The organism is Paenibacillus sp. J31P316 (genome assembly GCF_056269105.1).
The window spans coordinates 1-57,671 of the sequence record NZ_JBWDNI010000008.1 but is presented as its reverse complement, the minus strand read 5'-3'; the positions used below and the strand labels follow the sequence as shown (position 1 = coordinate 57,671).

The following is a 57,671-nucleotide window of genomic DNA, read 5'->3' as shown; positions in this document are numbered from 1 at the left end:
CATTTCCGGCTGCAAAGCCATTTTATCGCGTGCCTGAACGGCGGCGAGCCGTTCCAGACGAGCGGCGAAGACAATCTCGTCACGCTGCGGCTGGCGTTTGCCGTGTATGACAGTGCGGCTGAACATAAGACGATTTCGATATCATAGTCGTCATCAAGGAGTTGGAACCGGTTTGACTATCATTGACGTTCATGCGCACTATGGCTGGGATTATGTGTTCGATGAGGACTTCACGCTTGAGGAGCAGCAGGCTAAGCATGCCGACTTCGGCATCGGCGCGACGATTCTTCAGCCGGCTTCCTGTCATGACTTGGAGCGCGTATCCGCGCAGCATGATGCGATCGCGGCAGCGACCCGGATATTTCCGGGGAAATTTTATGGCATGGCGAACCCGAATCCGCATCTGAGAGACGATATTTATGAAGCCGAGCTGCGCCGCTGCGTCGAGGAACTTGGCTTTATCGGCGTGAAGGTGCACACGTTCGCCCATGCCGTTCATCCCGGCGGCCGCGACGGCACGAAGGTGTTCGAGCTTGCGCGTCAGCTGGGCATTCCGGTGATGGTCCATACGGGAGCGGGTATCCCGTTTGCCAATCCGAGCAATTTGATCGAAGTAGCGGAGCGTTTCCCGGAGGTGCCGATCGTGATGGCTCACTGCGGCATGATGATTATGGCCGGGGAAACGATAGTGGCGCTTAGAAAATGTAAAAATTTGTATGCTGATATTACGTGGACGGCCGGCTTCCAAATCAAGCACTGGGCCGATGAGGTCGGCGCGGACCGGTTCATGTTCGGTACGGACCATGCGGACAATTGCGGCACCGAGCTTGCCAAGATTCGCACCTGCGGACTGAACGAGGAACAGCAGGCTCAGATCCTGCACGGGACCGCCGAGCGGATTTATGGCATTCGCGTTTAGCCGGTGGGCTTGCGAAGCGAGCACGAGACGAGTAGGGAAAGGCCGCCTGGGGCGGTCTTTTTTCTATTGGAATTTGCTGGCGGGAAAGCGGCGCGTTGAAAGAGGAAGTTACAATTGCCTTGAAGAATAGTAAAGGGGCAGAGAGCGCCGAATAGTCTGCGCTTCCTATGCAATCGACAATTTTCAAACATGGGGGAAAACAACGTGACAACGAATCGGATCAACACGGAAACGACGTATGCGCCGCTTCAGCCGGTGCGCATTATTTTGGATACGGATATCGGACCGGATTGCGACGACGCAGGCGCGGTCGCGGTTCTGCACGAGCTTGCCTCGCTCGGAGAAGCGGAAATCGCGGGCATGATGCACTGCACGTCCAGCCGCTGGGGAGCGGGATGCCTGGATGCGCTGAATGTCTATTACGGCAGGCCGGAGATTCCGGTCGGTACGTTGAAGGAAACCGGCTTCCTGGATGATGACGCCCCGTATGCCAAGTACAACAAGGGCGTGACGCTCGGCTATCCGAACCGTTACCGGGAGAAAGCCGCACCGGACGCAGTCGGGGAGTACCGCAGGCTGCTCGCGGCTGCCGGCGACGGGGAGACGGTCATCGTCGCGATCGGGCCATTGATCAACCTGATGCTCCTGCTTCGGTCGGCTGCCGACGAGGTGTCGCCGCTTAACGGAACGGAGCTCGTCGCGCGCAAGGCGAAGCATCTTGTCGTCATGGGCGGTCGATTCCCGGAAGGCCGCGAATGGAATTTCGAGATGCATCCTGAAGCGGCAGCCTACGCGATTGCCAATTGGCCGACTCCGATTACCTTTACCGGCTTTGAAATCGGGGAAGTGATTATGACCGGTGCGCGGCTCTACACCGACCTGTCGGCGGAGCATCCCGTGCGCAAGAGCTATGAGTGGTACGTCGGAGACGGGAAGACGCGCAACAGCTGGGATCTGACGGCGGTGCTGTTCGCTGTGCGCGGCCATGCGCCTTTCTGGGAGCTCGTGCAGGGGACGATCGAGGTTGACGGGGAGAGCGGATCCAATACGTGGCGGGACGAGGCCGGTGGCCGGCATGCGTATCTGAAAGCCAAGGCGGACGTGAGCGAAGTGGCGGCGCAATTGGATGAACTCATGAGCAGAAAGTAAGTCTGGAGCGCTCCGGGAGGGGCGCTTTTTTTATTTTCTGCCGCTCCTCTAGGGGCCAACCCACAAAGGGACGGGATTTGTGCTTCTCGCAACCTGTAAGGTCGTTCCGCCAACGAGAGCTCCCAATTTATGTCTTACGTGCAACTTTGGGAGAAAATCCGGCATTCGATAGTTTTACAAGCACCAGAACAAACCTTTGATACGTGACAAGCGTCTGACAAATGATCTAGCAAATCAATCTGAAATGTTAAAAAGTGGTTGACGAGCGTCATATCGTTCATTACTATAATGTTGTATACAACATCCAACATGCAACGCAGCTTAGCGGCTTACCCGTACAGCGGCAAGAGAGGAGGCCAAGCCTTGGAATCGAACGACAATGGACAGAAGATGCTGGATAAGCTGGTCGTCAGCAATATGTGGGATCAAACCTATCACATTTTGAAAGAAAACATTTTGTCCCGGCAATTCCGCGCCAACGAGAAGCTGCTCATTCCGCAGCTGGCGGAGCAGCTCGGCGTGAGCCGCACGCCGATTCGCGATGCGCTTAACCGGCTGGAGATGGAGGGGCTCGTACGTACGGTATCGAAGGTCGGCACCTTCGTCAGTCCCGTGCAGGAGAGCCATGTGAACGACATCATGGACAGCAGGCTCATGATTGATCTATGGACGCTGGAAGTCATCTCCAAGACGGATGCGGATGTGCTGACCGAACAGATGGCAACGCTCGATACGCTCATGGCGCAAGCCGCTGCGGCGGCTGCCGAGATGGAGCACTTCGATCCGCTGCAGTCTCGCTACGACCTCGAGTTCCATCTGGCATTCGTCCGTCTCGGCGGCAATCTTAAGAATGTCGAGCTCTACAAGTCGCTCATGAATGTCCGGTATTTGAATTTGGGCGAGCGGCACGTCACGCCGGCGATGGTCAGGCTGGCTTTCGAGCAGCATCTTGCCGTATATTGGGCAATCGGCGCTAGGGATTTCGCGGCGGCCAAGCAGGCGATCGAGGCGCATATCTCCTATTCGCGCCATAATATCCTGGCCGTTATCCAGGAGAACGGCGGAACTCTCTGAAGAATGAAGTAACTAGGCGAGGAGTAGATGCAATGAATGGAAAAACAGCAATCGTGACGGGCTCGACGAGCGGGATCGGCGAAGCGATAGCCATCAAGCTGGCTTCGCAAGGCGTAAGCGTGCTTGTCACGGGGCGCGATGCGGAGCGCGGCGCCAGGGTCGTCTCGGACATCATAGGAAGCGGCGGGAAAGCGCGCTTCCTTCAGGCCGATCTCGCCGATCCGGTTACCCCGGAGAAGCTTGTGGCGGATGCGTTGGACGCTTGGGGCCGCATCGACATCGTCATAAACAACGCCGCGATGGTGTGCAACAAGTCGTTGACGGAAGTCACGCACCGGGATTGGGACCGGTTATTCGCAGTGAACGTGAAATCCGGCTTCTTCCTTATTCAAGCAGCGCTGCCGCACTTGAAGGCTGCCGCTGGAAACGTCGTCAACATCAGTTCTATCAATGGAGTTGCAAACGATTACAATAACCTCGTCTACGATACGATGAAGGCTGCCTTGAACCATATGACCCGCGGACTTGCCCTGGATCTGCTCAAGGAAGGCATCCGCTTCAACGCGCTTATGCCGGCGGGCGTGGCGACGCCGCTTCTAACCGCCTGGTTCCAAGAGAAGCTGGGCGACGAGCATGCGGCCAAGCAGGCAGCCGAAGAAATCTTCCATGCGCCGGACGTCGGCAGGCCCGAGCAAATCGCCGATGCGGCCGCATTCCTCGTCAGCCCCGCAGCCTCATGGATCAACGGGGCGGTCATCCCGATCGACGGCGGCTTCCACATCCATTCGTAACACCGCAATCATTTCGATCCGAAAGGTCGTGTCCATTCGAATGAGTTCCCCATCCGTTAACCTTACAACGAGCATCACGGCATCTCGCCGCGGTCCCGCGCCGTCCTGGGCGGCCAAGCAACGGCAATTATTCGATCTGTTGAACGAGTCCGCAAAGAAGTTTATCGACCGCTACACGCGTCCGGACGGCACGCTGATATGGCGTGGAGACTGGCCGGGCATGGACGGCTCCGACGATCCGTACGAAGGCTTCATGAACCTGGCGCTGCTTCACGCGCTGGGCGGAGACGACTGGCTGCATGAAGCTTCCCGGCGCGTCTGGGAAGGCATTACGTGGCAGTGGACGGAATACGGCCAAATCCACCGGGAATTCGACGCTTATTACGATTGGATGCATCACGGCGAGGGCTACCTGTATTTCTACTTCCTCGGGCTGGCAGGCCCGGCGACGCTGAAGGACCGTCAACGCGCCGTCCGTTTCGCGAATATGTATACGGGCGACGACGAGGAAGCGCAGAACTTCGACAAGGAGAAGCAACTGATCCGATCCCCGCTGAACGGCAGCAAAGGCCCGCGTTTCGAGACAAGCCGCGAGGATTGGTCGACGCATCGCGGTATTTTGGATAACTATTTGGCTCCCTATGAAGATATTCCCGGCGTGGATTTCGCTTCCCGCTTGTGCAAATGGAGCGACGATACGATCTACGACCACCTCATCGCGAGGATGAATGAACGGATGAACCGCGGCGACGTGCCGCTGAACCTGAACGCGACCGGACTCGTGACGAACGCCTTCATGCATACGGCGGACGAGCGCTACGGCCAGTGGGTGCTGGATTACCTTGCTGCTTGGTGCGAGCGGGCGGAGCGCAACGGCGGGATTATTCCGGACAACGTCGGACTGAGCGGCGAAATCGGCGAATACAATGATGGCAAATGGTGGGGCGGCTATTATGGCTATCGCTGGCCCCACGGCTTCATGACGATCATTGAGCCGATTACGAACGCGACGATGAACGCGGTTCTCCTTACCGGCGATATGGCGCATCTCGGACTGGCCCGCCGCCAGCTTGATCTGAACTGGTCGCTGCGCAAGGAAGAGAACGGTGCCATCACCGTGCCGCATAAGCATTTCGACGCGGGCTGGACGGATTATCGCGGAGCAACGGTGAAATATCCGGTCTATCTGTGGACGGTGTCGATGGCGGACGAAGACCTCGAGCGCATTCATCGCATTCCGAAGCTGTACGATTGGAACGAGATTATCGTACCGAACGTTTCGGGCAAAGACGGCAAGCTCGGCCGCGAGACGAAGCATTACATCGTGAACACGGAGCCTTGGTTCCAGTATATCCGCGGAGAGCTGCCGGATTATCCGGACCGCGTGCTGGACGCGAATTTCCAATTGATCGTTCGCCAGCTGGAGCGGATGGATTCCCCGATCGGCGATCCGTCGGCGTGGCCCGTCGACTACAACGATGACGATTTCTCCAGCATCCACATCTGGCAGGAGCTCTGTCCCGTCTATATGGAAAGTCTCGTGCAGCTGACCATGGGCGGACCGATGCATATCTCGCACGGCGGCCTTCAGCACGGAAGATTCCGGTATTATGACGCGGACCGCAAGCGCGTCGGTCTTCCGCTGGATACGGCGGCGCTGGTCGAGAAGCTTGGCGACAAGTCGGCGACGCTGCAGCTCGTCAACACGTCCCAATTCGAGACGCGTACCGTCGTCGTGCAGGGCGGAACGTTCGGCGAGCATCGCATCGAATCGGCAACGGTGCTTGACGAAGCCGACGATGCGGGGGGCGGAGCAGAGGGAAGCGCGAACGCTGTTGAAGTCGGCAGCAAATGGCTGCAGGTGGAGCTTCCGCCGGGAACGTCGATCCGCCTCGAGCTTGCCATGACCCGCTATGCGAACAAACCGACCTATGACGGTCCGTGGTCGCCGCAGTCGAACGAGCTGCTGCTCCAAGGACGGACGCAGTACTAAACGTCAAGCAGCCTGACGTAAGCGAACGAAGCGCCACGCCCACTTCATTGCCAATGGAGGAGAGAATCATGGCCAAAATCAAAGAAATCCGGATTATCCGAACCCGTCACGACACCAGCTGGACGATCGTGAAGGTCGTCACGGACCAGCCGGGCCTGTACGGCATCGGCTCGGCAAGCGATATCTTCAACCCGAAGGCGGTCATCGCGGTCATCGAAGAGCTGCTCGCGCCGATGCTGGTCGGACAAGAGGCAGGACATATCGAGGACATTTGGCAGCAGATGCATCAAAGCGGTTACTGGCGCAGCGGCTCCGCGCTTAGCACGGCGATGGGCGGCATCGACATGGCGCTGTGGGACATTAAGGGCAAGGAAGCGAATATGCCCGTCTACAAGCTGCTCGGCGGACCGTGCCGCGCAGCGGTGCCGTGTTATGCGCATGCAGGCGGCAATACGTACGAGGAGCTTGAAGCGGATGTGCAGCGCTATCTGGACGAAGGCTATCGCGTCATCCGCTGCCAGCTCGGCGCTTACGGAGGCGGCGGATTCATCAGCGCCGCGGAAGCCGGGCTCCCCGAGGAGGCTTGGCATGGCGCTTCTTCGCAGGCATTCGACGAAGCCGCGTATTTGGATACGATCCCGGAGATGTTCCGCAAGCTGCGCGACAAATTCGGTTATGGTATCAAGCTGACGCATGACGTGCATGAGCATTTGAGTCCGACGGCTGCAATCACGTTGTCGAAGCTGCTTGAGCCCTATCGGTTGTTCTTCCTGGAGGACGTGCTGCCGCCCGATCAGATCGGCTGGTTTCCCCATATTCGCAAGCAGGGCACGACGCCGCAGGCGATCGGGGAGCTGTTTACGAATCCGCATGAGTGGGTGCCCTTGATCACGGATCGTCTGATCGATTTTATCCGGGTACGGGTGTCCAAGGCGGGAGGCATCACGCAGTGCCGCAAGATCGCCGCGCTTGGCGAAGCCTTCGGCGTTCGAACGGCTTGGCAGGAAGGCGGCGACAATGATCCCGTCAACCAGGCAGCGGCGATGCATCTGGATCTGGCCATTTGGAATTTCGGCATTCAGGAAGAGAACCATTTCCGGCCGGAAGAATTGGATGTCTTCCCGGGCCATGCCGTGCTGAAGGGCGGCTATCTATATGCCAATGACAAGCCGGGCCTCGGCATCGATATTGATGAAGAGAAGGCTGAGGCGCTGATCGGGGAGAAATGGCGAGGGGGAAGCTACCACAATCCTTATCCCATCGACCGTCAGGCGGACGGCACGATCGTTAGACCGTAAGCAGGGCATGCGTATCGTTCTAGCGGCGTCGCGGCATGCAGGTAATAGTAGGTGAAATTCAACCGGCCGGTACACGCCTCAAGCGTGTGCGGGCCGGTTTTTTGTACGGTTACGAAATAGTAGTCGAACGATGAATATATTTATTGTATACATATTGTGTACTTATTTCGAATGTGATAGTCTGAAACTGCGGCTGCTTACGGTCGTCCTTCATCTTGAACTACCGCGAGCAGATTCGATCAGTCATTCATTCCATCATCCATCTAATTACGGGAGCGTGAACGTAAAACCATGACGAAGCCATTGCAGCGTCTGAAGGTGAGCGATAACAAACGATTTTTGATCCAGGAGGACGGAACGCCTTTCTTCTGGCTGGCCGATACGGCCTGGGAGCTGTTCCACAAATTAAACCGCGAGGAAGCGGATGTCTACTTAGAGAATCGTTTCCGCTTGAAATTCAACGTCGTGCAGGCGGTCGCCTTGGCGGAATTCGACGGCGTCAAGACGGCCAACCCTTACGGCCGCGAACCGCTGAAGAGGGACGCCGAGGGGCAATATGATCCGTCGCAGCCCGATGTCGAAGGGGAAGAGAATTACTGGACGCATGTCGATTATATCGTCGATCAAGCGGCCGCGCACGGCTTGTACGTTGCGTTTCTTCCGACATGGGGGGACAAGTATCACATGGCCGGCTTCGGCAAAGGACCGGAGATTTTCAATGGCGAAAATGCGCAGACGTACGGACGCTGGCTCGGCGAACGGTACGGCAACCGCTCCAATATTATATGGGTGCTCGGCGGCGACCGCTCGCTGATTATCCGCAACCACTTCGAGGTCAACAACGGACTGGCCGCGGGCATCAGGGAAGCCGTAGGCGATTCCCAGCTTATTACGTTCCATCCGTGCGGGAACGCATCGTCCTCCCATCATATGCATCATGAACAGTGGCTCGACTTCAACATGATTCAATCCGGCCACCATGAGCAGATTCGCGAGAATTACAAGCACGTGAAGGCGGATTACGACAAGCTGCCGATCAAGCCGACGGTGGATGCGGAGCCGGCTTATGAGGACCATCCCGTCAATTTCAACGCCTCGCGCGGTTATTTCGACCAAGCCGACGTTCGGATCGGCGCTTATTACGGCGTATTCGCCGGCGGATTCGGCACGACGTACGGGCATCACAGCATCTGGTCGATGACGACCGAACCGGGGGCTTATTTCATCATGACCTGGCAGGATGCGCTGAACCGTCCGGGAGCGACGCAAATGCAGCATTTGCGAGACTTGCTCGAATCCCGTTCTTACTTGGACCGGGCGCCGGACCAAAGCCTGATCGCGGGCAACCTCGAAGGCGCGAACTACATGGTCGCGACCCGCGGCGAGAAATACGGCTTGATCTACAGCCCGAACGGCATTCCGTTCCGCGCTTCGCTGGGCAAGCTGCCCGGCAGCAGCATCGAAGCCTCCTGGTTCGATCCGCGCACCGGCGAATATACCGCCATCGGCAGCTTCGAGAACACCGGCGAAGCAGCGTTCACGCCGCCGACGAGCGGCAGGGGCGCCGACTGGGTGCTTGTGCTGACGGCCGTGTAATAACCGGCTGCGGCAGCCGTATCCGTCTTTCGCGCTGCTCGCGCATACATCGACAAACAAACGCCCGCCATGATGCAAATCGCATTTGGCGGGCGTTTTTGGCATTGGGGGCTTGGCGGCTCGGCGTAGTCCGGTCGGCGGCATGAAGCGGGTGCGCACGAAATCTGGTCAGCGGCAGCCCTGCCAAGCAAAACCGCGCCACGCCAATGTCAGTCGGCTTGCCCCCGTGTTAGTGCGCCGCGCGCCTGACGACGATCGCCGGCAGCGTGATGCGTACCGTCGTGCCGCGGCCGGGCTCGCTCTCGTAAGAGAGCCCGTAGGCGGCGCCGTATTGGAGCTGGATGCGCTCCTGGATGTTCTTGATGCCGTAGCCGTGGAACTCGTCCTTCGTTTCCCGGTCGAGAATCCGCGCGACGATGTCCGGCGGCATGCCGGCGCCGTCGTCCGCGACCGTGAAGACGACGATGTCTCCCTTGCGCGCGCCGGAGATCCGGATCGCCCCCGACTTGGTCGGGCTGCGGAGTATGCCGTGCAGAATCGCGTTCTCCACGATCGGCTGCAGCGTGATTTTCAGCATCTCCATCGATAGGATGCCTTCGTCCACGTCGAGCTCGAGGCGGATCTTATCCTCGTAGCGGAGATTTTGCAGCGTGACGTAAGCCTTCACATGCTCGATCTCATTGCGAACCGTGATGATGTCGTCGCCCTTGCTTAATCCGATCTTATAGAACGTCGACAGCGACTGGATCATCGTCTCGATCTCGGCGTTGCCGCTCATGACGGCCGACCAGTTGATCATGTCGAGCGAGTTGTACAGGAAGTGCGGATTGATTTGGGATTGAAGCGAACGGAGCTCCAGCGACTTGATCTTCTTGCCGGTCTCGAACCGCTCCTCGATCATGGCGGCCATCTCGGCGACCATGTAATTGAAGTCCTGCGAGATTTGGCCGATCTCGTCCTTCGACGACACCCGGATGCGGGTATTGAAGTCGCCGCCGGTGACCTTGCGAATGTTCTTGGCCAGATGCTTCAGCCGAAGCGCGCTGGAATTGAACCATAGATACGCGAGCATGAAAGAGATGACGCCCGTGACGAGCAGCATCAGAATCATGTAGAACCGGATATCGTTGCCCGTCGACTTGATCTCGCTGTACGGAATGATGGAGACGAACGTCCAGTCCGAATTGGCGATCGGCTTGGATAAGGTCAGGAACTCCTCCTTGCCGGCCCGGATATCGTTGTTGCTCTGGCCGCCCTGCGCAGCGGCTCCGGCTGCGTCCAACAATTCGCGATTCGCCAGCAGCGCCTCGTTCCCGGAGGCGGAGATGAGATCCCCGCTGCCATTGACGATATAAGAGAGCCCGGTGGAAGTGACATTCGCCTGCTTGACGATATCGTTCACGACGGGCTTGCGCATATCGATGCGGATCACGCCGTCGGTCACGTTGTACATCTTGATCGTAATCCGCCTGGCGAGCGAAATAATGCCCGCGCCGTTGTTAGGCTCCGTCGCGAACCGCTCCGGGGCGATCCAGGTCACGACCGACTTCGATGCTTTTAGCTCCTCGTACCAGGGCAGGCCATCCAAGCCGCGGAACACGAAGAAATGGTCGTTATCGTACGAATAGCCCGGAATATCGCGGATATACAGCCGGACGCGCAGCACGTCGGTATTGCGCTCGATTTGGTTGAAGAGCGTGGTCAGGTTGTTCTGGTCGATGTTCTGCTGGATGAAATCCTCGTCGTAGATCGCCGGGTTCGCCGTATGGATGTCCTGAAGCGTTTTATCGAAATAGATGATGTCGGTCGCGTTCACCAGATTGCCGAGCTTTGTCTCGAGGTACGTCTCCGACTGGGCTAGCGCGTTCCGCGAGGTACGCAGCATGTTCGCTTCCATCTGGGTGGAGACCCGCCAGTACGTAAGCCCGGTCAAAATGACGAGCGGAACGAAGATAAGGACCAAGTAAGAGAACAGCAGCTTCGTCTTGATGCTGACCGTCATTTCAACGCGTTCTCCCGATAGTCCGACGGGGTGATGCCGGTTATTCGCTTGAACGTCTTGGTAAAATATTTCACGTCGTTATACCCGGTCCGCGAAGCGACCTCGAGCAGCTTGACGCCCCGGTCGGCCAGCAGCTCCTTCGCCTTGTCGATCTTGTACGCATTGAGGTAATCGTTGATCGTCTGGCCGGTATCCTTCTTGAAAATCTGGCTGAGATACGTCGGCGTCAGATGCAGATGGCCCGCGATATCGCTGATCGTGAAGCCGCCGTTCCGATAGTTGCGCTGAATGTAGCGGATCGTCTCATGCACGACGCGGCTCTTCGAGCCGACCGAAGCGACCGCTGCGAAATATTCCCGCACCTCCGATTCCAGGAAAGCGAGCAGCTCGTTCAAGGTCAGGGCATCCGTCACCCGATGCCATAGGTATTCTTCCTTCCGTTCCTCCATGTATCGGCCGAGAAATTTGTTCTGCGCTTCGCCGTAGAGCGCCAGGAGCAGCTTGTAGAACAGCATTTTCACGTCGTCGACCAGCAGGTCGTCCTGTCTGCGGATCGCGGCTGAGATCGTCTGAATGAACGGGAAGACGGCTTCGTCGCATGTCACGAGATGCTGCGCGAACTTCGGATCCAGGTCTTCATCGAGACGCGCAGGCGCATGCTGCCGATCCTCGAACGCGGCGACGCGGCCGTTGCCCAGGAAGAATACTTTCTGCACGGCCGTTAACGCGGATTGATACGAGAGATGGACCAGCGCCATGCCTTGGACCGGACGTCCGATGCCGGCGAACAGCGGATGGCCGCTGCCCGTGCCGCAGCGATGCGCGAAATCCGAGCTGATCCGCTCGGCCGCGGCGCGGAGATCATCCACGCGGAGCCTATTCGCGAGCAGGATATGCAGCACGAGATGCGTGCCGTCGATCGTGCCGGCCAGCGCGGTGATGCGCAGCCCGTTCATCGTTTGCGAGATGGCCTCATAGAGACTGCCGCGCAGCTCCGTCGTGCGCTCGACCGGGACGTCGGGCGCGAAATTAATACGGAATAAAACGCTTACATAATTGCCGTTCGCAGGCAGCTCGTAGCCGGATGCGGCAAGCAGGCGGCTGATGTCCTCCGCGTCCGGACTGCCCTGCGCGAGATGGACGGCGAAGTCCCTTTGCAGCAGCCCGATGCTCGTCTCGAGCTTTGCGGCGGCCTCGGCGAGCTGCCTGTTCTGCTCCGCTTCCATGCGGCACGCTTCGGTGACCGTCCGGATGCAGGCTTCCAGCTCCTTGACGTTGATGGGCTTCTCGATATAACTGACCGCCTTCAGTTGGATGGCGGCCTTCAAGTATTCTTTGTCCGAGTAGCCGCTGATGAAGATGAATTTGCAATGCGGCAGCTCCGCCTGCACCCGCTGCGCCAGCTCGATGCCGGTGACGGTCGGCATCCGAATATCGGACAGCACGATGTCCGGCTTGAAGGCAAGCACGGTTTCGAAGGCCGTATGGCCGTCGTCCGCCTCGCGGATCTCGCCGATCCCGTAGCCGGCCCAGGGCAGGCACATTTTCAGTCCGTCGCGGGTTCGTTTCTCGTCGTCCACGATCAACAGTTTAAGCATGTTCGCATCTCCTTATGGCATGGAATTCCGTATCTCCAACATAGCAGATTCCGCTTGAGGCCTACAAGGCGAACATTCGACAGTCAATAGAATAGTGCACCAAATCATACATCCGTGACCTGTTGGAAGTGCTTTCATGTCCCTATAATCAAGGTATGCAGTCCCAAACGACGACGGAAAACGAAAGCGAGCTGCCTATGGTCCGAAAACGAAATCTCTTCTTCTATCTGGCGCAAAACCGAGCCTTCCTGCTGATGATCCTCCCGGCGGTCCTGTTCTTCATCCTGTTCTCTTACCTGCCCATGGCGGGAATCATCGTGGCGTTCAAGAACTTCCGGTTCGACCGCGGCATCTTCGGAAGCGAGTGGAACGGCATCAACAATTTCCGCTTCCTCTTCCTGTCGGGTCAAATCTGGAACATTTTCAAAAACACGTTCTTCTACAATACGGCCTTCATCGTAACGGCCACGGCATTCCAGGTCGGGGTCGCGGTCCTGCTGTCCGAGATTACATCGAAGTTTTACAGCCGGTTCTCGCAGAGCCTGATGTTCCTGCCGTACTTCATCTCCTGGGTTATCGTGGGCGCGTTCTTCTACAACATCTTCAACTTCGACTTCGGCCTGCTGAACGTGGCGCTGAAGGCGGTCGGCCTCGACCCCGTGGACGTGTACAGCTCGCCGGGGATGTGGAAGTACATCCTGGTCTTCTTCCACAACTGGAAGTGGATCGGCTACGGCTCGGTGCTCTACCTCGGCGCGATCCTGAGCATCGACGACGAGATGTTCGAAGCGGCGGATATCGACGGCGCGAACGTCTTCCAGAAGATCTTCCGCATTACGCTGCCGAACATCGTGCCGACGGTCATCATCATGGTGCTGCTGCAGGTGGGCAACGTATTCCGGGGCGACTTCGGCATGTTCTACCAGCTGGTCGGCAACAACGGCAACCTGTATGACGCGACGGATATCATCGATACGTTCGTGTTCCGCTCGCTCTCCCAGATGGGCGACATTCCGATGTCCTCGGCGGCGGCGTGCGTGCAGTCCGTCATGTGCTTCGCGACGATCAGCGTCGTGAACGGCATCGTCCGGAAGTTCAGCAAAGACAACGCCCTTTACTAAAGGAGAACGGCACATGAAACCAATCCGAATCGATAAACTGGCCTTCAACGTCATCGCATACACCGTCATCGCCATCGTCTCGCTGCTGTGCGTCATTCCGTTCGTCATGGTCGTCGCGGGCTCGTTCACCTCCGAGTCCGCCGTCATGGCCCATGGCTACGGCCTATGGCCGTCGTCCTTCTCGATCGAGTCGTACCGCGCGATTCTGACGGATCCCACTTCGCTGCTGAAGGCGTACGGCGTCACGCTCATCATTACGATCACGGGCACGGTCGTCGGGCTGTTCCTGACCGCGATGACGGCTTACGTGCTCTACCGCAAGGAGTTCCGCTACCGGAACATGTTCGCGTTCTTCTTCTACTTCACGACGCTGTTCAACGGCGGGCTCGTGGCGTATTACCTCATCATGCTGAAGTATTACCACATGAAGGACAATCTGCTGGCGCTCATCGTGCCGCTGCTGCTGTCGCCGTACTACATTCTCATCATGCGCAACTTCTTGAAGTCGGTGCCGGACGCCATCCCGGAGTCCGCCAAGGTCGACGGCGCGGGGGAATTCACGATTTTCACGCGGCTCTGCCTGCCGCTCATGAAGCCGGCCCTGGCCTCCATCGGCATGTTCATCGCGCTCGGCTATTGGAACGACTGGTACCAGGCAGCTTTGTTCATCGACGATCAGAGCAAATTCCCGCTGCAATACATGCTGTACAAAATGATCACCAACATCGAGTTCCTCTCTTACGCGGCCGGCAATAACGGCATCCCGACGGTCGAGCTGCCGCATGAAACGGTCAAGCTTGCGATGACGGTTGTTTCCATCGGCCCGGTCGTGCTAATCTATCCGTTCGTCCAGAAGTATTTCGTCAAAGGACTGACGGTCGGCGCGGTCAAAGGGTAGCGAGGACGTTGGCATAATGACAAGGGCATGAATGCAAGGCACGGCATCGGTTAATACCGTGTAACGGATTAACATACAGGGCTAGACAAAACTCGAGGAGGTCATCCAGCTTGAAGACGCAGTCCAAAAAGAAACTCATGATCGGCGCGCTCGCACTCTTCCTAAGCACATCCCTGGCGGCATGCGGATCGAACAACAACAATGGAGGCACGTCGAACGGAGACAACGGAAATTCCGGTACGAAAACGACAGATAATGCGGCGGCCGGAAACAACGGGAAAGGAAACAATAACAGCGCGTCCGGCACGAATGCGGATGCTGCGCCGGCAGGTCCGGATATTTCCAAGCACGTGAAGCTGACGTGGGCGGCGCTCGGCGACCCGCCGAAGGATTTCGATGCGGTGAAGGCGGAGCTCAACAAGATGACGAACAAGGATTTGAACGCGGACGTCGATTTCGTCTGGATCGGCTGGGGCGACCTGGACAGCAAATATCCGCTCATGCTGATGTCCGGACAGAACGTCGACATGATCTACACGGCCGGCTGGCTGGATTACAGCGGCAACGCGAAGAAGGGCGCGTTCACGGAGCTGTCCAAAGACATGCTGGACCAATACGCGCCGAACGCCGAGAAGAAGCTGCCTGCCGAAGCTTGGGGCAACGCGACCGTAGACGGCAAGATCATCGCGGTGCCGCGCAACTACCTGGAATATCAGGATGCGGGACTCGCGGTCCGCGGCGACATCATGGATAAGGCCGGCTTGACGGCGATCTCCGATCTGGACGACGTCTCGAAATATTTGGCCGCGGCAAAAGAAGTCGATCCGAAGGTCGTTCCGTACAACACGGGCGCCGCCGTAGGCGATTATCCGCTCACGTCGTTCGTCACGCGCAAGAAATCGTTGATCTCGGTGCCGGGACTGCCGGCGAACATGCTGCAGTTCGATCCGCTCGAGACCAAGCCGCAGGTTACCTCCGCCTTCGACGACCCGGATCTGCTGGCCGCGTATCCGAAGATCCGCGACATGTTCCTGAAGGGCTACATCAACAAGAACGTGCTGAATAACAAGACGCCTTCCCGGGACGCGTTCAAAGCCGGCCAATCCGCGCTTGCCGCTTACGGGGACAATCAATTCCGCGATGCGTACAACGATCTCAACACCGCGCATCCGGACTGGAAAGTCTCGTTCCAATCGTTCTCGCCCGAAGGTCCGTTCATCAAGCTCGCGTACGATTCCGGCATGATGGCGATTCCGTCGGCATCGAACAACAAGGAACGGGCGCTCATGTTCATGGATAAGTTCTTCAGCGATCCAAGCTATTACATGCTCATGATTTACGGCATCGAGGGCAAGCACTGGGAATACACAGCCGACAAGTCGCAGATCCAAGTGCCGGCCGCCACGGATCCGACGCTTTATCCGAAATGGCAGTATCCTTGGGGATTCGGCGACTGGGTCGGCTTCAACAAGCCGTCCGTGACCGATTATCCGGATTACGCGAAGCACGTCGACTACATGCGGAGCGTGGCGAAGGACAATCCGTACGCCAACTTCAAGCCGAACACGGATTCCATCAAGAACGAAATAGCCGCTCTGAACAACGTGTTCATCAAATACGGCAGCGCGCTGTCGTACGGGGCCGTCGATCCGGACGAAGCCTTGAAGAAAGCATCCTCCGAGCTGAAGGCTGCCGGTTACGACAAAGTGAAAGCCGAGATCCAGAAGCAGCTTGACGCCTTTACGCCTGGATCCTAAGCGGTCATTCAGGCACTGGACGACTCGGACGACAGCTCGACGTAAGACAGCATAACGACCGACGAGAAGGGAACTGCTGATGACGAATCTACAGTTCCCTTCTTTTATAGCCATGTTGGAAACGCATACATGACGGCGCGTATGCGTCCTGGGCTGGTCGTTCCGCTGACGCGGAACTGCTCGCTATGCGTCCTAGGCTGGTCGTTCCGCTGACGCGGAACTGCTCGCCTATGCGTCCTAGATAATTCATTGAAGAGAGGTAATGGAATGAGACGGACTACTACTTGCACAACGAAACTGACCGCCATCTTGGCAGGTACGGCCATGCTGGCGTCGATGATCTCGGGCGGGATAAGACCGGCCTATGCGGACCCCGCCGACAACGTATTGAAGCTCGGTGCGGGAGCCGGGGTCATCAGCCACGGCTGGAATGCGGACGATATCATCTCGGGACATGAGTATGCCTATACGTTTGAGGCGATGGGGACCGGGACGGCTGCGGCCTACGTCCAATATAACTGGCAATGGGGCAGCCCGAAGCAGTATACCGATTTAGCTGGATCGCGGATCGCGATAGCGCCTTCCGCCTCCTGGACCACCTATTCGGGAACTTTTACCGCGCCCGATGACCAAGTCGGCGGCGACGACTTCTACTTCGGCGCCGCTGCGGGCGGCAGCGTCTACGTCGATAACGTGGTAATCACGGACACCACCACGGGCGAGGAGTTCTACGCGGAAGACTTCAACGACGTGGCAGACGCGCCGGTGATCGGCAAAGGGAACGACAGCTGGTACACCGAAACCGCCAATATATTTTCCGCCGTCCCTAAGAGCGAAGCCGTTGGCCCGGCGCCGACGGTCCAGGATGACTATGCGCTCCAAGTCGCTGCCGGGAGCGGGAACATGAGCTGGGGAACGCAGGAATTCGCTGCCAACACCGCCTACACATACTCGTTCCAGGCGATGGGCTCCGGAACGGCCAACATAAACTTCCAGTCCGACGAGAAATCGGATAGCCCCTGGTCCACGCTTACCGGATCTTCAATCACCATAGGACCGTCCACGGACTGGACCACGTACACGGCGACCTTTACCACGCCGGCCAGCCAGCCGGCAGACGCAGGATATTACATGTTTATGAATGCCGCGTCGGCCGGCCAAGTGTATATCAACAACGTGACGGTTACCGACGCAGAGGGCGCCGTGGTCTTCGCCGACGGGTTTGAGAATGAGCCCGATAAGCCCGTTATCGGCAAAGGGCATGACAGCTGGTACACCGGCACGAACGGGATATTCACTGTGGTTCCCGTCGGCGAGGCAGCCGGTTCCTCCAGTAAAGCGCTGAAAATCGCTTCGGGCGAAGGCAATGTGACGGCGCACCTGGGCGAGCTGGTTCCCGGCGACTCGTACACGCTCAGTCTCGAGGGGATCGGTTACAGCTCGGCCGACTTCAAGGTCGAGAATAAGTCGTGGGAGACGTTGTCGCAGCTCTCGGTAGCAGCGAGCAACGTCTGGCGGAATGGTTCGATTACCTTCATCGTGCCGAATGACGCTCAGAACGATTACACCCTTGTTGTGAGCACGGCATCCAGCCGCGAAGTATACGTTGACAACATCGCCATCACCGACACCACCGCCGATAAGGTGCTATTCCAGGAAGACTTCGAGAATGTGCCTGGCGATCCCGCTATCGGAATAGGCGAAGGCGCGTGGTATACCAGCACGGACGGCACGATTTTCACGATCGTTTCCAGAGTCGGTGCCAGCGGCGTCGATCCTAACGCGACCGCGATCGTGGACAAATACGGACAGATCATTGCTTCCCCGTATACGCCGAACGACGATCATCCGCATGCCAAGATCGCCAGCGATGACGAGCTTGCGGCAGTTCCGGAGCAGAATGAGGCATACTTCGATTCGCTCACTCCTCCGACCGACCGGGACGCCTACGGCGGCCTGGCGGGCAGCAAAGAGACGTTCGATTTCGAAGCGACCGGTTACTTCTACACCGGCCATGCGGATGTCGATCATGACGGCACGCCTGAGGCAGTGATGGTCGATCCGCTGGGCAACCTGTACTTCCAGCTGGGCGCGACCGTGACCGACCCGAACGAGACTTACGCCGACCTCACGGGCATCAAGTCGGAGTATGATCAGCTTCCGGCCTATGACCCGGACAGCAAGGCTTGGAGGGGCGAGAATACGTTCTCGCCATATGTGTACAACATCGAGAAGCAAACGGGCGAACCTTTCGACGTCAACGCCTGGCGCGAGGATCAGATCAATAAGGAGAAGCAGCTCGGCTTCAACTCCCTGGGCATGTGGTCCGGCGACGCGAGCACGACGACGCCGTATTTCGAGGTGTTGGACAGCGTCATGGCGCAAACCCCGCACATCGGCAGCTCCAGACTGTTCGACGTGTTCAGCCCGGATTGGCAGACGCGCTTGGACGCTGCATACGGCACAGCCGTATCCGGCCATGCGAACGATCCGATGCTGATCGGCTACATGTTCGAGAACGAGCTCCCTTACGATTCGTTCAACAGCACGATTCTCGGTTCTTCCGCAGTCGGCAGCGGCACCCGGGGCGAGCTGGCTTCCTGGATGAGCGGCCAGTACGACGGCGACATCGGCGCGTTCAACGCGGCGTGGGGAACGAGCTTCGCGAGCTTCGACGATCTCAAGAGCGGATCCCTGAAGCTGAATACGTCGGCAGCTTCGACCGATATCAACAACTTCACCAAACACTATCTCGAAACCGAATACCACACCATCTACGAGACAGGCAAGAGCCATGACCCGCAGCATATGCAGCTTGGCGACCGTTGGTTTGCCGGTTCCCTGCGGAACACCGCGCTTGCCCAGGATCTGGCGGAAGCGACCGCCGGCAACGTGGACGCCATTACGTACAACTACTACACGAATTCGCTCGACACGAACTGGCTGAAGCAGATCTATGCATGGTCCGACAACACGCCGATCATCCTCTCCGAATGGCATTATTCCGACACCAGCGTACTGCCGAACGGCAGCCAGCCGGTATCCAGTCCGACGGCGCAGGGCCAGATGTACAGCGACTATTTGGAGAATGCCATCGCTACGGGCGCCGTGGTGGGCAGCGACTGGTTCACGTGGCTGGATCAGGCGCCGACCGGACGCTACTTCAACGGGCCGAACAACGGAGAATCCGGCGCGTACGGGTTCGTCGACGTGACCAACAGGCCGGTCGTCGCGTTCGATGAGTATGCGAAGCAGACCCATTACAACGTGTACGAACTGCTCTCGGGAAGCATCGAACCTTATGCGGCGCCCAACAGAAGCGCAGCGACCGACCGAGACACCCACAAAGTGCTGGCAGCGCCGCAAACCGACGCCGCGCCTGTCATCGGCGATTTCGCGGATTGGAGCGATTTCTCGAAAACGGCGGCCTTGACAGCCATCGATCAAGTCTCCGGACCGGCGATTCCCGATCCGAACGTCTCGGCTAATATGTCCGTGACCTGGGATGACGAGAATTTCTATTTACAAGCCCGCGTAACGTCCGGGAACGACAGGGTCGCGAACGGCGGCGTATCCGGCAACGGCGCGGATATGTGGAACGGCGACGGCGTCGAGCTATACTTCGGTCCGCAGGATGTCGAGGCGACTCCCGGCAGCATGCTGGGTACCGACTCGCAGCTGCTCCTCGGCGTCAACAAGAACACGGACAGCAGCGTGTCGGCAGCTGCTTATTGGGTGAATGGCCCAAGCTTCGCCGACCAAACGCCCGTGAACGTCAAGGCGGAATTGTCGCCTGACGGTAAGGGCTGGATACTGGAAGCGGCGATTCCGATCTCCGCCATCGGCTTTCCCGCAGCTGCTTTCGGCACGGACGGCAGCCTCGCCTTGGGCACTCCAATGCGCTATGACATGGGCTTTGATCTCTCGGGCGCCGGCGGAACCCGCTACTCGCAGTATGAGTGGAACGGCAACGACTCGGACTCGAAGAATCGGAACCCGTGGGGTAAGCTTCAGTTCACTTCGCAAGCGGATGACGGAGGCAGCGGTTCCGGCGGCAGTGGCGGAAACAACAATGGAAACGGAACTGGCAGCGGAACCGACAGCGGCAATGAAAGCGGGAACGGAGTCATCAAGCCATCGGCACCGGTGCTGAACCCGGATTCGGGCGAAGCGACGGCGGACGTACCGGCATCGGCGTTCGCGCAGCTGCCTGCGTCGGCCGATAAAGTGACGATTCAAGTACCGAAGATCGAAGGAGCGACGGGCTATGTCGTGAATCTGCCGGCAGACGTGCTTTCTGCGGCGGAACGGAATCGCATGATCATCGTCGAAACGGCGGCGGGCACGATAACGATTCCATCCACGATGCTGCACGGCATCGACCTTAACGGCGCAGCGACCGTGGCAATCGTCATCTCCCAAGCGGATACGAGCAAGCTCGGCGACGAGCTGAAAGCCTCGATCGGCGATCGGCCGGTCATCAACGTCAGCCTGCGGGTCAACGGCAAGGAGCTGCCATGGAGCAATCCTGCGGCGCCGGTGACGGTGACCGTTCCTTATAAACCTACGGCGGATGAAGCGGCGAACAGCGGCCATATCACGGTATGGTACATCGGCGCTAACGGACAGCCGGAGCCGGTCGTCCATGCGGCTTACGATGCCGCATCGGGAACCGTCGGGTTCCAGACGACGCATTTCAGTACGTACGCGGTCGTATACGTCGAGAAGCATTTCGACGACCTGGGCCGTTACGACTGGGCGAAGACCGCGATCGAGACGCTGGCGTCCAAAGGCGCCATCGAAGGCGTATCCGAAGCTGCGTTCGCGCCTTCGGCGAATATTACCCGCGCGGATTATTTGGTCCTGCTTGCGCGGACGCTCGGATTATCCGAGGCCGCGGCTGCGAATCCGAATGCGGCCGGCAACGGCAATTTCGCCGACGTGAAGCCGGGCAGCTACTATTATGAAGCCGTCGGCGCCGCCAAGGCGCTCGGCATTGCGACCGGCAGCGGCGGCAATTTGTTCCAACCGCAGGCGACGATCACGCGGCAAGAGATGATGACGCTCACCGCGCGCGCATTGACGAAGCTCGGCAAGCTGAACGCGTCCGGCGGCACGAACTCGCTCGACCGTTTCGCGGATCGGGCAGACGTGTCGGGGTATGCGGCAGGCGGCATGTCGGCGCTGCTGGACGCCGGCTTGATTCAAGGCGCGGGAGGCAAGCTGAATCCGCTTGCAAGCGCGACGCGCGCCGAAGCGGCCGTGTTCCTGTATAACGTGTTTCGCCTCTAGTTTCAGCTTGAAACGGAGTCCATAGGTATAGCAGACAGCCGGCAGGTGCATACATTGTTCCCTTCCGGCTGTTTGTTGTCCATAAATAAATCGCAATAAGGAGAGGGGGTACGGGAAGGAGACAGACCCGGTTAACGAATCGGGCAATCATGCAGCGCCAGCAAGCAAATCCATTATCGGAGGTGTCTGAGGTTCATGATTCAATCTAACGACGGAAAGGCAAGCTTGGCCGGCGTAACCGACATCCATGACGCGCGCGCGGGCAAGGGTACGAGGATGCGCGGCAATCGTAAGGGCAGCATCAGCAGGAGCATGCTCGCTTTGTTGGCGGCCGTGCTGTTGACCGGACTTTTCACGTTCACGCAGCAGGCTTCGGCAGCCGTTCCCAGTCCTTGGCTGACGCAGGACATCGGATCGGTCGGCGTGGCCGGCTCGGACAACTATGCGTCGGGAACGTATACGATCCAAGCCACCGGCACGGATATCTCCGGCACGGCGGATCAGTTCCGCTACGTCTACCAGCCTTTAGCCGGCGACGGCACGATCGTGGCACGGGTGGCGTCCATCTCGAATACGAGCGCTTGGGCGAAGGGCGGCGTCATGATCCGCGAATCGCTGACGACCGGTTCCAAGCATGTATCCACGGTCATGGAATACGCGTCGACCTCGGGGGCGCAGCTCATTAGCCGGAGCGCTGCATCGGGCAGCACGGCGACCGTCACGCAGACCGGCGTCGCCGCGCCGTATTGGGTGAAGCTGCAGCGCGCGGGCAATGTGTTCACCAGCTCGATTTCCAGCAACGGCACGTCCTGGACGCAGGTCGGAACCGTGACGGTAAGCATGGCTTCCAGCGTGTATATCGGACTTGTCGTCACCGCGCAGAACAATACGACGCTGAATACGACGACGATGGATAATGTCTCCGTGACCGGCTCTTCCGGCAGCAGCGGTCCGACGTTCGTCAAAGGCATTAATCTGAACGGCGCCGCGACGACGATCGAGGGCAATAGCTGGATTTCTTACGCTTCCGCGCTGAGCAGCGGGCTGTCCGTCACGAACGCTTCGACTTGGAGCGGGACGTATGCCTTCTCCTTGAATCCGACGCCGGATGCCAATACGCTGTCCATGCTGCAATCTGCCCTATACCGTTCGGGACCGGCGAATGGCCAAGGCTTCAGCCTGAACCAAACGATTGCGAACGGCAGCTACCAAGTCTATCTGTGGACGATCGAAAACTACCAAAGCAACTTCAGGAACGAAGACGTGAAGCTGGAAGGCGCGACGGCTGCGACGGGCATCGGAGACCTGGCGCTGGGCAGCTGGGCGAAATACGGCCCTTATAACGTCACCGTCAGCGACGGCGTGCTCAATATCGATATCCTGCGCTCGACCAAGGGCGATCCGCAAATGACCGGCGTGGCGATCTACAGCGCTGGCAGCGGAACGCCCGACACGCAGGCGCCGACAACGCCAGGCAGCCTGGCTTCTCCTTCGAAGACGGACACGACCGTTAATCTGACCTGGTCGGCTTCTACGGATAACGTCGGGGTGACCGGCTATAACATTTATCGGGGCGGCACCACGTTATCCGGTACGACGACGGGCGCCACGAGCGCGACGGTTACGGGCTTGACGGCAAGCACGGCCTATACGTTCACGGTCAAAGCGAAGGATGCGGCCGGCAACCTGTCCGCCGCCAGCAATTCGCTCGGCGTGACGACGAACGCAAGCACGGGCAACCGCAGCGGGCTTCCGTGGAAGTCCGGCGTCTACCGGACGACCAACGATCAGGCGAACTGGACGGCGATCCAGAATTTCGAGACGTGGCGCGGCCGGCTGGCGGATGTCACGACCAACTTCCCGTACCGATCCTCTTGGGACCTCATGACGGTCACCGGTGAATTCTTCAACGGCTGGCAAAACGCGCCTTGGACGCCGACCTACGCCGTGCCGATGTTTCCCGAGAACATCGGAGCGACGTTCTCCGGCTGCGCGGCCGGCAGCTATAACAGCCATTGGACGACGTTCGCGCAGAACCTCGTCAGCCACGGTCAAGGCAGCGCGATCATCCGGCTCGGTTGGGAATTCAACGGCAACTGGTTCGCGCATTCCGTCACGAATGCCAACATGACGGATTGGAAAGCGTGCTTCCGGCAAGTGGCGACGACCATCAAGGCATCCGCGCCGAACGTGAAGATCGATTGGAACGTCACGCGCGGCGACGGGCTGAAAGCCGCCGGCAACGCGGATCCGGCGCTCGTCTATCCGGGCGACGACGTCGTCGATTACATCGGCGTGGACAGCTACGACCAATGGCCGCCGGCCTTCACCGATGCCACATGGAACAACAGCCATATGGGCGGAACGTACGGCCTGCAGCACTGGATCGACTTCGCCGTCGCCCACGGCAAGAAGTTCAGCGTTCCGGAATGGGGACTCTACCACGGAGCGGCGCCCAACTTCGGCAACGACAATCCGTTCTACATCGAGAAAATGTGGACCTTCTTCAACAGCCTCGGCTCTTTGCTTGCCTATGAAGCCTACTATGACGAGGACGTGCTCACGCTAGGCAATCTCTCGTATGGCAGCAACAATCCGAACAGCGCGCCGGTCTATAACTCGCATTGGTAGACTGCGGAAATAGCCGCTGACCCGGAAGCTATTATTTTCGTGGTCGGCCGCACCAGCTATAGAAGCCTGCCATCAAGATAAAGAACCTTCCGTTCCGCGTACCTTGCGGAATGGAAGGTTTTTCGTTCTGCTAACCGTGATCATAAGCGCTCTGCCAGCTTTCCCCTTGTTTCTGAACCCTCCCGAACGGTCCAAGTGGTTAATACAGATCGATACCGAGGAGGGCGAGCCATGGTTCCCGCATTCATCAAACCCAAACTACCGCAACTACTGATTACGCTGCTAGTCTTCTTCTCTATGCCGCTGATCCTATCGCCTGTCAAATCCGAGTCGATGGCGCCGGATTGCAGCTCCACCTCGACAGCAACTCCGATTGCGCAGCACCTTGAATCACTCCAGCCCTACGACTGGGTGAAGCAAACGCCGCTGATCTCTCACGCGCTTGGCGGCATCGACGGTTACCCGGGCACGAACAGCCGCGAAGCGCTCGAGCAAGCCTATCAATTCGGCCATCGCGTGTTCGAGACGGATCTGAGCGTTACCTCGGACGGCCATCTCGTGCTGCGCCATGACTGGGAGCCCGGAACCTATCCCGTTCTCGGTCAGGCGGTTCAGGCGGACAACGAGCCGCTGTCGCTCGAGAAATTTCAGGCGCTGCCGATTCAGGGGCATTACTCGCCCGTAACGTTGAACGAGCTGTTAGTGTTCATGAGAGCGCACCCGGATATGCTGCTGATTACGGATACGAAGGAGGATGACAGCGCGAAGGCGGCTGCGATCTTCAAGCGGATCGTGGCCGAGACGAAGTCGGTTGACCCCGCCATTCTCCGGCGCTTCATTCCTCAACTCTACCAGGCGGACAATTACAAGGCCGTTAGCGGCGTTTATCCGTTTAAGCAATATATCTATACCTTGTACATGAATAAGGACACGGACGAGCAAGTCATCCGGGATGTCGCCGCAAGGAACATCCGAATCGTCGTCATGGACGAGAACCGCTACTCGCCTGCATTCGTTCAAGCCTTGAAGCGCGAAGGCGTCTATACGTATATCAATACGATCAATGACATCGGCCGGATCCAAGAGCTGCGCCATGACGGCGTTCAAGGCGTGATGACGGACTTTATCGTGCCGCAGCAGCTGCCTCGTTGAGGCATGCTTTGCCGAGCCGGTTTGTATGGTATAATTGCCCTTATACGAACAAGCATGTCCAAGTGGAGGGTGCAACGATGAAGATTACTATCCTTCATGCGCAAATGACGCATGATCAAGAGAACGGCTACCGGGGTTCGGTGCAATTCGAGGCGGAGGGGCATAAGCATCCTTACGAAATCACGCTGCAGCTGAACAGCCTGCGCGGGACGACATGGGATTACAGTCTCCTGTTCGCCAAGGAACCGGGCTCGGAAGAGCAGATCAACGAGGTCGAAGCTGCCATCGAAACCGACGACGACTTGTTTGACAGTCTGATCGACGCCGCGGCGGCAACGCTGCCGGATGAACACGAGGAGGAGTCATGAGCATGATTGGGATTGATCTGAAGGGCAGAACGGCGCTCGTCACGGGAGCGACAGGAGAATTGGGACGCGTCATGGCGCGTACGCTGGCGGCATGCGGCGCCGATGTAGCGGTTCATTATAATTCCAATGAGGCGAAGGCGCTGGCGCTGGCCGAAGAAATCAGAGCCGCCGGCAGACGGGCCATCACCGTACAGGCCGACATTACGAAGCTGGATGACATTATGGCGATGCGCGATAAAGTAACGGCCGAGCTTGGCCATGTCCACATCGTGGTTGCCAATGCGGTCATCCAGTACCAGTGGACGTCCGTGTTGAATCAGTCCGAGGAAGATTACCGCAGCCAGTTCGAATCCTGCGTGCTGCAGAGCGTCCATCTGGCCAAAGCATTCGTGCCGGCCATGATCGAGCGCGGCGCCGGCCGGATGATCGGCATCAATACGGAATGCGCCATGCAGAACTTCGAGAATCAATCCGCTTACGTCGCGGGCAAACGCGGCATGGACGGCGTATACCGCATTCTGGCGAAGGAAGTCGGCGCGAGCCAAATCACCGTGAACCAAGTCGCGCCGGGGTGGACCATTTCGGAGCGCGACCGGGCGAACGGCACGGAGCGAAGCGAAGAGTATGACAGCCGCGTGCCGCTGAAGCATCGCGGAACGGATCAGGATATCGCCAACGCCGTCGCCTTCTTGGCTTCGGACTTGGCGGGATTCATCACGGGCGCGTATATTCCGGTGTGCGGCGGCAACGTCATGCCAGGCATTTAAATGTAGCGATTGATCGACGTATCAATTTAGCAATCATTAGCCGAATCGTTTTTCTGGAAAATAAAGAATAATAGGTTACCTGTGGGCCTTCTGGCGAGCAATTCACTCGTCGGGAGGCTTTTGTGTTAGGGGGATTGTCTTGGCTGAGGACTTGGATATTGGCTAGGTTACATGACGGAAAACGAAAATCCCCCGCCGCGGCATTTGGAGCCGAGCAGGGGATACAATAGCCGAAGCATGTTTGCGGAATTCTGGTCTTACATATCGGCCTGCCCAAGCATTTGTTTGGGCTTGCGGAGCCTGACCGTGCGTTCCATGCGAAGCAGCGTGCGATAGACGATATCCGCAAGCAGTATGCCGCAGGCGGCGTCCAGCAGCGTGTGCTGTTTAATAAAGAACGTCGAGACGATAATAAGCGTGGACATGCCGTAAATGAGCGTTTGGTTCCAACGATTGCGGAATTTGCTCGTGTACAGAGCTTTCATGACCATGTAGCTGGAGAAACAATGTATGCTCGGGAAGCAATTGAACGGTTCATCGCGGTGATAAATGAATTGAAGCAAATGCGTAACGGGATCGCTGCCGTTCAGGACCGGACGCGGCACCGTCGTTTGGAACACGAGATAGATGCCGTAGCAGATGAGCGCGCAGGTCACGTACGTAATCAGCGCCCTGCGGTAAACGGCGGGATCCTTCAGGAAGAAATAGATAAGGCAGGCGTAAATATAAAAAATCCATATGGAGTAAGGCAGCACGAAAACTTTGACGAGCGGAATCACGCGGTCGAGCGCGGTCATCAGACTGTATACAGGCTGGTTCGGATGAAAATCCGGATTGTTGGTCCATGCGTACAGCCAGCCCATTATAGGAAAAATAAGCATCCCAAGCAGTGGATAATAACGTTTCAAAACGACCTCTCCCTTTCAGCGCGCGAGTCTCTAAGACTAGCATCCCGGCACGCAACTCTGTAATAATAAGATAATGCCCGGTAGGTTGCAAGGACCAAAGTCATACATGAACGCGAGGCGGTTACAGGAATGGCAAAAATTGCAGTGGTGGATGATGACGCGCATATCCGCGAGCTCGTGCAGCTCTATTTGCGCGATGAAGGATTCGACATCGTCGAGTTCGCCAATGGCGAAGCGGCGTGGCAGTATATGCAAGGCAGCGGCTTCGATATGGTCATCATGGACATCATGATGCCGCGGATGGACGGTTGGGAGCTGTGCAGAAGGATCCGGGCATCGGGCGATATGCCGATTCTGATGATTACGGCCAAGGGCGAGTCCGAGGAGAAGATCAAAGGGTTCCAGCTGGGGACGGACGATTACATGACGAAGCCGTTCGATCCGATGGAGCTGGTCGTTCGCGTCAAGGCGCTGCTGAAACGCTATCGGATTACGGCCTCGCACATGATCACGGTCGGAGGGATCGTGCTCGATCGGCTCGGCTATCAGGTCATCTTCAAAGAGACCGAGGAAGCGGTCACCATTCCGCTCAAGGAATTCGAACTGATGTACAAGCTGGCGAGCCACCCCGGACAGCTGTTTACGCGGACAACCCTGATCGAGCAGATCTGGGGGTTCGAATACGAGGGCGACGATCGGACGGTCGACGTACATATCAAGAGATTACGTGAGCGCTTCGCGGCTTATGAAGAAAAGTTCAAAATCGTCACCCTGCGCGGGCTGGGCTACCGGCTGGAGGTTTACCATGATTAGATCGCTGTATGTCCGGACGGTTCTCATTTTCATCGTTGCTGTCATTATAAGCTTGACGGCAGCTTTCGTTCTTGCGATCCGCATGTACAGCAGCAATGTCAAATCGCTGGCGGAAGGCCAAATGATCGCGCATGGCAAGAAGATCATCGCGGAGCTTGGGGAAGCGCCGCCCGAGAGCCTGGGGACCGTCATCAGCAATGCGGTGGACGTGCCGGGCCTGCGGGTCAAAATCATGGACGAGGACGGCAAGACGATTGCGTACGGCGACGCGGGAAGCGGAGAGAAGACGCCGATCTCGCCCTCGCAGCTGGAACTTGTCATCCACGGCGGCATCTATCGGGGAACCGTGACGTTTATTCATTCGCATCACAAGTCGGCGTCTTTTCTGATCGGGATGCCTTTTCAATTGAACGGGAAGCCGTACTCTCTATTCATCACGCCGGAAATCTACAGCTTAATGGATATGTTCCGCAAGTTCACGTTGACCGTTCTCGGCAGCGTGCTATTAGCGGGGAGCCTGCTTATCCTATTGGCGGCGAGATACATCGTCAAGCCCGTGCAGCGGCTGACGGTCGCGACCAGAAGGATGGCGAAAGGAGATTTCGGCATCGTGCTGCATTCCAAGCGGAAGGATGAGATCGGCGTCCTGACGGACAGCTTCAACGAGATGGCGGGGTCGCTGCGCATGTTGGACAAGCTGCGGTCCGACTTCGTGAACAACGTTGCGCACGAGATCCAATCCCCGCTGACGTCCATTACGGGATTCTCCAAGGCGCTGCGCACGAAGACGATGACGGAAGAGGGCCGCAGGCATTATTTGAACATTATTGAAGAGGAGAGCCAGCGTCTGTCGCGACTGAGCGCGAATCTTCTCAGGCTGTCGGTCCTGCAGCAGGACCGTCAACTGCATCATCCCGGCCGCTTCCGTCTGGATGAGCAAATCCGTCGCAGCGTCATTGCCAGCGAGCCGCAGTGGAGCGCCAAGGGCATCGATCCCGAGCTGGATTTGGATGACGTGACGGTTTATGGCGACGCGGATAGTCTGGAGCAGGTGTGGCATAATTTGATCAGCAATAGCATCAAGTTCTCCGAGCGCGGAGGGAAGCTCCGGATCACGCTGCGGCGTCATGGCGAGATGGCCGTGGCGGGGGTTAGCGATAATGGACAGGGCATCGGCAAGGACGAGCTGCAGCATATCTTCACGCCGTTCTACAAAGCGGACAGCGCGCGCGATTATGCGGTCAAAGGCAACGGACTCGGCTTGTCGATCGCGAAGGAGATCATCGATATGCACGGCGGAAGCATCGAAGCGCATAGCGAGCCCGGCGTTCAAACTTTGTTCACAGTTAGGCTGCCGATAGAGCCGAAAAGCGAGATTGTCTAATTTTGTAATCGCCAGTTCATGCTCAGTTCAAAAAACTTCGCTATGATTCCTTCTAGATAAAGAGAAAAGAGGAGAGATCCAATGAACGGATTGACCAGATTTAGTTTGAAAAACAGCGTCGCGGTCGTGATTCTTTGCGTCCTCGTGCTCGGCGTCGGCTTCTATTCGTCGACCCAGATCAGACAGCAGACGTTTCCCGACGTAACCTTCCCGGCCGTCTTCATTCAGACGGTATACCCGGGCGCATCGACCGAGGAAATCGAAACCGAAGTCACCAAACCGATCGAGCAAAGCTTGCTCGGGCTGAAAAATTACGATTCGCTTACGAGCTCCAGCTCGGAGAATTCATCGAGTATTTTCCTGCAATATGCGTTCGGTACCAACATGGACGACAAAATGAAGGATGCCGAAGCCGCGGTCGCGAAGCTGACCCTGCCGGATAAAGCGAAAGTAACGGTACAGCGGCTTTCCTTCGGAGAAGCGCCGATCTATGAGGCGGCCATCTTCTCTTCGAAGGAAGATACCGAAGCCCTTCAGAAACGACTGGAAGAGGAAGTGGTGCCGAAGCTGGAGAAAGTATCCGGCGTCAGCTCCGTCTCCTTGAAAGGCCAGACATCCCAAGAACTCCGAATCGTGGTCGACAAGGATAAAGCCGCGCAGCACGGCTTGTCGCTGAATGCGATCCAAACCGCGATCCAATCGCTCGATTACGCGCTGCCGCTTGGTTCCGTAAGCCAAGGAGACAACACGATTCCGATTCGCCTCGTAGGCAAGATCGGATCGTTGGATCAAATCAAGAACCTGCAAATCGGCGCGGGCGGCGGTCAAGGCGCTGCCGGCGGACAAGGCATGGGAGCCGGTGCTGGAGCAGGCGCTCCGGGCGGGGCCAAAGTGAAGCTGGCGGACGTTGCCGAAGTGAATACCGTCTCGTCCCAGAACGAGATTACCCGCTACAACGGTCAATCCAGCTTCATCATCGGCGTCGTGAAGTCGCAGGACGCCAACACGGCGGACGTATCCGACGCCGTTAAGGACGTGCTTGCTTCCTACCAGGATAAAGGCACGCTCGACGTACGCCTCATTCAAGACCAAGGCGCGGAAATCAAACATTCCGTATCCTCGCTCATTCGGGAAGGGCTGTACGGCGCGCTATTCTGCGTCATCATTATCTACCTGTTCCTGCGTAATATCCGCGCGACGCTCATCTCGATCATCTCGCTGCCGATCTCGATCTTCGCGACGATCGCGCTGATGAACCAAATGGGCTACACGCTGAACATTATGACGCTCGGCGGTATCGCGGTCTCCATCGGCCGGATCGTCGACGACAGTATCGTCGTCATCGAGAACATTTACAGGTGGCGGCAGGAGAAAGGCCGCGAGATGAACGGCAAGGAGCTTGCGTTCCGCGCGACGAAGGAAGTTATCGGCGCCGTCGGTTCATCGACGATCGCGACGGTCGTCGTATTCGCGCCGCTGGCCTTCGTAACGGGCATTATCGGCGAATTCTTCCGTCCGTTCGCCATCGCGGTCGTGATCTCGATCCTCTGCTCGCTGCTTGTCGCGATGATGCTCATCCCGGTACTCGGGGCGAAGTTCTTCAATTCCATCAAGCCGCATAAAGAAGGCGGACGTTTCATTGGATGGTACGAGCGAGTTATCCGCGGCGCGCTGCGACGCAAAGCGTGGGTGCTCATCTTGTCGGTCGTGCTGCTGTTGGCCTCATTCGGCACCATACCGCTGCTTGGCGTAGCCTTCTTGCCGGCGGGCGATACGGCATCGATCGCGGTTAACTTGAAGATGCCGGCCCAAACGTCGCTCGAAGAGACGAATAGCGCAGCCGGTAAAGTGGAAACGTATTTGAAAGGCTTGAAGGACATCGACAATTATCAAGCGATGATTGGCGGCGTGGACAATCCGTTCGTTCAAATTCCGAGCACGAATACCGCATCGTTCAAGGTGCAGTTCAAGGAAGGCGCGGATATCGACACGAACGCGCTGATGGACAAAGCGAACAAAGACTTGAAGGAAATCGTAACGGCGGTATCGCCTAAAGCGACGGTCGACGTCAAGGAAGGCGAGCAGAACGGACCTCCGACAGGCAACGAAGTGACGGTCAATCTGTATTCCGACGATTTGGAGGCGCTGGCGAAAGCATCCTCGCAGGTCGAGAATTTAATGAAGTCCAACGCGGATATGAAGGACGTAGAAAACAACCTGAAGGATGTATCGCCGAAGTGGGTCATGTCGATGAAGCAATCGGCCATCGATCTGGGCGTGTCTTCGTTCCAAATCATGGCTGCCGTCAATGAGCAGCTGCGGCCGGTCGATGTCGGCACGTACACGCTGGACAGCAAGAACTGGGATATCACGATGGCTTACAAACAGCCGATTTCGTCGAAAGCCGAGCTGGAGAACATCTCGATTCCGACGGCTGGCGGCGTGAAGAAGCTGAGCGAGCTCGTGGACTTGTCCGAGTCGACGGCACCGGTTGCCATCAACCATGAAGAAGGCAAAACGTATGCGGAAGTAAAAGGTAATGTGAAGGATACGGACAAAACGGCTACCGTTACCAAATCGATCGAGTCCGACATCGACAGCTTGTCGCTGCCGAGCAACGTCGACGTCAAGATCGGCGGCGGACTCGAAATGATCAACAGCGGCTTCAAAAGCATCGGAATCGCGATGGTCGCCGCAATTGGTCTCGTATTCCTGGTCATGAGCATGACGTTCGGCGGTTTGCGTACGCCGCTCATCATTCTCTCGTCCCTGCTCTTCGTGCCGAGCGGCGCATTGGGCGCCCTGCTGATCACGGGCAATTCGCTCTCGATGAGCGCCATGATCGGCATGCTCATGCTTGTCGGTATCGTCGTGACGAATGCGGTCGTATTGCTTGACCGCGTCGAATCGAACCGCAAGTCCGGCATGGAGCTTCGCGAATCGCTGGTCGAAGCTTCGAAAACAAGGCTGAGACCGATCTTGATGACAGCCTGCGCAACGATTCTCGCGCTGCTGCCGCTGGCCTTGTCGAAGTCCTCGACGAGCTTGATTTCCGGCGGCTTGGCCATCACGGTTATCGGCGGCTTGTTCACGTCGACGCTGCTGACGCTGATCGTCGTACCGGTTATTTATGAAATGACGGGTAAGCGCAGCAAGGTACGCAAGGATTTCGATTTCTAAACCAGCAGGAAGCAAGGGGTGAGCCGATCCGGATGATGATGGCCGGCTCATCCCGCGCATCAGCGGGGATAATACAACCTTCGATCCCGTGTTAGTCGCGGGATCGAAGGTTTTTCGTTTCATTTTGACCTTTATATCCCGATGCGTTTAAACTGGAAACAAACTAAGATGCCGACGAAGCGAGGAGGGACTTCCGCAATGAAACAGAACAAATACGACGATAACGGATTTTTCGCGAACTACAGCCGCATGTCGCGTTCGATCGATGGGCTGGAGGCGGCCGGAGAATGGCATTCCTTCCGGCAGATGCTTCCCGAGCTGACAGGGAAGCGGGTGCTGGACATCGGCTGCGGCTTCGGCTGGCATTGCCGATATGCGAGCGAGCAAGGAGCGGCTTCGGTCGTGGGGATCGATATTTCGGCGAATATGCTGGCGCGTGCCACGGAACTGACCCAAGACCCGAAGATTGAATATCGGCAGCTTGCCATCGAGGATCTGGATTACCCGGCAGGCGCGTTCGACGTCATTATCAGCTCTCTCGCCCTGCACTATATCGAGAACTTCGGCGATGTTTGCCGTGAAGTGAGCTGGTTGCTCGTACCTGGCGGCAGCTTCGTATTCTCGACGGAGCACCCGGTGTTTACCGCGCGCGCCGCGCAGGACTGGCATTACGGTCCGCAGGGCGAGAAGCTGCATTGGCCGGTCGACGATTATTACGAGGAAGGACTGCGGCAGGCGAGGTTTCTGGAGAACGACGTCATCAAGTATCATCGCACGGTTTCCACGCTGCTCAACGCGCTCATCGAAGCGGGCTTCAGCATAATGAAGCTGTCCGAGCCTCAGCCGTCCCCGGATATGCTCGCGGCGAGCCCCGAAATGCGGGACGAGCTGCGGCGGCCGCTGTTTCTGATGATCGCCGCGGTCCGAGCTGATTGATTGCGCTGCATTTGTACAATAAAAGGCTTGTCCGTCGATGGTAGTTTCCATCGCGGACAAGCCTTTTTTGTTAGGAATGAAGCGTCCTGCGAATTGCCGCGCTCGCATTCTCCCGACTGCGGTTCACTGCCGCATGCACGACGAACGCGCCGGTGGCTAGCGCCGCGGTCACGACCGCGAGCCAAGCGACGGGCGTCAGTCCTCCGCCATCGTAGAGGCTGCCCATGACATAAGGGCCGATCACCCGGCCCGCGGAACCGATGCCCCCGGCAAGACCGAGGTAGAACGGTGCGTATTTGCCGCCGTTCTCGCTCAGGAAGGCCGGGATGGCCGGAGCGATCAGCATTTCGCCGAGCGTAGTGAGCACCATCCCGAGCACCATGCCCGGGAAGCTGTGCATCGCCAGCATGACGGCATAGCCAAGGAAGTAGAAAACGGCGCTGGCCGTTAGTTGGCTCTTGATCGAGCCGGCGGCAGTCCGTTTGATCAGGTTCGTGACCGGCTGGGCAACGAAGATGAGGATGCCGTTGAGCGTCCACAGGAAGCCGAACATTTGCTTCGGCATATCGTGCTCGATTATGAACGGGGAGACGCCGGTATTCCAGATGCTGTTGCCCAAGTTAATGAGCATGGCGCCGAGCGCCATGAACAAATAAATGCGCACGTCTTTCAGCAGCGACCACATACTCGTTTCGCGTGCATTCCGCATCTTGACTAAGCTTGCGCCTTCTCCGCTTCCGCCGGTTCCGACTTGCTTCAAGTAGAACAGGAAGAACACGGCGAAGATGCCTGAAGATACGCCGTTCAGAAGGAAGCTGAGGGAGTAGGAGGCGTCCGCGAGAAAGCCGCTGAGCGCCGTGCCGACTGCCACGCCAATGTTGTTGGCGACATAGATGACATTGTACAGTTCTCCGCGGCGATCCGCGAAGCGAAATCCGATGAACGCTTGAATGGCCGGCATGGAGAGCGCGTTAAACAGTCCGATCAGGCCCATCATGACGATGAAGACCGTCCAGGCATTGCTGAGTACCGGCAGCAGCAGCAGCCCGACCGCATTCAGGGCGAGCGCGCCGATAATAAGCTTTTTCACGCCGATCCGATGATACAGCGCGCCGCCGAGCAGCTGCCCGGCGATTCCGCCAAGGGACTGAACGAGGATGACTAGGCCGGCATCCGACATGCTGCGGCCAAGCTCATCGAACACGAACATCGTGACAAGCGGCCACATAAGCGCGCTTCCGATGGCGTTGACGAGGCTGGCGAGCAGAAAAACTTTGATTTCCTTGGGATAGGAAGAGAGCATTCGCATGCTAGGGGCACCCCCGGTGAGTCGTTCTAAGATGACAAGCCTCTATTATACCGTATCGACGGGGCGATGCCGAAGGCGGTTTTTGCCAATTGCTTGGCAGCAGTACTCGAAACGAAACGAAACAAAACGAAACGAAACAAAAGGCAGATTGAAAGGTTAAGGCCGGATGGGTTATTTTCGCCACTGCGACGGCGAGACGCCGATGTACTTCTTGAACACCGTTGCAAAATGCTGGCTCGTCTTGTAGCCGAGATCCATCGCGATGCCCGTCACGCTCGCCCCCGGCAGGCGAAGCAGCTCGCAGGCCCTGTTCATGCGCAGCCGGTCGATGAAGCTGGCAGGCGACTGTCCGTGCATATCCTGGAACAGTCGGTAGAAGTGCGATTCGCTGACGCCGACCTTCGCGGCCAGCTCCTTGTTCGCCCAGCGCCGCTCGGGGTCGGCTTCGATCTCGGCCGTGAGGGCGAGCATCGCTTCGCGCAGATCGCCGGGGAGCTGCCGGGCGACGGGCGGATACAGCAGCTGCAGCAAGATATCGAGCAGATAATGGCGCGCCCGGAACAAATCGTCGGCCGTCTCCTGCTCCAGCAGGCTGCGCAGCTTGAGGAACGACTCGCGAACGCGCATATCCACGCTTACGATTCGCGGCAGAGAGGCGAGGGCTCCGCCGACCCGGGTCCGGTCCGCTTCTCCGAAGCCGAGCCAGCCCGGCAGCTCGCGGGGGTCGACCACGATAATCCACCAGATGCTGGACGGCTCCATGTAATGGAAACGGGCCCGATGCCACTCGCCGGGCTTGGTATGGAAGAACTGCCCCGCGTGGGAAGCATGCAGCTCGTCGCCCACCTCCCACGTCACCTTGCTGTTCTCGACGTAGACGAATTCGAAACAGCGTTCATGCCGGTGATCGGAGAGCGGCAGCGCCTCCTGGTTTCGATCGAAGCCCATCATTTCGACCTCGGGAAAAGACGAGAATTTCCCCTCTTGCTCCCATTCGTACACCCAGCGGGCGGAATCGCTTTTGCTCCGGGACATGCCGCCTCAACGCCTTTCCACATGTTTCTGATCATCTGTATGTTTCTAATCCTATTTGATAGCTTTGTGGAAGTCAACGAGCAGGGAGGGCTCTACAATGAGGGTAAGTAAGCGTTTTATCCACCTATGCGAAATGAAAGAGGCGATCGAAATCATGGGCGTTATTTCTTATCAAGTGACGGAAGAAGACAAGAAGCGGTTTGACGAGGATGGCTACTGGATCAGCCCCAAGCTGATTGACGACGATACGATCCAGCGCCTGCGGGACGCGCATGAGCGCATATGGAACAAGAAGCACGACGGCCACGGCCTGCCGTTCTATCATTATTCGCTGCCGGAGAACCCGCTGGCGATTCGCAAGCTTGATAACGGCTGGTGGATCAACGACGAGGTTCGCTCCGTCGTGACCGATCGCAATTTGGGCCACATGGCAGCCGAACTGCTGAACGAAGACTCCATCCGGCTGTGGCATGATCAGGTCATCTACAAGCCGGGCACGAACGGACAGGAGACCAAAGCGGGCAATGTCGGCTGGCATCAGGATTACGGCTATTGGCGCAACAGCAGTACGTCGAACATGGTTACGGTCTGGATCGCGCTGCAGGATACGGATCTCGCGAACGGCGGCATGATGACGATTCTCGGCTCGCATAAGTGGGGCGCGGTCGAAGGCAGCGATACGTTCTTCGAGCAGGACATGAGCAAGCTGAAGGAGAAGTTCGCAAAGCGCGATTGGGTCGAGGAGCCTTGCATCCTGAAGGCCGGCCAAGCAAGCTTCCATCATGCGTTGACCTTCCACGGCTCGGGGCCGAACTTGACGAACGATGCCCGCTTGTCGGTCGTCGCCCACTTGATGCCGGGCGATACCTACTACCGCGGCGGCAAGCAAAGGCATGATAATCTTCGTCTGCTGGGCGCGCGTCCGGAGCCGGGCATGCGCTTCGATCGGGAAGAATATTTCCCGACGCTGTACAGCAAATAACATGCACTGAAACGAGCATCACGTAAACGAGCACAACGAATTGCACGCAAACGAACATTACGAAATGCAAGCACGAAAGACCGCCATCCCCAGGGGACGCGGTCTTTCGTTTGTGTTTGTACTGCGGCCCGTTCAGTATTAGAATCAGCTATGTAGCAAGCAATAAGAATGAAATCATAAGCCCAAGGAGCGATACACCATGATTCGGGCATTAGATTTATCGGATCCAACCGAAATGCAGCAGCTGCTTGAGCTGCAGCAGGCTTCTTACCGCGTGGAGGCGGAGCTGATCGGCTTCGACGGCATCCCCGGACTTCATGATACGGCGGCATCCCTTCGAATTTGCGGCGAGACGTTCTTCGGTTGGTTCGAAGGCGGTAACCTTGCCGGCGCAATATCGTACGTGGACGATGAGGAGACCGTAGATATTCATAGGCTAGTCGTGGATCCGGCGCATTTTCGCAAAGGAATCGGAGCCGCGCTCGTCCGTTACGTGCTGGGCGCCTTCAAGGAGCGGGCGTTCATCGTGACGACGGGCCGCGCCAATGAGCCCGCGAAGCGTTTGTACCGTAAGCTTGGCTTTGATGAGACGCATGAGTTCGAGCCGGTCCCGGGGCTGTGGATGACGGCATTCAACCGCGGATTTTCCGAATAGCGTACGCCCTCGATGAAAGGCATAATCGGGAACGCAAAACGCATCCTGCATTTCCGCGATCGGCGGTGCTGCAGGATGCGTTTCGTTGTTCGAAGCCAGCCCACTATCGGACGCCGGCTTTGCGGGATGAGCCTGACCGAGAAGCCGTCCTCCCCAGCCTGTCCTCCATGGGATCATGGTTGGCGTATCGCTCCTGCGACTCCCATTTGTTCTCGTCCAGGATCAGTCTGCACAGCATGGCCGTATAGGTTACTCCCCAGCTTCTTCGTTTCACGTTCTCACTCCCTTTTCATATTTAGAACCGTCCATGGTCGACGCGACGTTGTAAATGATTTGTAAGTATTCCTAACTTTCATTAACCGACTGTCGAATTTTTAATCAGCTTGGATTGAATTTCTTGGAAAAATAAGTATGATTGGAGTACATTCTCGAACCATTCGAAGCCATATGAAGGGAGACAGGTATGAACAGCACGCCATGGTATATGAAATTCTTTCAATTGACCGAGAACGGGTTTCTCCTGATTAGCGCGCTCATCGGCCTTGTGATCGTGTTCGGGCTGATCGCGGCTTTTACCGTGTTCAGGTACCAGCTCACGGGCAAGAAGCTGATGTTCATGGGCGGACAGCTGATCGTGCTGGGGGCGATTCTGAATTTGATCGTTGATTTTAAATATCATTTTCCGAGTGCCGCCTTTATCTGCATCCTGCTCGGCATTACCGTCAGCTTCATCGGCTTGTTCCACAGGGATTAGACTGAAGGCCGTGCGTGGAGGGAATTCGCGACAAGGGAAGACCCGGTTCCGATTCATTCGGAATCGGGTCTTTGTTTCGTTCCGAAACGAATATTTTATTTTTGTTTTTCTTTGAAATTATGTATTCAAACATAAACAAACATGCTAAACTGAGTTCAAACGAACGCAAACAGGTTTGCTAATCATTCATTCATCGGAGGTAAAGCAATGGTACAGAGCTTATGGGATCACGCGAAAGCATCGGAGCTTCAAGGAGGACTTGAGCAGCTCGTCTACCGCTCCAACATCATCGGCACGGATCGCCGCGTCTGCAACTGGGGCGGTGGCAACACGTCCAGCAAAACGACGGTCACCGATTTCCGCGGCCGCGAAGTCGAAGTCATGTACGTCAAAGGAAGCGGTTCCGACCTGGCTTCGATGAAAGCCGGCAACTTCACGGGTCTGCGCATGGAAGATATCCGTCCGCTGTTCGAGCGCGACGAAATGTCCGACGAGGATATGGTCGCCTACCTCGCGAACTGCATGATCGACAGCAAGCATCCGCGCGCTTCCATCGAGACGCTGCTGCACGCGTTCCTGCCATTCAAGCATGTGGACCATACGCATCCCGATTCCATTATCAGCCTGTGCTGCGCGGACAACGGCAAGCAGCTGGCTGAAGAAATTTTCGGCAACCGCTTCGTATGGGTGCCTTACGTACGTCCAGGCTTCACGCTGTCCAAGATGATCGCCCAAGGCGTGCTCGACAACCCGAATGCCGAGCTCGTCCTGATGGAGAAGCACGGTCTCGTCACATGGGGCGAAACGAGCGAAGAAGCCTACGCGCAAACGATCAAAATCATCAGCCAAGCCGAAACCTTCATCGAAGCGCGCGTGAACCAGGCGAAGCTGTTCGGCGGCGTGAAGCATGCGTCATTGGAAGCCGACGTTCGCAGAAGCATCGCTTCCCAGGTCATGCCGACCATCCGCGGCGCGGTCAGCGACGTGAAGAAAATGATCCTTACCTTCGACGACGAGTCGGACGTGCTTGCTTTCGTCGGCGGTTCGGACTCCCCGGCGCTGTCTCAAGTCGGCGCGGCTTGCCCGGATCACCTCGTGCATACGAAGGTCGTGCCGCTCTTCATCGACTGGACGCCGAATGCCGATGACATCGAAGGTTTGAAAGCGATTCTGGCGGAAAGCATCGCGGCTTACAAGAAACAATACGAAGCTTACTTCGAGCGCAACAAGAACGAAGGCGACGTCATGTTCGAAGCCGCGCCGCGCGTCATTCTGATCCCGGGCGTCGGCATGATCAACACAGGCAAGAGCTGGTCGAACTCCAAGGTCAGCGGAGCGCTCTACCACCGTGCGATCGCGGTCATGCGCGGCGCAACGGCGCTTGGCAGCTTCGTATCGCTGAGCGAGAACGAATCCTTCAACGTCGAGTACTGGCCGCTAGAGCTGTACAAACTGTCGCTCGCGCCGGCGGAAGCCGAATTCTCCCGCAAAGTCGCGTTCATCACGGGCGGCGCAGGCGGTATCGGCAGCGAAACCGCACGCCGTCTCGTATCCGAAGGCGCGCATGTCGTGCTGGCCGACCTGAACCTGGAAGGCGCAGAGCGCGTAGCCGGCGAGATCAACGAGAAGTTCGGCGAAGGCCGCGCAACCGCGGTGAAGATGGACGTGACGAGCGAAGAGGCCGTCATGGCCGCCATCGGCGCGACGTCGCTTGCTTACGGCGGTCTTGATATCGTCGTCAACAACGCGGGTCTTGCGACGTCGAGTCCTTTCGACCAAACGTCCTTGAAGGAATGGAACTTGAACATCAGCGTTCTCGGCACGGGCTACTTCCTCGTTGCCCGCGAAGCGTTCAAGCTGCTGAAGGAGCAAGGCGTCGGCGGCAACATGGTGTTCATCGGCTCCAAGAACTCGGTCTATGCCGGCAAGAGCGCATCGGCCTACAGCGCGGCGAAAGCACTGGAGGCGCATCTGGCACGCTGCATCGCGGCGGAAGGCGGCGAGTTCGGCATTCGCGTCAACACGATCCTGCCTGACGCCATCCTCCAAGGCTCGGCGATCTGGAACGGCAGCTGGCGCAATGAGCGCGCGGCGGCTTACGGCATCGAGCCGGACCAATTGGAGGAGTACTACCGCAAGCGCACGACGCTGCTCGTGAACATCTATCCGCGCGACATCGCGGAAGGCATCGCCTTCTTCGCTTCGTCGAAAGCGGACAAAACGACGGGCTGCATGCTGACGATCGACGGCGGCGTACCGGCTGCCTTTACACGATAAGAAGAGAGGACGGTGCGGGATATGCATCAAGCAAGAGGCGAGAAGCATTGGATCATTCCGGACGGATTTATTCCGCCCAAGAGCGCGCCCGGCGATTACGTCAGCCATGAATCCATCTGCGTGCTGAACTGCTCCTCGGAAGAGGCGCATCTGCAAATCACGATATTCTTCGAAGACCGCGAACCGCTTGAGAACATTTCGACTGTCGTAGCCGGCAGAAGAACGTATCATATCCGCACGTCATCCCTCTCGGTGAACGGAGCGTCCATTCCAGTGGGCGTTCCTTACGCCATCGAGGTGCTGAGCGATATTCCGATCATCGTGCAATACAGCCGTCTCGACGCCACGCAGGCGGCGAACGCGCTGATGTCCGTCGTGGCTTACCCCATCAAATAAGAGCGAGGAGCAATGATCATGGACCAAAGCATTATTGCGAATTACGAAGCGGCTAAAGCACTGTACGCGCAGCATGGAATCGATGTCGACGCCGTACTGGAGAAGCTTTCCGAAATCAAAATTTCGATGCACTGCTGGCAAGGCGACGACGTCCGCGGTTTCTTGAATAAAGATCAAGCGCTTACAGGCGGTATTTCGGTAACGGGCAACTACCCGGGCGCCGCAAGCACGCCTGCCGAGCTTCGTTCCGACTTGGAGAAAGCCTTCTCGCTCATTCCGGGCAAGCACAAAGTCAACCTGCACGCGATCTACGTCGATACCGACGAGAAGGTCGAGCTGGACGCGATTCAACCGAAACATTTCGAGAAATGGGTCACGTGGGCGAAAGAGCAAGGTCTCGGCCTTGACTTCAACCCGACCTGCTTCTCGCACGAGAAGTCGGCCGACGGCCTGACGCTGAGCCATCCGGATCCGGCCATTCGTCAGTTCTGGATCGACCACTGTAAGGCATCCCGCCGCGTCAGCGCGTACTTCGGCGAGCAGCTCGGCCAAACGTGCGTTACGAACGTATGGATTCCGGACGGCTTCAAGGATTCGCCGGTCGATCGTTTGGCGCCGCGCCGGCGTCTGAAGGATGCGCTCGACGAAGTGTTTGCGGAAGAGCTGAACCCTGCGTTCCACCTCGATGCCGTTGAAAGCAAGCTGTTCGGCCTTGGCTCGGAAGCATACGTCGTCGGTTCCCACGAGTTCTATATGGGTTACGGCATTGCCAACAATAAACTGATCTGTTTGGATGCGGGCCATTTCCATCCGACGGAAGTCATCTCCAATAAACTGTCCGCCTTGTCGCTGTTCGCCGACGGCATTCTGCTCCACGTGAGCCGCCCGATGCGCTGGGACAGCGATCACGTCGTCACGCTGGACGACGAGCTGATCGATATCGGACGCGAGCTCGTTCGCGGCGACCTGCTCGGCAAGACGCATATCGGCCTCGACTTCTTCGACGCCAGCATCAACCGCGTCGCGGCATGGGTCATCGGCACGCGCAACACGATCAAGGCGCTGCTTCGCGGTTTCCTGGATCCGGTCGAGGAGCTGCGCAAAGCAGAGCTGGACTTCGACTTCACGACGCGCCTGGCGTTGCAGGAAGAATTCAAGTCGTATCCGTTCGGCGCGGTATGGGATTACTATTGCGCGAAGCAAGGCGTGCCGGTTCGCGAAGCATGGCTGACTGACGTAAAAGCGTACGAGCAAGACGTATTGCTGAAGCGCGGTACGGAAACGGCTGCAGCGAAGAACTAATTGATTCCATATGTGCGGGCAGGCCGCCGCGGTTGAATCCGTGGCGGCCGCGGCCCGCGAGACATCCGCTTCGGATCCGGCAGCCTGAGCGCTGCACGGGTCCGAAGCGGTCTTGGCTAGCGACGATGAACGTTTGGGAGGGTTCCTTTTGCCTAGCATTTTGGCTTACGACCTTGGGGCGAGCAGCGGCAGAGCGCTGCTTGGCCGTTTGAACGACCGTACGATCGAGGTAGAAGAAGTTCATCGCTTCGGGAACGATCCCGTCGTGGTGGGAGACCGGATGCAGTGGGATATTCTCCGCCTGTATCACGACATCAAGCAGGGACTGCTGAAAGCGAAGCATGCCGGCGAGACGGTCTCCAGCTTGGCGATCGATTCGTGGGCCGTCGATTTCGGTCTGATCGGACGCAATGGCGAGCTGCTCGGCAATCCGTACCACTACCGCGACCGCCATACCGACGGCGTCATGGAGCGGACGATGGCGCGGCTGACGGCGAGCCGGATTTTCGGCCGAAGCGGCATTCAGTTCCTGCCGTTCAACACGATTTATCAACTGGCTGCCTTGAAGGAAGCGGATTCTCCGCTTCTGGAGCAGGCAAAGCATTTTCTGATGATTCCGGATCTGCTGCGGTATTTCTTGACGGGCGAGATGCATAACGAATTCTCCAATGCCACGACGACGCAGCTTTACAATCCGCTGACGGGCGGCTGGGACGCGGAATTGCTGGGCGACATCGGCATATCGCCATCTCTGTTCGGCCATATCGTGCAGCCGGGTACGCGAGTCGGCCAGCTTCGGGCTTCGCTCACGGAGGAGCTTGGCATCGACTCGATACCGGTATTCGCCGTCGCCGAGCACGATACGGGCTCGGCCGTTGCGGCAGTCCCGGCGCTGGAGCGCGATTTTGCCTACCTCAGCTGCGGCACGTGGTCGCTGATGGGCACGGAAGTGGATCAGCCGGTCATGGGCGAGCTGGCGCAGTCGCTGAACTTCACGAACGAAGGCGGCGTTGGCGGCACGTTCCGGCTGCTGAAGAACATCATGGGCTTGTGGATCCTGCAGGAAAGCCGCAGAACATGGGAGAAAGCGGGACTTACGTTCAGCTTTCCCGAGCTGGTGGCGCTGGCCGAGAAAGCGCCGGCGTTCCGGTCGTTCATCGATCCGGACGACGCGATGTTCCTGCATGCAGGCGACATGCCGTCCCGCATCGTGGCGTATTGCGAGCGTACGGGGCAGCAGGCGCCGCAGTCGCCGGGCGAATTCGTTCGCTGCATTCTCGAAAGCCTTGCGCTCAAATACCGTTATGTGCTTGAATTAACGGAGCGGCTGTCGGGCAAAAGCTTCAGCGGCCTTCACATGGTCGGCGGCGGCATTCAGAACACGCTGCTGTGCCAATGGTCCGCGAACGCGATCGGCAAGCCGGTTTGGGCCGGACCCGTCGAGGGCAGCGCGCTCGGCAACCTGGCGGTCCAATGGATCGCGCAAGGCGAGCTTTCGGATATATGGGAAGCGCGCAAGGTCATTCGCGAGTCGTTCCCGGTTACGGTCTACGAGCCGCAGGGCGGCGCGCAATGGGAAGACGCGTATGGCAGGTTCCGCGCGTTTACGGGAATTTCGCAATAAACAATGAGCGATACACAATGAGCAATAAACAATGAGCAATAAACAATGAGCAATAAACGTATAGAAGCACACCATTCCGCCGCCGGGCAGACGGCGCGCCGCATACCCGGGCATCCGATGCCCGGACATGGACGGTGACGCATCGCCGGGCGGCGGAGCTGTTAGCTGGTGCAGAACGAATATAAGCAGGATGCGGGAGAGATTAATGATGCTGGTTGCAGAGCGCTATGAGAAAATAGTTGGGCTGGTGAACGAACGCGGCAGCATACGGGTGACGGAGCTGAGCGAGCTATGCCAGGTGACGGAAGAGACGATCCGCCGCGATTTGGACCGGCTGGAACAAGCCGGACGGCTCCGCCGTTCTCATGGCGGCGCGGTGAGCGTGAAGGATGCGCCTCTGCAGCCGGAAATTCCTTACTCGGAGCGCGAAATCACGCATGCGGAGGAGAAGCGCCGCATCGCCGAAGAAGCGGTGAAGCTGATTCGTCCGAAGGATCGTATCCTGTTGGATGCCAGCACGACCGCGTGGTATATGGCATCGATCATGCCGGATATTGCGCTTACGGTGCTGACGAATTCCATTAAAGTGGCAACGGAGCTGAGCAGCAAGGAACGCATCGAGGTCATCTCCACGGGCGGCACGCTTGCTCAGCGCTCCTTGTCCTTCGTCGGTCCGCTCGCGGAACGTTCGCTCGACGCCTACCACGTGGATAAAGTGTTCTTCTCCTGCAAGGGCGTGCACTTGGACCGCGGCATCAGCGAATCCAATGAGCTGCAGGCCCGCATCAAGCAGAAGATGATCGGCATGGCGGACGATGTCGTGCTGCTGGCCGATTCCAGCAAATTCGGCGTGCAGGCGTTCACCCACGTAGCGGAGCTCGGCGACGTGCATACGATCATCACGGACCGCCGTGCTCCGCAGGAGACGCTGGGCGCGTTGGCGGAGCGGGGAATTAAGGTGCACACGGTGTGAACCGAAGCAGTGGGCGGCTCGCAGCCGTGCACATGCAGCGATGCTTTTACAGACTGCATGGGTTGGGACGGCTGGCGGCAAGCTTGCCGCAAAGCAGTTTCGGAGTTCGAGCTTGCTGGTTAAGCTTGAAGGGAAATGCGGACAACGTCGGGCAAATAAGCCGCTTAGCTCCGCATTTTTCTATTGTCAACATGTCTGACAACCTGATAAAATGATATCATAGATCACCCTGGTCGCGAACTTTGTTCGCTGCTCGGGTATGCAACCTACCCTGGTCGCGAACTTTGTTCGCTGCTCGGGTATGCAACCTACCCTGGTCGCGAACGATGTTCGCTGCTCGGGTATGCAACCCATTTGGAGAGAGGTGCCGGGTATCGTGAAAGTATCCTTGTTTATTACGTGTTTGAGCGATGCGATTTACCCTCGCGTCGGGGAAGCCATGGTACGCCTGCTGGCGAAGTACGGCGTTACGCTGCAGTTTCCGACCGTGCAGACCTGCTGCGGACAGCCGGCTTTCAACAGCGGCTATTGGAAAGAAGCGCGCGAGACGGCGAGCACGATTATCGCTGCCTTCGAGGATGCCGATTTCGTCATTTCGCCTTCGGGCTCCTGCACGTTCATGATTCATCATTATCCGAAGCTGTTCGAGGACGATCCCGTCATGCTGGAGAAAGCGCTGAAGCTGCAGGCGAAGGCGTATGAATTTACGCAATTTCTCGTGCAGGTGCTGGGCGTAACGGACGTCGGGGCGCGTTTTCCGCATAAAGTCACGTACCATCCCTCCTGCCATGGCAGCCGTCTGCTCGGCGTGAAGGAAGAGCCGCTCGTGTTGATGGAGCAGGTGAAAGGCCTGGAGTTCGTCCCGCTGCCATTTGCCAATGACTGCTGCGGGTTCGGGGGGACGTTCTCGGTGAAGATGTCCGATATTTCCGGCGCGATGGTGAACGAGAAGAGCGAGCATGTGCTGGAGACGGAAGCCGAGGTGCTGGTCGGACTCGACATGGCATGCCTGATGAACATAGCCGGCAATTTGCGGTATCGCGATAAGCCGGTGCGCGTCATGCACTTGGCGGAACTTCTATACGAAGGAGTGAAGGGCGCATGAGCGTAACGGGAACGCAGGCGGGCGGAGCAACCGTCAAGGAACGCGCGGGGCTGGCGTTAAACAACGATTTTCTGCGGAAAGCGGTTAAATTCACGACGGAGCGGCTCCGCAACGGCAAAATCAACGCGGCGGAGGATCACGGCAACTGGGACGAGTGGCGCGAACGCGGGCGGCAGATCCGTCTGCATACGATCGCGCATTTGGATTACTATCTGAATCTGTTCGCGGACAACGCGCGGGCGAACGGCGTGAACGTGCACTTTGCCGAGACGGCCGCGGAAGCGGTACAGATCTCGCTCGACATCGCGAAGCACGCGGAAGCGAAGACGGTCGTGAAGTCCAAGTCGATGGTCACCGAGGAGCTTCATCTGAACCATGCGCTTGAGGGAATCGGCGTCGAAGCCATCGAAACCGACCTCGGCGAATACATTATTCAATTAGCAGGAGAGACGCCGTCGCATATCATCATTCCGGCGATTCACAAGAACCGGTATCAGATCGCGGAGCTGCTGTCGGCCGATGCGGGCGAGACGCTTGCTCCGGATACGCAAGTGCTGGCGGGCTTCGTGCGGCGCAAGCTGCGGGAGAAGTTTCTGGAAGCGGACATCGGCATGACGGGCTGCAACTTCGCCATTGCCGAGACGGGCTCGATGGTGCTGTTCGAGAACGAGGGCAATGCCCGGATGGTCACGACGGTGCCGAAGACGCAAATCACGCTGATGGGCATGGAGCGCATCATTCCTTCCTGGACCGACCTGGAAGTCATGGCGACGCTGCTGCCGCGCTCCGCGACAGGGCAGAAGCTGACGGTGTACATGTCCGGCATTACGGGACCGCGGCGCGAGGTCGATGCGGACGGACCGGAAGAAATGCATATCATTATCGTGGACAACGGACGCTCGCTGCAGCTCGGCGACCCGGAATTCCAGGAACTGCTGAACTGCATTCGCTGCGGTGCCTGCTTGAATGCCTGCCCGGTCTACCGTCACATCGGCGGCCATGCTTACGGCGGCACGTACAGCGGACCGATCGGCGCGGTGCTGACGCCGGCGCTGAAGAAAAACGTAGCGGAGTGGGACGATATCGCCAACGCGTCGAGCCTTTGCGGGGCTTGCTACGAGGCATGCCCGGTCAAAATCCCGCTGCACGAGATGCTCATCTACCTCCGCCGTCGCAAGCTGGAAGCCGGACGCGGCGATAAAATGGAAGCGCTCGGCATGAAAGGCTTCGCGGCCGTCATGTCGAATGCGAAGCGGTACGGAGCCGTGCTCAAGATCGGTCAGCTCGGACAGAAGCTCGTCGTCCGCGACGGCGGCATTCGGCTGAAGATCGGGCCGCTTAAAGGGTGGAACACGTACCGCGTGACCCCGAGCCTGCCGAAGGAGTCGTTCCGGCAGCAGTGGAAGACGATGGAAGCGGAAATCCGCCATGGCCTGCAGGATATGGATCCGGCGATGAAGGACCGGATGGAACAAATCGTGAAGGACCGCGAAGCGGGCAAAGGAGGCCACGGACATCATGGCTAAGACGGACGAACACCAAGCGTGGCTTGCCGAGCTGGAGGCGAAATCCCGCGCCAAGCAAGTCGGCTTCATTAACGGCATTTCGAGCAAATTGCGGCGCCCGCGTTCTGCGGAACCGCCGGCGCATCCATTCCGCGGCGCGCCTGAGTTCTGGAATGAATTCGAATGGCCGATCGACGAGCGCGTCGAGAAATTCAGAGCGAATTTCAAAGCCGCCGGCGGCCACTCGGAACGGCTCGCGACGATGGAGGATGCACGCGCGTTTATCGCAGCCAAAGCCGAAGAGATGAGCGCGAAATACGTCATCCGCCAAAACCAGCCGGAGCTGAATGAACTCGGACTGGAAGAAGCGATTCCGGGCGCTTCGTTCTCCGTATGGAACAGCGATGCGGAGGAACATTGGAAAGCACGCGCGGCGGAAGCGGATTTCGGCATCGTGATCGCGGACTACGCGGCGGCGTACACGGGCTCCGTCACGGTGCTGTCCTCGAAGGACAAAGGCCGTTCCGTCAGCTTGCTGCCGACGGTGCTGATGGTCATCATCCCGATCGAGCGTCTGCATACGCGGCTGGGACAGATTTTGGTCAACTTTGATCAAGCGGGCAGAGAGAATCTCCCGGCGGGCATTCATTTTATATCCGGCCCGAGCCGTTCGGCGGATATCGAGAACGATCTGACGATCGGCGTTCACGGTCCGGGCGTCGTGTACACGTTGATTGTCGGCTAATTCAGACGGCCCTGCGCGAGCGCGAGTTGATTTTGCCGATTCGGGGATGGTACGATTCTCCCGCGGGCCTTGCGCGCGTCGGGAGCGTCCGGCAGCCGAGGGCCGGCAGGAAAGGAGCTTCAGCCTATGGAAGTTACACGCTTGTCCAAGCGCAATCATTATGAAGAGATCGCCGAACAGCTGAAGCGGCTGATCCTGGACGGCAAGCTGAAGGTCGGCGACAAGCTGCCTTCGACGAAGGAGATGTCGGAGCAGTTCGGCGTCGGCCGCTCCACGATGCGGGAAGCGCTGAGCGCCCTGAAGGCGATGGGCTACATCGAGATTCGCCAAGGCGGCGGCTGCACCGTCATCAGCAGCGCGCCCTCGTCGGCGCCGATCGAGCTGCCGGAGCTGGAGACGCTTCGGATGAACCGCGAGACGCTGCTGGAGCTGCTGGAAGCCAGGCATGCGCTGGAGGTTTCGAACGCGTCCATCGCCGCGGAGAAAGCGACGGACGAAGACATTGCGCTGCTGCAGGGCTTGATACACGAGATGGAAGCCGCCATCGGCGATGATTTGGAAGGCGAGCGAACGGATTTGCTGTTCCACTTGACGCTCGCGAAAGCCACCCACAACTCCATCATGCTGCGATTGTTCGAATCGATCGTCGGTCAGCTCGAGACGGTGATCCGCGATATCCGGCGGGTGGAGATTTACGCGAACCATACCGTTGCCGAGCGCCTCTACAGCGAGCATCTCGCCATCTTCGAAGCCGTCTCCGCACGCGATGCAGCGGCGGCGAGCCAGCGGATGAAGGCGCATTTGGAGCATGTGGTTAGTAATTTGATGCGGTATTTGTAGTGTGGGGCGGTCAGCGGCAATTGGCAATGAGCACCGAACGCCTGCTACGTAACACCGAACACCGCTATTCTACTACCGCGTTGCTGTGGTAAGCTTTATTTAAACATCACTATAGTCCTGAAGCACAGGCTGTTCTCTCGTTTCGTCGAGGGGGCAGCCTTATTTTATTTTGAGGAGGAGCCATAGGATGGACCAACGATTTGAAGCGGCTTACTTGCGCATGATGGAACAGGCAGCGCTCGGCAGTTCGGAAGAGCGCAAACGAAAACTAGCGGAACAGGATCAGGCGGAGAAGCTGCTGCTTGCGAACGTATGGTGGCCGGCTGTCGGGCATTTGGATTATCTTCATCCGGAGTATGAGCTGGTGGATTTGAACGGGAAGAAACGATTTGCGGACTTTGCTTATTTGCCGCCGCTGCCGTTTCGGCTGATTTTGGAAGTCGACGGGTTCGGTCCGCATTGGAGGGACATCAGCCGTTGGAAGTTCGCGGACGATCTTCAGCGGCAAAATCATTTGCTCGTCGAGGGCTGGCAATTGCTGCGATTTGCGTTCGACGATATTCATGAGAAGCCTCGCCGCTGCCAGCAGGCGCTGCTTATGGGGTTGGCAAAATGGGGCGGCATTGCTAAGTCGAAGCATCATCAGCTTAATGTTCATGAACGGGCGTTGCTTCACCTTTTGCAAGAATCCCGGGATGGAATCACTCCAGGTATGGCGGCAGCGAGCTTAGGGATTCACAGGCATACGGCCGTCAAGCATCTGCGAACGTTGGCTGAAAAGCAAGTTCTCCGTGCATGCGTGTCTAAGACCGGAAGAAATATGAGGTTTGTAGATAATCACCTCTGGCCTAATGCATAGCGGGGGACGTGAAAGCGGAGTGCGAGGAATACGATCAAGAGGGTGAACCATTCGACTACATGGTGGGTGGAGTGCGAGGAATACGATCAAGAGGGTGAACCATTCGACTATATGGTGGGTGGAGTGCGAGGAATACGATCAAGAGGGTGAACCATTCGACTATATGGTGGGTGGAGTGCGAGGAATGCGAGCAAGAGGGTGAGCCATTCGACTACTTGGTGGGTGGAGTGCGAGGAATGCGAGCAAGCGACTACATGGTGGGTGGAGTGCGAGGAGTGCCATCAAGAGGGTGAACCATTCGACTACTTGGTGGGTGGAGTGCGAGGAATGCGAGCAAGAAGGTGAGCCATTCGACTACATGGTGGGTGGAGAGGGAGGAATACGAGCAAGAGGGTGAACCATTCGACTATATGGTGGGTGGAGAGGGAGGAATGCGAGCAAGAGGGTGAACCATTCGACTATATGGTGGGTGGAGAGGGAGGAATACGATCAAGAGGGTGAACCATTCGACTACATGGTGGGTGGAGTGCGAGGAATACGATCAAGAGGGTGAACCATTCGACTATATGGTGGGTGGAGAGGGAGGAATGCGAGCAAGAGGGTGAGCCATTCGACTAAATGGTGGGTGGAGAGGAAGGAATGTGATCAAGAGGGTGAGCCATTCGACTACTCGGTGGGTGGAGTGCGAGGAATGCGAGCAAGAAGGTGAGCCATTCGACTACATGGTGGGTGGAGAGGGAGGAATGCGATCAAGAGGGTGAGCCATTCGACTACATGGTGGGTGGAGAGGGAGGAATGCAATCAAGAGGGTGAACCATTCGACTACTTGGTGGGTGGAGAGGGAGGAATGCGAGCAAGAGGGTGAGCCATTCGACTACATGCTTGGTGGAGTGCGAGGATTGCCATCAAAGAGGGTGAGCCATTCGACTACATGGTTGGTGGAGAGGGAGGAATACGATCAAGAGGGTGAGCCATTCGACTACATGCTGGGTGGAGAGGGAGGAATGCGATCAAGAGGGTGAACCATTCGACTACATGGTGGGTGGAGAGGGAGGAATACAATCAAGAGGGTGAGCCATTCGACTACATGGTGGGTGAATACGTGGCGTACGCAAGACGGATTTACTTCTCTTCAGTTAAATTACTACTTTCGGATAATATTGGATTTTGCGAGTCGGTGCTAATGTAAAGAAGAGTTGGGAGCATACATATTACCAGAGCTTTCAAAAAGCAAGCACTTCATTCGTACACGACATGGCGGGAAAAGCATTGAAATCCAACAAACGGTGCAGCCCGTGCAATGAGCTGCCACAGTTAACAGCGAGTTGATTAGTTCACGGGGAGGGGTTCGTATTCTAAAAGGAAGCCGTAAATCATTGCTCTTATTTTCTATTTTCGTCATGCTCTTCAGCGTCATTGCGCCGACGCTCGCTGCTGCCGCTGCTGATTCCACTGCAGCCGCTGCCAATAAGGCTGCCGTATCTCCTTATGCGGGTGAAAGCAATGCCAGCGCAGCTGGCCAGCCCAATCAACCTGCGCCGCCTTCATTCACCGATATTCAGTCTCACTGGGCCTATAACGAAATCATGGAGCTGGCCTCGGCGAATATCGTAGCCGGGTTCACCGACGGCACGTTTCAACCATCGGGAAAAGTGACGCGGGAGCAGTTTCTGAAAATGCTCGTCGAACTGAAGCATTATCCCCTGGGCACGGCCTCCGAGCCATTCGACGACGTCGATGCGAAGCGGTGGTCCGCAGCTTATATCGCGGCGGGCATAGCGAACGGCATATTGCTGCCTGCCGAATACCCGAACGGCTATTTTAAGCCGAGCCAGCCCATTACGCGTTACGAAATGGCCCTTTGGATCGTCCGCGCGCTCCAGCTTCCGCCGCAGAAGGAAGAGCAGCTGCTAGGCAAGCTGAAGGATCAAGCGGCTGTCAAACAGCATCGTGATCTGATCGAAGCAGCGCTGCAGAGCGGCATTATTCAAGGCTATCCCGACGGGAATTTCAAAGGGGGCAACAATTCGACGCGGGCGGAAGCGGCCGTCATGCTCGTGCGCGCGCTTCATTATACGCCGGGGCAAACGCCTCCGGCATCTTCCGGCCCTTCCCGCAAAATCGTCCAATACAGGCCGGAAGTAAAGCAGAGCAAGAGTACGAACTACGCGATGCGCGACAGCAATACGTGGGTCATTCGCGATCCGAATTTGAAATTAAACGTCGGCGACGTGTTCGTCATGCCTCCAACCGACAAGTATTACGGGGGCATCGCGAAGAAAGTCGTCTCGGTCAGCAAGGAGAACGGCGCGCTCGTCGTCCAAACTTCCGTCCCCAAGGTGAAGGAAGTGTTCTCGAAGCTCGACGTCAGCACGACGGAGGCGATCAATCCGAAGCTGCTCAAGCCCATCAATTCGTCGGTTACGATCAAGACGAGCGAGGTCGCCGCGCAGAGCGCGTCCCTAACCTTGCCGTGCATGAACATCGGCTTGAACCATGCCTACTTCGAAGGCGTTACGCTCGATGCCAGCATGAAATTCTGCAACTTGGGGGTCAAGGCGGACATCGGTCTCGACGTCGATATCGATTGGTTCGACATCGATTTGGATTTCTATTCGCAGCTCGTGCTGATCGGCGACGTCACGACGAACGTGCACGTGGTGGCCGATACGGGCAACGGCGCATTGAACCAACCCAAATTCATTCCGCTCACGGCGCCGTTCTACGTGCCCGTCTTTACCGGCGTCTTCGTCAAAGGACAGCTGTTCCTAAGAATCGATCCCGATTTCAGGGCGACGATCGTGGTCGACTTCAATGATAAATTCCATCTGGAGGAAGGCTTTAATCTATCGTCCAGCAACGGCCTGCGTCTCATCGACAAGACGACGAACACGGCGTCGCTAAACGTCGACACCAAAGTAAATGCTAGCCTTGCCGCAGGGCCGAACGTTCAATTGACGCTTACGCTTCTGGATATCGCATATGCGGGCATCGACCTGTATCCCGGCATTCAGGCGGGCTATTATCGCAATTACGAACAAGGACGATGCGATTCGATCAACGTGGACGCTTTCCTGCGCTTGGATGTCATTGCCGGCTACGACATCTGGGTGGCCTCCGACAAGTTCAGCAAAAATGTGGTGAACGCCAAGTTCCCGCTCTTCCAACAGGATCTTAATTGTCCGCCGCCTAAACCGCCCGGTAATTTAAAAGCCGTGCAGATCGGCGTACGGGGCTCGATCGGCAAGTTCAACGAAACCATCATCAATCGAACGGACGTGCAGTTGAGCTGGGACGCGGTCGGCGATGCCGCGAGCTATAACGTGAAGCGCTCGGAATCGCCCGGCGGACCGGTTACGGTCAAGCGCGCCACGGATACGAAGCTGAAGGATGCGACGGTATCTATCGGCAAGACCTATTATTATCAAGTCACGGCCGTGAACGAAAATGGCGAAAGCGGCCCTTCCCAGACGCTGCAAGTGACGGTCGCGAAGCAGCCCCCGCCGGCGCCTGCTAATTTGACCGCGACAAGGGACGGCGGGAGCGTCGTGCTGAATTGGAGCGATGTCGGCGGCTTGGTCGGCTATAACGTGCAGCGGGCAGACGGGACCGGCACGAACTTTACGACGATCGCCACTAACGTCAGCGGAGTTACGTATACCGATAAGGCGGCTGGGATTCTGAAAGGATACAGCTATCGAGTCATGGCTGCGGACCAAGGCGGCGTGAGCGCGCCAAGCAATGTCGCGTTTGCGTCGATGCTGGACATCGAGATTGACGGTCCGATCGTTACGGTTCCGATCGACACCGGCATCATCGCATTGCTGGCCGCCCCGGGCAACTTTAACGCGGGCACGGACGTTAACAGCGGTAGAGTGGTCTTAACCTGGAACGCGGTCAAAGGCGCGGCGGGCTACAATGTCATGCGCTCGACCGCCGCGAACGGCAATTTCGAGATCATCGGCTCCAAAGTAGGCGCGACGACGTTCACGGATACGACGGCCGCGATCGGCACGACGTATTATTACAAGGTTGCGGCAGTGAACAGCGGCGGTTACGAAGGCAAGGCGACTGCGGTCAAATCGGCCGTGCCGAGCTACGGGATTAGGTAGCGTGCCTTGCCTTGCATGAAGTTTTCTCAATCGTTGTTTTGAACGGATGCGGCTCTTTAATCAATTCAGTTCATTTGTTCCAACACGCGGTTTCCTATTTCAAAGCGCAGCTCCCCGAATCGGAGGAGCTGCGCCTTTTTTTGCGGATTCACCCTCGCGATCGAGCCTGTGACGCGCGCCGATTTTCCTCGGATGCCCGGTATGGGTTATACTGGAACAGGCAAGACCCTTTCGGGTCTTTCCGGGCCTTTGCGCCGAACCGCACTGCGTCGTATATCCGCTTAACTGGAGTGAAGCAAGTCTCATGACCAATTTTTTCCTATCGAACTTTGTTACGATCATAACGATTATCAACATCCCTCTCGCAATCGCGGTCATGTTCATGGAGCGGCGCAACGTCGGGGTGACGTGGGCGTGGCTGATGGTGCTCTTGTTTCTGCCGGCCGTCGGTTTCGTGGTGTATTTGGTTTTTGGACAAAACCTGAGCAAGAAGAAGCTGTACAAGCTGAACAAACGCACGAAAGAAACGATGACGGCGCTCATCGAGCAGCAGCGGCGAGAGTTTCGGGACCATCGAATTGTGTTTAATGATGATGCGGCGGAGCACTACGCGGATCTGATCTACATGAATTTGACCAGCGGATTTGCGCTCTACACGCAGAACAACAACGTCGATATTTTCACGAACGGCCCCGATAAATTCGAGGCGCTGCTCGCGGATATCGGACGCGCGTCCCACCATATTCATCTGATGTACTACATCGTCCATAACGACGGCATCGGCAACCGGCTCCTCGATGCGCTGACCGAGAAAGCGAAGCAGGGCGTCAAGGTTCGTTTCCTCGTCGACGATATCGGCAGCTCGATGCTGAAGCGGGAGTTCTTTCATCGGCTGGTCCAGGCCGGCGGAGAGGTGGCTTATTTCTTCCCTTCCAAAATCCCTTATCTGAACATCCGCGTCAATTACCGCAACCATAGGAAGCTCGCCATCATCGACGGGCAGATCGGTTACATCGGCGGCTTCAACGTAGGGGACGAGTACATGGGCTTGAATAAGCGGTTCGGCTACTGGCGCGACACGCATCTGCGGATTACGGGCTATGCCGTGCTCCAAATGCAAGCCCACTACATGCTGGACTGGAACCTGGCTTCAAGCAAGTCCATGAGCCGGGATGTGCTTGACCTGTTCCCGCCGGCCGTAAGCACGGGCTCCACGGGCGTCCAAATCGTCTCCAGCGGACCCGATCAGACGCTCGAGCAAATCAAGAACGCCTATATCAAAATGATCCATTCCGCGAAAAAGACGATCTATCTGCAAACGCCTTATTTTATCCCGGACGAGAGTCTGCTGAACGCCCTTAAGCTCGCCGTGCTGTCGGGCATCGACGTCCGCATCATGCTGCCGAGCAAGCCGGATCATAAAATGGTCTATTGGGCAACCTTTTCCTATTTAGGGGAATTGCTTGAGGAAGGCATGAAATGCTACTTGTACGAGAAAGGCTTCCTTCATGCCAAAGCGCTCGTCGTCGATGGCTGCGTCGCTTCCGTCGGCACGGCGAACGTGGATATTCGGAGCTTTAAATTGAATTTCGAGGTCAACGCGATCCTTTACGATACGGAAACGGCTTTACGGTTGAAACGTATATTCGAAAACGACATGCAGGATTGCACGGAGCTGACGTACGATCAGTACAAGCGCCGGTCCAAGCTGGAACGGTTCAGGGAATCATGCGTGCGGCTGTTGTCCCCGATTTTATGATCCATATAAACAAGCATTGAAGAATGCAGCAGGAGTGAAGAACCGATGATGGACAAGCAAATGGTCATGGAATGGGCGAAAATGCTCATGAGCTATAAATTCGCGCTCGACGAGGTAAGCACGAAGCTGACCATTCTGAACGAAGAATTGCAATTCATCCAAAACTACAACCCGATCGAGCACGTGAAAACGCGTATCAAATCGCCCGAAGGCATCGTGGAGAAGCTGCAGCGCAAGGGACTTGAAGTCTCGAAGGAGAATGCGGCCGAGCATATTCGCGACATTGCGGGCGTCCGGGTTATCTGTTCGTTCACGACGGACGTGTACCGCGTATACGATATGATCCGCAGCCAAGGAGACGTCGAGGTAATCGAGCTGAAGGATTACATCAAGAATCCGAAGCCGAACGGCTACCAAAGCTTGCACCTGATCATCCAGATCCCGATCTTCCTATCGGACCGGACCGAGCACGTGAAAGTCGAAATTCAGCTTCGTACGATCGCGATGGATTTCTGGGCGAGCCTCGAGCACAAAATCTATTACCAGTTCCACGACGATATGCCCGAGACCATCCGCGAACAGCTCAAATCGACGGCCGATATGATCAACATGCTGGACCGCCGCATGCTGGGGCTGAAGGAAGAAGTGCAGAAGTTCAGCGACGACGTCGAAGTAGGCCAACAGCCGGCGCTGCAGATGCCGATGCTTCCTTCGTCCAAATAAACGATTCAGGTAAAGTAAGATGAGGCTCGGCATACGAAAGACAAGAAAAGGTTCGGATAAAGCAAGCATCCGAGCCTTTTCTGTTGCGAAAATAAAAAAAGTGCCTGTCGCTGTCGATATCGCAATTGGCTGTTCGTCGTCCTTATGAAGGCCTCAAGTGGTTGTAAGCATGGGGAAATTCGCAAGATGGAAGAGCAGTCGAACATGATTTTTAAAAGGGGAGATGTTAGGATGACGAGTACGATTTCGAAAGGCCGGCTGTGGACGGCAAGGGTGATGAGCGGCATAGCGATTCTGTTTATGCTGTTCGACAGCATCACCAAATTATTCAAGCCTTCTTTTGTCGTGGAGTCGACCGTTGATCTGGGATTCCAAGAACACCATATTTACGTGATGGGCATTCTCGGGCTGATAGCGACGCTGCTTTATGCGTGGCCTCGTACGGCGAACCTAGGCGCGGTGTTGTTAACCGGATATTTCGGCGGCGTGATCGCGACGCAGGTTCGATTGGACGCTCCGCTGTTCTCCACGATTTTGTTTTCGGTCTATTTGGCCGTGTTGGTTTGGGGAGGCATATGGCTCCGGGATGAGCAGGTACGCAAATTCTTTTCTTGGCGCCGATAGGAACTCCCCGAGCCGCTTCTCCAATTGGCTCAAGCGCGATTTAGAGGTTCGCCCGACCAATTCATTAGCTCCCAGGGGGGAGCTTTTTTTTATGGCTAAACGGCTCGAAGCCGAATGCCTTGCTTTAAGAAATAATGCCTATTTACCCAGCATCCTTCATCGGCCTTTCACCGCGCAAACGCTGTTAGGGCTTCCTTTGCCAACCACGCAGCGTGAATTCGATCTGAAGCTTAACGGTTGCCAGCGTTGCTAATCCGCGATAAACAGTGCATGAGAAGGTCTTACGGTTATGAGAGACGTTATTCGGAGCCTAGTGTCAGATTCAGATGGGTAAAAGCCCATTAAGCTCCCCCGTGGACCTCTGTCAAGAAAGTGGACACTCAATTAGTCTGTTTATGCTAATTCGAGCTGCTTGAATTGAGCTGCAAATCGAACGGGGGACAGGTAACCCAGAGATCCATGAAT

Annotated in this window: 44 protein-coding genes (1 of these 44 running past the window's edge); 38 read left to right on the top strand and 6 right to left on the bottom strand. The window is 57.4% G+C overall.

Translation table 11 applies throughout. The annotated features are described in order from the left end of the window. From AC0YNU_RS21675 to AC0YNU_RS21640, 8 genes are all read left to right on the top strand, one after another. Window positions 1-147, top strand: partial view of a Gfo/Idh/MocA family protein gene (locus AC0YNU_RS21675; protein ID WP_475760507.1) — the end only. The gene continues 903 nt to the left of window position 1, outside the view; the window shows 147 of its 1,050 coding nt (coding positions 904-1,050); its start codon lies off the left edge, out of view; its stop codon occupies window positions 145-147. Window positions 148-172: 25 nt separating this feature from the next. After that, window positions 173-919 carry an amidohydrolase family protein gene (locus AC0YNU_RS21670; RefSeq protein WP_475760505.1) on the top strand — a complete coding sequence of 249 codons (747 nt, stop codon included), beginning with the start codon at window positions 173-175 and terminating at the stop codon, window positions 917-919. Between the two features lie 204 nt (window positions 920-1,123). Further along, window positions 1,124-2,068, top strand: coding sequence for a nucleoside hydrolase (locus AC0YNU_RS21665; protein WP_475760503.1), 945 nt, complete (start codon window positions 1,124-1,126; stop codon window positions 2,066-2,068). A 363-nt stretch (window positions 2,069-2,431) separates the two neighbouring features. Beyond that, window positions 2,432-3,142 (top strand): GntR family transcriptional regulator, encoded by a 711-nt coding sequence (locus AC0YNU_RS21660; protein ID WP_475760501.1) that lies wholly within the window; start codon window positions 2,432-2,434, stop codon window positions 3,140-3,142. Window positions 3,143-3,174: 32 nt separating this feature from the next. Beyond that, a complete protein-coding gene (locus AC0YNU_RS21655; protein WP_475760499.1) occupies window positions 3,175-3,933 on the top strand; it encodes an SDR family NAD(P)-dependent oxidoreductase in 759 nt (252 codons plus the stop codon). 40 nt (window positions 3,934-3,973) lie between these two features. Continuing rightward, a complete protein-coding gene (locus tag AC0YNU_RS21650) occupies window positions 3,974-5,926 on the top strand; it encodes a DUF8034 domain-containing protein (RefSeq protein WP_475760497.1) in 1,953 nt (650 codons plus the stop codon). Window positions 5,927-5,994: 68 nt separating this feature from the next. Then, the gene (locus AC0YNU_RS21645; protein ID WP_475760495.1) at window positions 5,995-7,224 is read left to right on the top strand and encodes an enolase C-terminal domain-like protein; all 1,230 of its coding nucleotides are present in this window, start codon (window positions 5,995-5,997) and stop codon (window positions 7,222-7,224) included. A gap of 291 nt (window positions 7,225-7,515) precedes the next feature. Then, window positions 7,516-8,820, top strand: a complete 1,305-nt coding sequence (locus AC0YNU_RS21640; protein ID WP_475760493.1) for a glycoside hydrolase family 140 protein — start codon at window positions 7,516-7,518, stop codon at window positions 8,818-8,820. Between the two features lie 229 nt (window positions 8,821-9,049). On the opposite strand, the gene AC0YNU_RS21635 is transcribed toward AC0YNU_RS21640, so the two are convergent. Both AC0YNU_RS21635 and AC0YNU_RS21630 read right to left on the bottom strand, forming a co-directional pair. Further along, on the bottom strand, window positions 9,050-10,822 hold the full coding sequence (locus AC0YNU_RS21635; protein ID WP_475760491.1) for a cache domain-containing sensor histidine kinase: 1,773 nt from the start codon (window positions 10,820-10,822) through the stop codon (window positions 9,050-9,052). Further along, entirely contained in the window at window positions 10,819-12,420 is a 1,602-nt protein-coding gene (locus tag AC0YNU_RS21630) for a response regulator (protein ID WP_475760489.1), read from the bottom strand. The genes AC0YNU_RS21635 and AC0YNU_RS21630 overlap by 4 nt, the downstream gene beginning before the upstream one ends. Window positions 12,421-12,617: 197 nt before the next feature. On the opposite strand from AC0YNU_RS21630, the gene AC0YNU_RS21625 reads away from it, so the two are divergent. From AC0YNU_RS21625 to AC0YNU_RS21590, 8 genes are all read left to right on the top strand, one after another. Continuing rightward, window positions 12,618-13,541 (top strand): ABC transporter permease, encoded by a 924-nt coding sequence (locus tag AC0YNU_RS21625; protein WP_475760487.1) that lies wholly within the window; start codon window positions 12,618-12,620, stop codon window positions 13,539-13,541. Window positions 13,542-13,554: 13 nt separating this feature from the next. Continuing rightward, a complete protein-coding gene (locus AC0YNU_RS21620) occupies window positions 13,555-14,439 on the top strand; it encodes a carbohydrate ABC transporter permease (protein WP_475760485.1) in 885 nt (294 codons plus the stop codon). A 110-nt stretch (window positions 14,440-14,549) separates the two neighbouring features. Beyond that, the gene (locus tag AC0YNU_RS21615) at window positions 14,550-16,196 is read left to right on the top strand and encodes an extracellular solute-binding protein (RefSeq protein ID WP_475760483.1); all 1,647 of its coding nucleotides are present in this window, start codon (window positions 14,550-14,552) and stop codon (window positions 16,194-16,196) included. Window positions 16,197-16,463: 267 nt separating this feature from the next. Then, entirely contained in the window at window positions 16,464-21,488 is a 5,025-nt protein-coding gene (locus AC0YNU_RS21610; protein ID WP_475760481.1) for an S-layer homology domain-containing protein, read from the top strand. Between the two features lie 195 nt (window positions 21,489-21,683). Further along, complete coding sequence (locus tag AC0YNU_RS21605; RefSeq protein ID WP_475760480.1) at window positions 21,684-24,119, top strand: fibronectin type III domain-containing protein; 2,436 nt, start codon at window positions 21,684-21,686, stop codon at window positions 24,117-24,119. 231 nt (window positions 24,120-24,350) lie between these two features. Next, window positions 24,351-25,271, top strand: a complete 921-nt coding sequence (locus AC0YNU_RS21600) for a phosphatidylinositol-specific phospholipase C/glycerophosphodiester phosphodiesterase family protein (RefSeq protein WP_475760478.1) — start codon at window positions 24,351-24,353, stop codon at window positions 25,269-25,271. A 77-nt stretch (window positions 25,272-25,348) separates the two neighbouring features. Then, on the top strand, window positions 25,349-25,639 hold the full coding sequence (locus AC0YNU_RS21595; protein WP_475760476.1) for a hypothetical protein: 291 nt from the start codon (window positions 25,349-25,351) through the stop codon (window positions 25,637-25,639). Between the two features lie 2 nt (window positions 25,640-25,641). Further along, complete coding sequence (locus AC0YNU_RS21590; RefSeq protein WP_475760474.1) at window positions 25,642-26,406, top strand: SDR family NAD(P)-dependent oxidoreductase; 765 nt, start codon at window positions 25,642-25,644, stop codon at window positions 26,404-26,406. A 257-nt stretch (window positions 26,407-26,663) separates the two neighbouring features. Here AC0YNU_RS21590 and AC0YNU_RS21585 read toward each other — a convergent pair whose 3' ends face one another. Beyond that, window positions 26,664-27,314, bottom strand: coding sequence for a phosphatase PAP2 family protein (locus AC0YNU_RS21585; protein ID WP_475760472.1), 651 nt, complete (start codon window positions 27,312-27,314; stop codon window positions 26,664-26,666). Window positions 27,315-27,443: 129 nt separating this feature from the next. Between AC0YNU_RS21585 and AC0YNU_RS21580 the strand changes: the two genes are divergently transcribed. The 4 genes from AC0YNU_RS21580 (at window position 27,444) to AC0YNU_RS21565 (ending at window position 33,627) form a co-directional block, all read left to right on the top strand. Further along, window positions 27,444-28,127 carry a response regulator transcription factor gene (locus AC0YNU_RS21580; RefSeq protein WP_475760470.1) on the top strand — a complete coding sequence of 228 codons (684 nt, stop codon included), beginning with the start codon at window positions 27,444-27,446 and terminating at the stop codon, window positions 28,125-28,127. Next, complete coding sequence (locus AC0YNU_RS21575) at window positions 28,120-29,511, top strand: sensor histidine kinase (protein ID WP_475760468.1); 1,392 nt, start codon at window positions 28,120-28,122, stop codon at window positions 29,509-29,511. Before AC0YNU_RS21580 ends, AC0YNU_RS21575 begins: the two co-directional genes overlap by 8 nt. A gap of 81 nt (window positions 29,512-29,592) precedes the next feature. Beyond that, window positions 29,593-32,691 carry an efflux RND transporter permease subunit gene (locus AC0YNU_RS21570; RefSeq protein WP_475760465.1) on the top strand — a complete coding sequence of 1,033 codons (3,099 nt, stop codon included), beginning with the start codon at window positions 29,593-29,595 and terminating at the stop codon, window positions 32,689-32,691. Between the two features lie 198 nt (window positions 32,692-32,889). Further along, entirely contained in the window at window positions 32,890-33,627 is a 738-nt protein-coding gene (locus AC0YNU_RS21565; RefSeq protein ID WP_475760463.1) for a class I SAM-dependent methyltransferase, read from the top strand. Between the two features lie 70 nt (window positions 33,628-33,697). On the opposite strand, the gene AC0YNU_RS21560 is transcribed toward AC0YNU_RS21565, so the two are convergent. Both AC0YNU_RS21560 and AC0YNU_RS21555 read right to left on the bottom strand, forming a co-directional pair. Further along, on the bottom strand, window positions 33,698-34,936 hold the full coding sequence (locus AC0YNU_RS21560) for an MFS transporter (RefSeq protein ID WP_475760461.1): 1,239 nt from the start codon (window positions 34,934-34,936) through the stop codon (window positions 33,698-33,700). A gap of 171 nt (window positions 34,937-35,107) precedes the next feature. Next, window positions 35,108-35,971 (bottom strand): helix-turn-helix transcriptional regulator, encoded by an 864-nt coding sequence (locus AC0YNU_RS21555; RefSeq protein ID WP_475760459.1) that lies wholly within the window; start codon window positions 35,969-35,971, stop codon window positions 35,108-35,110. 97 nt (window positions 35,972-36,068) lie between these two features. Between AC0YNU_RS21555 and AC0YNU_RS21550 the strand changes: the two genes are divergently transcribed. After that, on the top strand, window positions 36,069-36,953 hold the full coding sequence (locus AC0YNU_RS21550; RefSeq protein ID WP_475760457.1) for a phytanoyl-CoA dioxygenase family protein: 885 nt from the start codon (window positions 36,069-36,071) through the stop codon (window positions 36,951-36,953). Between the two features lie 199 nt (window positions 36,954-37,152). Then, window positions 37,153-37,608 carry a GNAT family N-acetyltransferase gene (locus tag AC0YNU_RS21545; protein WP_475760455.1) on the top strand — a complete coding sequence of 152 codons (456 nt, stop codon included), beginning with the start codon at window positions 37,153-37,155 and terminating at the stop codon, window positions 37,606-37,608. 103 nt (window positions 37,609-37,711) lie between these two features. On the opposite strand, the gene AC0YNU_RS21540 is transcribed toward AC0YNU_RS21545, so the two are convergent. Continuing rightward, on the bottom strand, window positions 37,712-37,882 hold the full coding sequence (locus tag AC0YNU_RS21540; protein ID WP_475760453.1) for a hypothetical protein: 171 nt from the start codon (window positions 37,880-37,882) through the stop codon (window positions 37,712-37,714). Window positions 37,883-38,071: 189 nt separating this feature from the next. On the opposite strand from AC0YNU_RS21540, the gene AC0YNU_RS21535 reads away from it, so the two are divergent. From AC0YNU_RS21535 to AC0YNU_RS21460, 16 genes are all read left to right on the top strand, one after another. Continuing rightward, the gene (locus AC0YNU_RS21535) at window positions 38,072-38,362 is read left to right on the top strand and encodes a hypothetical protein (RefSeq protein WP_475760451.1); all 291 of its coding nucleotides are present in this window, start codon (window positions 38,072-38,074) and stop codon (window positions 38,360-38,362) included. A gap of 207 nt (window positions 38,363-38,569) precedes the next feature. Continuing rightward, window positions 38,570-40,639 carry a bifunctional aldolase/short-chain dehydrogenase gene (locus AC0YNU_RS21530; RefSeq protein ID WP_475760449.1) on the top strand — a complete coding sequence of 690 codons (2,070 nt, stop codon included), beginning with the start codon at window positions 38,570-38,572 and terminating at the stop codon, window positions 40,637-40,639. A 21-nt stretch (window positions 40,640-40,660) separates the two neighbouring features. Further along, the gene (locus AC0YNU_RS21525) at window positions 40,661-41,035 is read left to right on the top strand and encodes a sensory rhodopsin transducer (RefSeq protein ID WP_475760447.1); all 375 of its coding nucleotides are present in this window, start codon (window positions 40,661-40,663) and stop codon (window positions 41,033-41,035) included. Window positions 41,036-41,053: 18 nt separating this feature from the next. Next, a complete protein-coding gene (gene rhaA, locus AC0YNU_RS21520) occupies window positions 41,054-42,337 on the top strand; it encodes an L-rhamnose isomerase (RefSeq protein WP_475760445.1) in 1,284 nt (427 codons plus the stop codon). A gap of 148 nt (window positions 42,338-42,485) precedes the next feature. Next, on the top strand, window positions 42,486-43,961 hold the full coding sequence (locus AC0YNU_RS21515) for a rhamnulokinase (RefSeq protein ID WP_475760443.1): 1,476 nt from the start codon (window positions 42,486-42,488) through the stop codon (window positions 43,959-43,961). A 208-nt stretch (window positions 43,962-44,169) separates the two neighbouring features. Then, on the top strand, window positions 44,170-44,934 hold the full coding sequence (locus AC0YNU_RS21510) for a DeoR/GlpR family DNA-binding transcription regulator (protein WP_475760720.1): 765 nt from the start codon (window positions 44,170-44,172) through the stop codon (window positions 44,932-44,934). A gap of 376 nt (window positions 44,935-45,310) precedes the next feature. After that, window positions 45,311-46,039 carry a (Fe-S)-binding protein gene (locus tag AC0YNU_RS21505; protein ID WP_475760441.1) on the top strand — a complete coding sequence of 243 codons (729 nt, stop codon included), beginning with the start codon at window positions 45,311-45,313 and terminating at the stop codon, window positions 46,037-46,039. Continuing rightward, window positions 46,036-47,565, top strand: a complete 1,530-nt coding sequence (locus tag AC0YNU_RS21500; RefSeq protein WP_475760439.1) for a LutB/LldF family L-lactate oxidation iron-sulfur protein — start codon at window positions 46,036-46,038, stop codon at window positions 47,563-47,565. Before AC0YNU_RS21505 ends, AC0YNU_RS21500 begins: the two co-directional genes overlap by 4 nt. Further along, on the top strand, window positions 47,558-48,289 hold the full coding sequence (locus AC0YNU_RS21495; protein ID WP_475760437.1) for a LutC/YkgG family protein: 732 nt from the start codon (window positions 47,558-47,560) through the stop codon (window positions 48,287-48,289). The genes AC0YNU_RS21500 and AC0YNU_RS21495 overlap by 8 nt, the downstream gene beginning before the upstream one ends. 126 nt (window positions 48,290-48,415) lie before the next feature. Beyond that, window positions 48,416-49,129, top strand: coding sequence for a FadR/GntR family transcriptional regulator (locus AC0YNU_RS21490; protein ID WP_475760436.1), 714 nt, complete (start codon window positions 48,416-48,418; stop codon window positions 49,127-49,129). Between the two features lie 187 nt (window positions 49,130-49,316). Further along, complete coding sequence (locus AC0YNU_RS21485; RefSeq protein WP_475760434.1) at window positions 49,317-49,988, top strand: DNA-binding response regulator; 672 nt, start codon at window positions 49,317-49,319, stop codon at window positions 49,986-49,988. A gap of 1,376 nt (window positions 49,989-51,364) precedes the next feature. Then, window positions 51,365-54,100, top strand: a complete 2,736-nt coding sequence (locus tag AC0YNU_RS21480) for an S-layer homology domain-containing protein (protein ID WP_475760432.1) — start codon at window positions 51,365-51,367, stop codon at window positions 54,098-54,100. Window positions 54,101-54,404: 304 nt separating this feature from the next. Then, on the top strand, window positions 54,405-55,859 hold the full coding sequence (cls, locus tag AC0YNU_RS21475; protein WP_475760430.1) for a cardiolipin synthase: 1,455 nt from the start codon (window positions 54,405-54,407) through the stop codon (window positions 55,857-55,859). A gap of 45 nt (window positions 55,860-55,904) precedes the next feature. Further along, window positions 55,905-56,582: a GTP pyrophosphokinase gene (locus AC0YNU_RS21470; RefSeq protein WP_475760428.1), complete on the top strand. Its 678-nt coding sequence runs from the start codon at window positions 55,905-55,907 to the stop codon at window positions 56,580-56,582. Window positions 56,583-56,813: 231 nt separating this feature from the next. Then, complete coding sequence (locus AC0YNU_RS21465; protein WP_475760426.1) at window positions 56,814-57,206, top strand: DoxX family protein; 393 nt, start codon at window positions 56,814-56,816, stop codon at window positions 57,204-57,206. Window positions 57,207-57,297: 91 nt separating this feature from the next. Then, window positions 57,298-57,459 (top strand): hypothetical protein, encoded by a 162-nt coding sequence (locus tag AC0YNU_RS21460; protein WP_475760424.1) that lies wholly within the window; start codon window positions 57,298-57,300, stop codon window positions 57,457-57,459. Window positions 57,460-57,671 lie beyond the last annotated feature (212 nt).

Excerpts from the sequence above, each read along its gene's own strand:
- AC0YNU_RS21655 (WP_475760499.1), top strand. The coding sequence starts at position 3,175 with ATGAATGGAAAAACAGCAATCGTGACGGGCTCGACGAGCGGGATCGGC.
- AC0YNU_RS21650 (WP_475760497.1), top strand. The coding sequence starts at position 3,974 with ATGAGTTCCCCATCCGTTAACCTTACAACGAGCATCACGGCATCTCGC.
- AC0YNU_RS21645 (WP_475760495.1), top strand. The coding sequence starts at position 5,995 with ATGGCCAAAATCAAAGAAATCCGGATTATCCGAACCCGTCACGACACC.
- AC0YNU_RS21640 (WP_475760493.1), top strand. The coding sequence starts at position 7,516 with ATGACGAAGCCATTGCAGCGTCTGAAGGTGAGCGATAACAAACGATTT.
- AC0YNU_RS21635 (WP_475760491.1), bottom strand. The coding sequence starts at position 10,822 with ATGACGGTCAGCATCAAGACGAAGCTGCTGTTCTCTTACTTGGTCCTT.
- AC0YNU_RS21630 (WP_475760489.1), bottom strand. The coding sequence starts at position 12,420 with ATGCTTAAACTGTTGATCGTGGACGACGAGAAACGAACCCGCGACGGA.
- AC0YNU_RS21625 (WP_475760487.1), top strand. The coding sequence starts at position 12,618 with ATGGTCCGAAAACGAAATCTCTTCTTCTATCTGGCGCAAAACCGAGCC.
- AC0YNU_RS21620 (WP_475760485.1), top strand. The coding sequence starts at position 13,555 with ATGAAACCAATCCGAATCGATAAACTGGCCTTCAACGTCATCGCATAC.
- AC0YNU_RS21610 (WP_475760481.1), top strand. The coding sequence starts at position 16,464 with ATGAGACGGACTACTACTTGCACAACGAAACTGACCGCCATCTTGGCA.
- AC0YNU_RS21605 (WP_475760480.1), top strand. The coding sequence starts at position 21,684 with ATGATTCAATCTAACGACGGAAAGGCAAGCTTGGCCGGCGTAACCGAC.
- AC0YNU_RS21600 (WP_475760478.1), top strand. The coding sequence starts at position 24,351 with ATGGTTCCCGCATTCATCAAACCCAAACTACCGCAACTACTGATTACG.
- AC0YNU_RS21595 (WP_475760476.1), top strand. The coding sequence starts at position 25,349 with ATGAAGATTACTATCCTTCATGCGCAAATGACGCATGATCAAGAGAAC.
- AC0YNU_RS21590 (WP_475760474.1), top strand. The coding sequence starts at position 25,642 with ATGATTGGGATTGATCTGAAGGGCAGAACGGCGCTCGTCACGGGAGCG.
- AC0YNU_RS21580 (WP_475760470.1), top strand. The coding sequence starts at position 27,444 with ATGGCAAAAATTGCAGTGGTGGATGATGACGCGCATATCCGCGAGCTC.
- AC0YNU_RS21575 (WP_475760468.1), top strand. The coding sequence starts at position 28,120 with ATGATTAGATCGCTGTATGTCCGGACGGTTCTCATTTTCATCGTTGCT.
- AC0YNU_RS21570 (WP_475760465.1), top strand. The coding sequence starts at position 29,593 with ATGAACGGATTGACCAGATTTAGTTTGAAAAACAGCGTCGCGGTCGTG.
- AC0YNU_RS21565 (WP_475760463.1), top strand. The coding sequence starts at position 32,890 with ATGAAACAGAACAAATACGACGATAACGGATTTTTCGCGAACTACAGC.
- AC0YNU_RS21560 (WP_475760461.1), bottom strand. The coding sequence starts at position 34,936 with ATGCGAATGCTCTCTTCCTATCCCAAGGAAATCAAAGTTTTTCTGCTC.
- AC0YNU_RS21555 (WP_475760459.1), bottom strand. The coding sequence starts at position 35,971 with ATGTCCCGGAGCAAAAGCGATTCCGCCCGCTGGGTGTACGAATGGGAG.
- AC0YNU_RS21550 (WP_475760457.1), top strand. The coding sequence starts at position 36,069 with ATGAGGGTAAGTAAGCGTTTTATCCACCTATGCGAAATGAAAGAGGCG.
- AC0YNU_RS21545 (WP_475760455.1), top strand. The coding sequence starts at position 37,153 with ATGATTCGGGCATTAGATTTATCGGATCCAACCGAAATGCAGCAGCTG.
- AC0YNU_RS21535 (WP_475760451.1), top strand. The coding sequence starts at position 38,072 with ATGAACAGCACGCCATGGTATATGAAATTCTTTCAATTGACCGAGAAC.
- AC0YNU_RS21530 (WP_475760449.1), top strand. The coding sequence starts at position 38,570 with ATGGTACAGAGCTTATGGGATCACGCGAAAGCATCGGAGCTTCAAGGA.
- AC0YNU_RS21525 (WP_475760447.1), top strand. The coding sequence starts at position 40,661 with ATGCATCAAGCAAGAGGCGAGAAGCATTGGATCATTCCGGACGGATTT.
- rhaA (WP_475760445.1), top strand. The coding sequence starts at position 41,054 with ATGGACCAAAGCATTATTGCGAATTACGAAGCGGCTAAAGCACTGTAC.
- AC0YNU_RS21510 (WP_475760720.1), top strand. The coding sequence starts at position 44,170 with ATGCTGGTTGCAGAGCGCTATGAGAAAATAGTTGGGCTGGTGAACGAA.
- AC0YNU_RS21500 (WP_475760439.1), top strand. The coding sequence starts at position 46,036 with ATGAGCGTAACGGGAACGCAGGCGGGCGGAGCAACCGTCAAGGAACGC.
- AC0YNU_RS21495 (WP_475760437.1), top strand. The coding sequence starts at position 47,558 with ATGGCTAAGACGGACGAACACCAAGCGTGGCTTGCCGAGCTGGAGGCG.
- AC0YNU_RS21490 (WP_475760436.1), top strand. The coding sequence starts at position 48,416 with ATGGAAGTTACACGCTTGTCCAAGCGCAATCATTATGAAGAGATCGCC.
- AC0YNU_RS21485 (WP_475760434.1), top strand. The coding sequence starts at position 49,317 with ATGGACCAACGATTTGAAGCGGCTTACTTGCGCATGATGGAACAGGCA.
- cls (WP_475760430.1), top strand. The coding sequence starts at position 54,405 with ATGACCAATTTTTTCCTATCGAACTTTGTTACGATCATAACGATTATC.
- AC0YNU_RS21470 (WP_475760428.1), top strand. The coding sequence starts at position 55,905 with ATGATGGACAAGCAAATGGTCATGGAATGGGCGAAAATGCTCATGAGC.
- AC0YNU_RS21465 (WP_475760426.1), top strand. The coding sequence starts at position 56,814 with ATGACGAGTACGATTTCGAAAGGCCGGCTGTGGACGGCAAGGGTGATG.
- AC0YNU_RS21460 (WP_475760424.1), top strand. The coding sequence starts at position 57,298 with ATGGCTAAACGGCTCGAAGCCGAATGCCTTGCTTTAAGAAATAATGCC.